The organism is Agrobacterium sp. MA01, from assembly GCF_009650195.1.
Taxonomy (GTDB): domain Bacteria; phylum Pseudomonadota; class Alphaproteobacteria; order Rhizobiales; family Rhizobiaceae; genus Allorhizobium.
On record NZ_CP045856.1, the window covers coordinates 57,672 to 115,342 of the forward strand.

General features: G+C 58.6%; 47 protein-coding genes and 5 pseudogenes (1 of these 52 only partly in view). 31 read left to right on the plus strand and 21 right to left on the minus strand.

The genetic code is table 11. The annotated features are described in order from the left end of the window. Window positions 1–485: 485 nt before the first annotated feature. From GH983_RS22955 to GH983_RS22965, 3 genes are all read right to left on the minus strand, one after another. The gene (locus GH983_RS22955) at window positions 486–683 is read right to left on the minus strand and encodes a hypothetical protein (RefSeq protein WP_153763804.1); all 198 of its coding nucleotides are present in this window, start codon (window positions 681–683) and stop codon (window positions 486–488) included. 153 nt (window positions 684–836) lie between these two features. Then, window positions 837–2,531, minus strand: a complete 1,695-nt coding sequence (locus GH983_RS22960; protein WP_153763805.1) for a PAS domain-containing methyl-accepting chemotaxis protein — start codon at window positions 2,529–2,531, stop codon at window positions 837–839. Window positions 2,532–2,571: 40 nt separating this feature from the next. Further along, window positions 2,572–4,794, minus strand: coding sequence for an EAL domain-containing protein (locus GH983_RS22965; RefSeq protein ID WP_153763806.1), 2,223 nt, complete (start codon window positions 4,792–4,794; stop codon window positions 2,572–2,574). 311 nt (window positions 4,795–5,105) lie between these two features. Between GH983_RS22965 and GH983_RS22970 the strand changes: the two genes are divergently transcribed. Beyond that, window positions 5,106–5,687, plus strand: a complete 582-nt coding sequence (locus GH983_RS22970; protein ID WP_246727655.1) for a Crp/Fnr family transcriptional regulator — start codon at window positions 5,106–5,108, stop codon at window positions 5,685–5,687. A gap of 250 nt (window positions 5,688–5,937) precedes the next feature. On the opposite strand, the gene GH983_RS22975 is transcribed toward GH983_RS22970, so the two are convergent. The 6 genes from GH983_RS22975 to mtnK form a co-directional block, all read right to left on the minus strand. After that, complete coding sequence (locus tag GH983_RS22975) at window positions 5,938–6,849, minus strand: sensor domain-containing diguanylate cyclase (RefSeq protein ID WP_153763808.1); 912 nt, start codon at window positions 6,847–6,849, stop codon at window positions 5,938–5,940. A 380-nt stretch (window positions 6,850–7,229) separates the two neighbouring features. Further along, complete coding sequence (locus tag GH983_RS22980) at window positions 7,230–8,348, minus strand: RuBisCO large subunit C-terminal-like domain-containing protein (RefSeq protein WP_153763809.1); 1,119 nt, start codon at window positions 8,346–8,348, stop codon at window positions 7,230–7,232. Continuing rightward, window positions 8,348–9,349 carry a transketolase family protein gene (locus GH983_RS22985; protein ID WP_153763810.1) on the minus strand — a complete coding sequence of 334 codons (1,002 nt, stop codon included), beginning with the start codon at window positions 9,347–9,349 and terminating at the stop codon, window positions 8,348–8,350. The genes GH983_RS22980 and GH983_RS22985 overlap by 1 nt, the downstream gene beginning before the upstream one ends. Window positions 9,350–9,351: 2 nt before the next feature. Then, entirely contained in the window at window positions 9,352–10,287 is a 936-nt protein-coding gene (locus GH983_RS22990) for a transketolase (protein ID WP_153763811.1), read from the minus strand. 4 nt (window positions 10,288–10,291) lie between these two features. After that, the gene (mtnA, locus tag GH983_RS22995; protein WP_153763812.1) at window positions 10,292–11,386 is read right to left on the minus strand and encodes an S-methyl-5-thioribose-1-phosphate isomerase; all 1,095 of its coding nucleotides are present in this window, start codon (window positions 11,384–11,386) and stop codon (window positions 10,292–10,294) included. Beyond that, window positions 11,383–12,654 (minus strand): S-methyl-5-thioribose kinase, encoded by a 1,272-nt coding sequence (mtnK, locus tag GH983_RS23000; protein WP_153763813.1) that lies wholly within the window; start codon window positions 12,652–12,654, stop codon window positions 11,383–11,385. The genes mtnA and mtnK overlap by 4 nt, the downstream gene beginning before the upstream one ends. Before the next feature lie 144 nt (window positions 12,655–12,798). On the opposite strand from mtnK, the gene GH983_RS23005 reads away from it, so the two are divergent. From GH983_RS23005 to GH983_RS23015, 3 genes are read left to right on the plus strand one after another with little or no spacing between them, the layout of a single operon-like run. Beyond that, window positions 12,799–14,316 carry a sugar ABC transporter ATP-binding protein gene (locus GH983_RS23005; RefSeq protein ID WP_153763814.1) on the plus strand — a complete coding sequence of 506 codons (1,518 nt, stop codon included), beginning with the start codon at window positions 12,799–12,801 and terminating at the stop codon, window positions 14,314–14,316. Next, window positions 14,313–15,362, plus strand: a complete 1,050-nt coding sequence (locus GH983_RS23010) for an ABC transporter permease (protein ID WP_194842866.1) — start codon at window positions 14,313–14,315, stop codon at window positions 15,360–15,362. The genes GH983_RS23005 and GH983_RS23010 overlap by 4 nt, the downstream gene beginning before the upstream one ends. Before the next feature lie 49 nt (window positions 15,363–15,411). After that, on the plus strand, window positions 15,412–16,455 hold the full coding sequence (locus tag GH983_RS23015; protein ID WP_153763815.1) for a substrate-binding domain-containing protein: 1,044 nt from the start codon (window positions 15,412–15,414) through the stop codon (window positions 16,453–16,455). Window positions 16,456–16,549: 94 nt separating this feature from the next. Here GH983_RS23015 and GH983_RS23020 read toward each other — a convergent pair whose 3' ends face one another. Beyond that, window positions 16,550–18,604, minus strand: coding sequence for a bifunctional aldolase/short-chain dehydrogenase (locus GH983_RS23020; protein WP_153763816.1), 2,055 nt, complete (start codon window positions 18,602–18,604; stop codon window positions 16,550–16,552). A gap of 59 nt (window positions 18,605–18,663) precedes the next feature. After that, window positions 18,664–19,644 carry a sugar-binding transcriptional regulator gene (locus GH983_RS23025; protein ID WP_153763817.1) on the minus strand — a complete coding sequence of 327 codons (981 nt, stop codon included), beginning with the start codon at window positions 19,642–19,644 and terminating at the stop codon, window positions 18,664–18,666. A gap of 244 nt (window positions 19,645–19,888) precedes the next feature. Between GH983_RS23025 and GH983_RS23030 the strand changes: the two genes are divergently transcribed. The 12 genes and pseudogenes from GH983_RS23030 to GH983_RS23085 all read left to right on the plus strand — a co-directional run bounded on the left by GH983_RS23030 (window position 19,889) and on the right by GH983_RS23085 (window position 31,868). After that, window positions 19,889–20,875 carry a BMP family protein gene (locus tag GH983_RS23030; RefSeq protein ID WP_153763818.1) on the plus strand — a complete coding sequence of 329 codons (987 nt, stop codon included), beginning with the start codon at window positions 19,889–19,891 and terminating at the stop codon, window positions 20,873–20,875. A gap of 8 nt (window positions 20,876–20,883) precedes the next feature. After that, window positions 20,884–22,293 carry an amidase gene (locus GH983_RS23035; protein ID WP_153763819.1) on the plus strand — a complete coding sequence of 470 codons (1,410 nt, stop codon included), beginning with the start codon at window positions 20,884–20,886 and terminating at the stop codon, window positions 22,291–22,293. Beyond that, on the plus strand, window positions 22,290–23,810 hold the full coding sequence (locus GH983_RS23040) for an ABC transporter ATP-binding protein (protein WP_153763820.1): 1,521 nt from the start codon (window positions 22,290–22,292) through the stop codon (window positions 23,808–23,810). The genes GH983_RS23035 and GH983_RS23040 overlap by 4 nt, the downstream gene beginning before the upstream one ends. Further along, on the plus strand, window positions 23,800–24,849 hold the full coding sequence (locus GH983_RS23045) for an ABC transporter permease (protein ID WP_153763821.1): 1,050 nt from the start codon (window positions 23,800–23,802) through the stop codon (window positions 24,847–24,849). Before GH983_RS23040 ends, GH983_RS23045 begins: the two co-directional genes overlap by 11 nt. Continuing rightward, window positions 24,846–25,790, plus strand: a complete 945-nt coding sequence (locus tag GH983_RS23050) for an ABC transporter permease (protein WP_153763822.1) — start codon at window positions 24,846–24,848, stop codon at window positions 25,788–25,790. The genes GH983_RS23045 and GH983_RS23050 overlap by 4 nt, the downstream gene beginning before the upstream one ends. Window positions 25,791–25,806: 16 nt before the next feature. Continuing rightward, entirely contained in the window at window positions 25,807–27,096 is a 1,290-nt protein-coding gene (locus GH983_RS23055; RefSeq protein ID WP_069044098.1) for an amidohydrolase family protein, read from the plus strand. A 27-nt stretch (window positions 27,097–27,123) separates the two neighbouring features. Then, window positions 27,124–27,356, plus strand: a pseudogene (locus GH983_RS24615) (GSU2403 family nucleotidyltransferase fold protein); the annotation flags it as partial. Continuing rightward, window positions 27,337–27,603: pseudogene (locus GH983_RS23065) on the plus strand (helix-turn-helix domain-containing protein); the annotation flags it as partial. The pseudogenes GH983_RS24615 and GH983_RS23065, both read left to right, overlap by 20 nt. 93 nt (window positions 27,604–27,696) lie before the next feature. Then, on the plus strand, window positions 27,697–28,815 hold the full coding sequence (locus tag GH983_RS23070; protein ID WP_069044100.1) for an efflux RND transporter periplasmic adaptor subunit: 1,119 nt from the start codon (window positions 27,697–27,699) through the stop codon (window positions 28,813–28,815). After that, window positions 28,812–29,519: an ABC transporter ATP-binding protein gene (locus tag GH983_RS23075; protein WP_153763823.1), complete on the plus strand. Its 708-nt coding sequence runs from the start codon at window positions 28,812–28,814 to the stop codon at window positions 29,517–29,519. The genes GH983_RS23070 and GH983_RS23075 overlap by 4 nt, the downstream gene beginning before the upstream one ends. Next, a complete protein-coding gene (locus GH983_RS23080; RefSeq protein WP_153763824.1) occupies window positions 29,519–30,661 on the plus strand; it encodes an ABC transporter permease in 1,143 nt (380 codons plus the stop codon). The genes GH983_RS23075 and GH983_RS23080 overlap by 1 nt, the downstream gene beginning before the upstream one ends. Before the next feature lie 4 nt (window positions 30,662–30,665). Further along, window positions 30,666–31,868, plus strand: a complete 1,203-nt coding sequence (locus GH983_RS23085; protein WP_153763825.1) for an ABC transporter permease — start codon at window positions 30,666–30,668, stop codon at window positions 31,866–31,868. Window positions 31,869–32,117: 249 nt separating this feature from the next. Here the strand turns inward: GH983_RS23085 and GH983_RS23090 are convergent, their stop codons facing one another. After that, a complete protein-coding gene (locus tag GH983_RS23090; protein WP_069044352.1) occupies window positions 32,118–33,044 on the minus strand; it encodes a LysR family transcriptional regulator in 927 nt (308 codons plus the stop codon). 91 nt (window positions 33,045–33,135) lie between these two features. Here GH983_RS23090 and GH983_RS23095 point away from each other — a divergent pair, with 91 nt between their 5' ends. The 9 genes and pseudogenes from GH983_RS23095 to GH983_RS23130 all read left to right on the plus strand — a co-directional run bounded on the left by GH983_RS23095 (window position 33,136) and on the right by GH983_RS23130 (window position 40,062). Beyond that, window positions 33,136–33,768, plus strand: a complete 633-nt coding sequence (locus GH983_RS23095; protein ID WP_153763826.1) for a bifunctional 2-polyprenyl-6-hydroxyphenol methylase/3-demethylubiquinol 3-O-methyltransferase UbiG — start codon at window positions 33,136–33,138, stop codon at window positions 33,766–33,768. Window positions 33,769–34,120: 352 nt separating this feature from the next. After that, complete coding sequence (locus GH983_RS23100) at window positions 34,121–34,363, plus strand: metalloregulator ArsR/SmtB family transcription factor (protein ID WP_246727661.1); 243 nt, start codon at window positions 34,121–34,123, stop codon at window positions 34,361–34,363. A 157-nt stretch (window positions 34,364–34,520) separates the two neighbouring features. Continuing rightward, window positions 34,521–35,357, plus strand: a complete 837-nt coding sequence (locus GH983_RS23105) for a hypothetical protein (protein ID WP_153763828.1) — start codon at window positions 34,521–34,523, stop codon at window positions 35,355–35,357. 26 nt (window positions 35,358–35,383) lie between these two features. Continuing rightward, a pseudogene (locus GH983_RS23110) lies at window positions 35,384–35,716 on the plus strand (amidohydrolase family protein); the annotation flags it as partial. Between the two features lie 276 nt (window positions 35,717–35,992). After that, a complete protein-coding gene (locus GH983_RS23115) occupies window positions 35,993–36,370 on the plus strand; it encodes a helix-turn-helix transcriptional regulator (protein ID WP_069044107.1) in 378 nt (125 codons plus the stop codon). After that, window positions 36,370–37,602 carry a type II toxin-antitoxin system HipA family toxin gene (locus GH983_RS23120; RefSeq protein WP_153763829.1) on the plus strand — a complete coding sequence of 411 codons (1,233 nt, stop codon included), beginning with the start codon at window positions 36,370–36,372 and terminating at the stop codon, window positions 37,600–37,602. Before GH983_RS23115 ends, GH983_RS23120 begins: the two co-directional genes overlap by 1 nt. Before the next feature lie 468 nt (window positions 37,603–38,070). Further along, a complete protein-coding gene (locus GH983_RS24495) occupies window positions 38,071–38,202 on the plus strand; it encodes a hypothetical protein (RefSeq protein WP_256367288.1) in 132 nt (43 codons plus the stop codon). Between the two features lie 15 nt (window positions 38,203–38,217). Next, window positions 38,218–38,716 (plus strand): annotated as a pseudogene (locus GH983_RS23125) (DUF1403 family protein); the annotation flags it as partial. A 251-nt stretch (window positions 38,717–38,967) separates the two neighbouring features. Then, entirely contained in the window at window positions 38,968–40,062 is a 1,095-nt protein-coding gene (locus tag GH983_RS23130; protein ID WP_069044353.1) for a GSU2403 family nucleotidyltransferase fold protein, read from the plus strand. Between the two features lie 170 nt (window positions 40,063–40,232). Here GH983_RS23130 and GH983_RS24210 read toward each other — a convergent pair. Beyond that, window positions 40,233–41,572 (minus strand): annotated as a pseudogene (locus GH983_RS24210) (hypothetical protein); the annotation flags it as partial. Window positions 41,573–41,920: 348 nt separating this feature from the next. On the opposite strand from GH983_RS24210, the gene GH983_RS23140 reads away from it, so the two are divergent. After that, window positions 41,921–43,102 (plus strand): Fic family protein, encoded by a 1,182-nt coding sequence (locus tag GH983_RS23140; RefSeq protein WP_069044110.1) that lies wholly within the window; start codon window positions 41,921–41,923, stop codon window positions 43,100–43,102. 307 nt (window positions 43,103–43,409) lie between these two features. Here the strand turns inward: GH983_RS23140 and GH983_RS23145 are convergent, their stop codons facing one another. Next, the gene (locus GH983_RS23145) at window positions 43,410–44,303 is read right to left on the minus strand and encodes a LysR family transcriptional regulator (RefSeq protein WP_153763830.1); all 894 of its coding nucleotides are present in this window, start codon (window positions 44,301–44,303) and stop codon (window positions 43,410–43,412) included. Window positions 44,304–44,418: 115 nt separating this feature from the next. Between GH983_RS23145 and GH983_RS23150 the strand changes: the two genes are divergently transcribed. Continuing rightward, window positions 44,419–45,030, plus strand: a complete 612-nt coding sequence (locus tag GH983_RS23150; RefSeq protein WP_069044112.1) for a glutathione S-transferase family protein — start codon at window positions 44,419–44,421, stop codon at window positions 45,028–45,030. A gap of 17 nt (window positions 45,031–45,047) precedes the next feature. Beyond that, on the plus strand, window positions 45,048–47,126 hold the full coding sequence (locus GH983_RS23155) for a pyridoxamine 5'-phosphate oxidase family protein (protein WP_246727656.1): 2,079 nt from the start codon (window positions 45,048–45,050) through the stop codon (window positions 47,124–47,126). Window positions 47,127–47,314: 188 nt separating this feature from the next. Here GH983_RS23155 and GH983_RS23160 read toward each other — a convergent pair whose 3' ends face one another. Both GH983_RS23160 and GH983_RS23165 read right to left on the minus strand, forming a co-directional pair. After that, window positions 47,315–48,151 (minus strand): ergot alkaloid biosynthesis protein, encoded by an 837-nt coding sequence (locus GH983_RS23160; protein ID WP_153763831.1) that lies wholly within the window; start codon window positions 48,149–48,151, stop codon window positions 47,315–47,317. Between the two features lie 12 nt (window positions 48,152–48,163). After that, window positions 48,164–48,604, minus strand: a complete 441-nt coding sequence (locus GH983_RS23165) for a nuclear transport factor 2 family protein (protein WP_069044114.1) — start codon at window positions 48,602–48,604, stop codon at window positions 48,164–48,166. A 58-nt stretch (window positions 48,605–48,662) separates the two neighbouring features. Between GH983_RS23165 and GH983_RS23170 the strand changes: the two genes are divergently transcribed. The 3 genes from GH983_RS23170 (at window position 48,663) to GH983_RS23180 (ending at window position 53,550) form a co-directional block, all read left to right on the plus strand. Continuing rightward, window positions 48,663–49,274: a TetR-like C-terminal domain-containing protein gene (locus tag GH983_RS23170; RefSeq protein ID WP_069044115.1), complete on the plus strand. Its 612-nt coding sequence runs from the start codon at window positions 48,663–48,665 to the stop codon at window positions 49,272–49,274. A 664-nt stretch (window positions 49,275–49,938) separates the two neighbouring features. Further along, window positions 49,939–51,996, plus strand: a complete 2,058-nt coding sequence (locus GH983_RS23175; protein ID WP_153763832.1) for a prolyl oligopeptidase family protein — start codon at window positions 49,939–49,941, stop codon at window positions 51,994–51,996. Window positions 51,997–52,869: 873 nt separating this feature from the next. Next, window positions 52,870–53,550 (plus strand): CPBP family intramembrane glutamic endopeptidase, encoded by a 681-nt coding sequence (locus tag GH983_RS23180; RefSeq protein ID WP_153763833.1) that lies wholly within the window; start codon window positions 52,870–52,872, stop codon window positions 53,548–53,550. Between the two features lie 74 nt (window positions 53,551–53,624). Here the strand turns inward: GH983_RS23180 and GH983_RS23185 are convergent, their stop codons facing one another. The 5 genes from GH983_RS23185 to GH983_RS23205 form a co-directional block, all read right to left on the minus strand. Beyond that, window positions 53,625–54,941, minus strand: coding sequence for a HAMP domain-containing sensor histidine kinase (locus GH983_RS23185; RefSeq protein WP_153763834.1), 1,317 nt, complete (start codon window positions 54,939–54,941; stop codon window positions 53,625–53,627). Then, window positions 54,938–55,612 (minus strand): response regulator transcription factor, encoded by a 675-nt coding sequence (locus tag GH983_RS23190; RefSeq protein WP_069044118.1) that lies wholly within the window; start codon window positions 55,610–55,612, stop codon window positions 54,938–54,940. Before GH983_RS23190 ends, GH983_RS23185 begins: the two co-directional genes overlap by 4 nt. A 197-nt stretch (window positions 55,613–55,809) precedes the next feature. After that, window positions 55,810–56,748, minus strand: coding sequence for an alpha/beta hydrolase (locus GH983_RS23195; RefSeq protein WP_069044119.1), 939 nt, complete (start codon window positions 56,746–56,748; stop codon window positions 55,810–55,812). Between the two features lie 76 nt (window positions 56,749–56,824). After that, window positions 56,825–57,328, minus strand: coding sequence for a carboxymuconolactone decarboxylase family protein (locus GH983_RS23200; RefSeq protein ID WP_153763835.1), 504 nt, complete (start codon window positions 57,326–57,328; stop codon window positions 56,825–56,827). Window positions 57,329–57,437: 109 nt separating this feature from the next. Further along, window positions 57,438–57,671, minus strand: partial view of an Atu4866 domain-containing protein gene (locus tag GH983_RS23205; RefSeq protein ID WP_194842867.1) — the 3' portion only. 129 nt of this gene lie beyond the right edge of the window; the window shows 234 of its 363 coding nt (coding positions 130–363); its start codon lies beyond the right edge, outside the window — the gene reads right to left on this strand; it ends in the stop codon at window positions 57,438–57,440.

Sequence of the window (57,671 nt, forward strand, 5' to 3'; positions counted from 1 at the left end):
CTTCTGTCTGCCGTCCGACGCGGTTAAAAGATATTACCGCTTTGCGCCGTCATATCAGCCCTTGAGCATGTTCTATCGTTTGCCCGAAACCTGCCGGCCCGCTCGCATTGTCTGCAAAGCGCCTTCATGTCGCTCATTCCTCACGATGCACGGCATTGTGCAAAGCGGACGATGAAGCCTCCGCTTCACCAAGGCGTCTTTTGGGTGAACCTCTGCGGGGAGGTGGATGTTCTGTTCATGGCCTGAGAGCTCAGGCGGCGCGGTATTGCTTCACGAAGTGACCGTCCATCTCCAGCTTGCGGCAAGTGATTTGCCGGTCCTCGCCCAAATATTGGACGTGAAGATAGCCCCGACAGAAGACATGCTGAACAGGCGCCACTAGCGGCCCTTTTTGAGCGGCCGCGATGTCAGACCTCATGTTACCCAAAAATTTTTTTGGCCCTCAGAAGGCTTCAACTCGGTCCATTTGTGCGGGTGATTGCCTTTCAAACATTCGTTCTGTTTCCCTGCTGCTCCACCATTTCATCCAGCACGCGTTGCTTCACCTGAGCAAGATCAATCTCGAGAAGTGCCGTTGCATGGCGAAGTTTCACCAACTCCACCATCATGTCCACATCCGTCAAGGGGGGGCGATCTCTGCACTTTCTGTTCAGGAGCGATTTGATCGGTATAACTTTCTTCATGCTTCCTATCCTTTAGTTGCTGAGTGGGAGCCGGTTTAGGTGTCGCGGAATTGGTTCGGCAGCATAGGGCGCGGCCCCTTGGGGCGAGGTCAGTTCCCGATGGTGATTGAGAAAACGCATCAGTCTGGCGCCCGCTTCCTTGAAGGGGGCTGACTAGACGGCCTTTCGATACGATCGCACATGCGCCAGCGATGTCCGGTGAGCTGCGTCAGCCTCGGTCTTGAACTGACCCAGCAGCGTGAACAGTTGCTCCGCCTCCCTTGCGAGACTATGGGCAGCGGCTGTAGTTTCCTCCACCATGGCAGCATTCTTTTGCGTGCCCTGATCCATCGTGTTGACCGCTAGGTTGATCTCCTTGAGGCCCGTCGCCTGTTCTTTGGATGCCTCGACGATAACACCCACGTTGCCGTCAACCTGAACCACCTGGTGGACGATTTCCTGGAGTGCCTTTCCGGTGTCGCTGACCAAGGTGACACCGCTTTTGACGTGCTGGTTCGAGGTGCTGATCAACTCTTTGATCTCCTTGGCCGCCTTTGCTGATCGCTGAGCAAGCTCGCGGACTTCCTGAGCCACCACGGCAAAGCCCTTGCCGGCGTCTCCGGCGCGGGCAGCCTCGACGCCAGCGTTCAGTGCGAGGAGGTTTGTCTGGAAGGCAATCTCATCGATTACGCTGATTATGTTGGCGATCTCCGCCGCTGAGCGCTCTATCTTGCCCATGGCGTCAACCGCTTCCCCCACCACGCGACCCGAGCTCTCGGCATGGTCCTTGGTTTTGCGGACAAGTTGCCCGGCTTCTTCAGCTCGATGGCTCGAATCAGCGACCGTGGTGGTGATTTCTTCGAGCGCCGCTGCTGTTTCCTCGACCGAAGCAGCTTGCTGTTCGGTGCGTCGTGAGAGTTCGTTGGAAGCTGACTGAATTTGCTGAGACGCAGCAGCGATCGCGCCTGCGTTTTGGGCGATTGTCTGAAGGGTCCGCCGGAGCTTCAAGGAAGCCTCGTTGAAGTCAATGCGCAGCCGCTCAAGGGCGGGCAGAAAGGGGCCGCGTATATCTTGAGTAAGGTCTCCTGAGGACAGACCCTTCAGGGCTGCGGCCAGTTGTTCAACATTGTACACCCGCTCAGAAACGTCAGTGGCGTATTTGACCACTTTGAACACGCGGCCGCTCATGTCAAAGATCGGGTTGTAGGACGCCTGTATATAGACTTTCTTTCCGCCCTTGCCGATGCGCATGAACTCATCGGACATGAACTGCCCGGCAGAAAGTCTCTCCCAGAAAGCCCTATACTCATGGCCTTCAGTGTACCTAGGCTCACAGAACATGGAATGATGCTTCCCTTGCACCTCTGAGATCGTGTAGCCCAATGCTTGAAGAAAATTCTCGTTCGCTGCGAGGATGTTTCCCTGTGGCGTAAACTCAATGACGGCCTGAGCCCTGCAGATTGCGTCGAGCTTGCCTGCATCCTCCGCCGATTTGAGCTTCTGTTCCGTGATGTTCGTCGCAAATTTCACGACCTTGTATGGCTTCCCGTGCTTGAAGACGGGGTTGTAGGAGGCCTCGATCCAGATTTCTCTTCCGTCTTTGGCGATACGCTTGTACTGGCGGCGATCGAATTTTCCGCTGGCAAGCCGTGCCCAGAAGTCTGTATATTCTGGACTGCTGGATTCATTGGGATCTACGAATATCCGGTGGTGCTTGCCGACGATCTCGGCGAGCGGATAGCCGAGCGAATGACAGAAGTTTTCGTTCGCGGTTATGATCGTCCCATCGAGCTTGAACTCGATGATGGCTTGAGACTTGCCCATTGCTTGAAGTACCGCCTTTGCGTCGGCGCCGCTCGATCCCATCATTTCCCTTGCCTCCCTTTTAAAAGATTGAAATTAAAGCCCGTCAGCTTGCGCGGGTCCACGGAGGAACCCCGAAGCTGCCGGAATCGGCTCGACCGCAGGAACGCGCCAGGCTTTCGCTGGGGTGTGAAGCTAAAAACGCTCCTGCTTCTGCGGGCAGAAACGGGCGACTTATGAGATAGCCCTGGACCAGCTTGCATCCCCTGTGGGCGAGGGCCCGAAGCTGCTGCTCGGTCTCCACCCCCTCCGCGATGACGCCAATCCCTAGAGACTTGGCCAACGCGATAATGGTGTCGGCGATGGCCCCCGGATCACCTTCATCGGAAAGCTCTCGGACAAAACTCCGGTCAATTTTCAGACACGAAATAGGCAAGCGTTTGAGGTGCGTAAGGGATGCATAGCCGGTCCCGAAATCATCCAGTGCGATTGTGATCCCTGCGGCTGCGAGCTTCCTCAAGGTCTCGTTGATTGCGACCTCACCATGCTGAATGATGACGCTTTCGGTGACCTCGACCGTAAAGTCTGCAGTCGCAAGCCCGTGGCGGCTCAGTTCTTGGAGCAGAAATCCGGCGTATGAAGGATCCCTGAGCTCGGCGGCTGAGACATTTACTGCGAGCTTTCCTAGGCTGCAGGCGGTCTTGGCGGCTTCTTGATACGCACACAATGCCTGTCGGAGTATCTGGCCGCCGACCTCCCGAGAAAGTCCAATGTCGTCGGCTAGAGGGATAAAGACGGCAGGCGAGATCCACTGATTCCCCATTTTCCATCGTGCCAGCACTTCGAAGCCATAATGATTGCCTGTCGAGATATCCGTCTGGGGCTGAAGCATTATCTGCAGCCGTTCTTCCGCGACAGCCGATCGAAGCTCATCTGCCATTACGGCCAGCTCAATTTGTTGCTCACGGAAAACATGTTCGAACAGGCAGTATCGAGCGCGTCCTGAGTTCTTTGCTCGGTAGAGGGCCATGTCTGCACATTTCAGCACTTCGATGGCACTGGACGCATGTTCGGGGAACAGCGCGACACCAATGCTCACGGAAGTGCGAAGTTGCTTCCCATTTATAGGAAAATTCTGGTCCAGACAGCGCGATATCGCCTGTGCCGCTTCGACGGCGTGTTCTGCAGACACATTCCGCGCCATCAGCACTGCAAACTCATCTCCACCGAGACGGGCTACAACGTTGGTTGGACCGACAGCCCTTTTGAGACATCGGCTCACCTCGATCAGGAGGGTGTCTCCAGCATCGTGCCCAAAACTGTCGTTCACAAACTTGAAGCGGTCCAAATCGATCAGGAGCAGCGCGCCTGTCTTGCCCTTCGACAGCGCCTTTCGAAGCTTGGCTAGCAACGAGCGGCGATTGGCCAGACTGGTTAGGGGGTCTTGATCAGCCTGCTCTCGAAAGCGCACCTCGGCTCGCTTTAGTTCCGTGACATCGGTCGATACCCGCACCAGAAAGCCTGATCGTGAGCGACAGTTCTGGACCTTGAGCCACCTGTCCCCTTTTGTCTGGCGAATGACTGAACGATCTGGTGTGAACGGGTGCTCCAAGACAGATGATAGCAACCCACTTGATATCTCCACGCTACAAACAGGGCCGCTGTTCTCGTCGGAGATGGCCTTGGTGGGGAAAGGGGGATCCAACACGATGCCAGGCACCTGCGGAAAATGTTCTTTGTAGGATGAGTTGGCCAGAACCCACTGGCCGGTCTCGTCGAAGGCAGCAATGCCATTGGGGACGGTGTCGATTATGTCTCGGAGCAGAAGTTCAATTCGTGATCGCAAAGCAATCTCTATCTCAAGCCTCTCCTGCGCCTTCTTTCGCTCGGTAATGTCATAGCGAATTGAGATATAGCCAATTGGTGCGCCGTCTCTCCCTTCTATGGGGGCAATCGTCGTATCCACCCAATAGGTGTCACCCGCCTTAGATCTATTGCAGATTTCTCCACGCCAGCGCTCGCCCCGGCTGATCGTGCGCCACATTTCCTTGAAGAAGGCCTGATCGTGAGCGCCAGAGTTTATAATGTTATGGCTCTTGCCTATCAGCTCTTGTCGAGAGTAGCCGCTGATTTCACAGAAATGATCATTCACGTCCGTGATCTTTCCCGCTGCATCTGAGTAGCTGACGATGGCATACTTTTCCAAGGCGCATCGGTAGGAGCGAATCTCCGCAGCAGAAGCTGACAGCGCTGTCAAATGTTGCGAAGCATCCTGATGCGGCGTTCTCACGCTCACTGAGGACGAGGCATTGTGCACGAGGTTTGCCAATCTATTCCCTCCTGTTCCAACAAAGTCGGCAAAATGGGACGAGCAAACACGTGTCGGTGGACGTGTCGACGCCAATCCAATATCTTGGGACCTGACATTTGTTAAGTACGGTCGCCGTCATCCCAATGTACGATATCGTGCATTGGGATGCTTAACAACTGATTAAATGATGAGAATAAAAGAACCAAGAACTGGACGACTGTGTGCCAAAACTTCCGATCCGTAATCATGTACTTTGCAGCTTGAGACCAAGCGCCCAAGACTTCGTCGGGAGCAGGTTACACACCCGCGCAATTACCGCTGGGGACGTGGTGTTCGAGGAGGGCGATACGATTGAAGAAGTTGTCTTCCTGCATGAGGGTGTGATCTCCTACATGGCAAGCATGGAAGGAGGGCGCACCGTAGAAAAGACCTCGGTAGGCGTTGAAGGCTACATCGGCTTTTCTCTGTTAATGGGCAGTACTACAGCAATCAGCCGATCAGTCGTTCAAGTTCCGGGTTACGCATCTTGGCTAAGGCGGGCGGATATGGAGGAAGCCGCTGAAAAATTTGAATGCGTTCGCATTGCAATGCTCCGATACGCAACCTTGTTAATTCGCCAACTCATGGAGAGTGTTGCCTGCAACAGCCTCCACACCGCTGAGCAACGGGTCGCACGCTGGCTTACTCAGGCGCACGATCGAATGACGGGTGATAGGTTTTCGATTACGCAGCAGGCGATCGCAGATGTACTGGGATTGCGACGCGCGACCGTCAGCGAGATCTGCTCGCGATTTCAGAGCGAAGAAATACTGACCTATTCCCGCGGCATAGTGGACGTACAGGATCGCATGGCGCTCGAATCGCGATCTTGCGAATGCTACCGGCGGATAAGGTATCCTTTCGCAGGTTAGGCAGATTCACAGCTTCCCGTCCGGGGCTCCAGGTCTTGATACTTGGCGCAAGCATGTGGTTTCATCGGGCGCAAAGTTTACAGGTTATGTGCCAACTGCCAACGACCCTTCACGATAGGTCATCAGGGTAATTCACCCCATCAGTTTACGGTGCGCGAACACGTTGCTTATCGGTAGGCCGGGTCCAGGCAAGACCTATGTGGCTTAACAACTATCCACGACGCACAGAGAAGAACCTGGAGCGCCCGATTTAGGCTGCCGCTGACACTCGGTCTCGGCCTGCGTGCTTTGCTTCGTACAAGGCCGCATCCGCACGTCTCAGGGTGTCATCGAGATCGTGATCAAGAGTGGCCACCCCCGCGCTGACGGTAATCGAAATGGGGCGACCTGCTACCCCGAAAAAGCATTGCTTACGAGTTTGTTCAGCCACACTTTCCGCGATCTCGATAGCTTCGGCTCTGGTTGTTCCTCTGCAGAGCGCGATGAATTCTTCCCCTCCGTATCGGGCTGCAAGATCTGCCGGACGAACTTCCTGACGTAAAAGTGTTGAGAAGAGTGTTAGGACCCGGTCGCCGGTCTGATGACCAAAACGATCGTTGATGGATTTAAAGTGGTCAAGATCGAAGATAATCACGGAATGGCTACCCACGCCTTGTTCCTCGACCAGGAAACTGGCTCGTTCAAAAAACGCACGCCTGTTCATAAGACCTGTCAAGAAATCTGTTTCCGCGAGTTTCTTCAACTCCTCTTGTTGTTTGACAACTTCGCTAACGTCTCTCACCACAGCAATCAGGAGAGGCTCGCCGTCCGCTTCTGTCTTGAGGATTGTGATACCAAGGTTGACCTCCGACCCGTCGGCGCGGCGACCTAAAATGCCGTTTCCCCGTTGCCCCATTCGTCTGGTCTCAACCAGCCCAGCTCGGAATCCCGCCACGAGTGCGTCATGATTTCGTCGCACTCGATCAGGCAGGAGAACATCGAGCCGTTTCCCGATCAGGTCGCCAGGCCGCCATCCGAAGATTTCCTCCGCTGCGGGATTGGCAAAACGGATAATGCCGTCCTTGGACATGCCGATGACACCGTCGGCGATTTCCATCGCGACCTTACGGAATACGTCCCCCGCCATGATTTCGGAATACGGTTTTGAGCTCGTGTCAGTCATGGGTCCGCCCTGGTGGCTCGTGACATCAATTCTCGGATTGGCAGGGCAGACACTGCGCCTGTGCTTGCGGAAAGAGAGTTGCCGGAAGCCCGATCACGCTGTGCCGATCTTCGAATGTTCGCCAGCAGCGGCTAGTCTGGATGCTTGACGAGTACATCGGAAGGCGATCTCATCTTGGTATGGCGGAGCACCGTCGCAGGAAATTGTTACTGGACCGCTAATTTGTCAATCGGCACGCAAAGTTGACCCATTATCTGCGCTCAAATTGACGTCGATGACTACAGTGTAGGGACCGTAGCGCTCATGATCAGTAGATCAAACTCGCCTTGGAAGTCTGCCCAATATGCGAGATCCCGGAGACGCCACGGCATCACATTGCCTCAACTATAGACAGCTCCGACGAGGCGTCGGCAGGCATCGACCAGGTTCTCTTCCTGAAGCAGCGCGCCACCGATCAAGTACATGACATCGTTCCCGTAGGCCTGCCGCATTTCGGGTACACGGCTGAACGTCATCCCCCCACCAGGAGCGGCAACGATCGCCTTCGGCCCTCCGATGTTGTCCGCACAGGCTTTGGCGATCGACAGGCACTCGTCCCGGGTGAAACCGAACCGGCCGCCGAAATTGGGATAGATGACCGCGTCGGCTCCCATCAGCCGATGCAGGGTGCCGAAGAAGCTGCGATGGGAAAAACCGCAATCGGGCGAGACAACGTTGGCGCCGGAAAACGCAGGGTGGGAGATGATCGGCAGCGAGAAATCCGGATCTGCGGCCAGGGTGCGGATGATGTCGTAGCCGGCCATTGCCGGAGCAATCATCACCGCGCCCGCGCCGGCGGCTTGTGCAAGCATTGCACGCTCGACGATCATTGTTGCCGGTCCGGTGATATTCGGCACGAAGCTTGTGCGGCCGCCCGTTTTCGAGTTCGCCTCACCGACAGCCTCGACGCAGGCCTGGAGCCGCTCCTCGAACGGCGACGTCTTCTGGTCGACAAGCCCGTGATCGTCCTTGACGAAGTGCATTCCGCCGAGCGCGAAGTCATGGGCCAAACGAGCCAGTTCGCTAGTCGACAGGCCGACAGGCTTGATGGCCGACATGAGCAGCGGGGTTTGGCCTATGCCTGCCCTCGCGCGCAGTCCGGCAATGCCGTGGCGAGGTCCCTTGCACAAGGCGAGTATGCCCGGCGACGGCGCAATGTCTTCGACCTTCAGACCCGGCTTGATCGAACTGTTGCCAAAGACGATGTTGAGGAATTGCAGGAAATCACCGCCAACGTCATCTTCCGAATAGGAGATGTCGGCGAGATATCCCGGCCTGCCGGCCGGGTCTTTCTCCAAGGTCTCCAGCCTGCCGAGGATCTCATCCTCGACATAGCCCTTCGGAACGCAGCTGCGGGGAATTTCCACCGTCTGTTCCAGTGCGACGTCGAGAGCGCGGTGTCTAGCCTCCTCTACATCACCTGCACGAACGAAATAGGTAACGCTGAAGCGCGGAGCCATCAGAGCGCCTCCGCCTTCTGGGCCGAATGGACGTGATCCAGGCGAACTTCTGCGAGCTCATCCTCGCCGATATCAACTGACCTGCCGGTGAGTTCACCGACAGCGACCACGAGCGCACTCGCGTCGAGCCCGTATTTCTTCATGAGATATGGCTTTGAGGCGCCGTGAGCGAAGGTATCTTTAAGGCCGAGACGCTTCAGACGGATGCCGAGCCCTTCTTCGGCAAGGATTTCCGCAACCAGAGAGCCGAGGCCGCCGATGATCGTGTGGTTTTCCAGGGTAATGATGCCCTTCTTGCCGCGCGCGGCTTTAATCAAGCCGTCACGGTCGAAGGGTTTCAGGGTGGAGGCGTGCAGATGATGAACGCCCACACCGCGCGCCGCGAGCGGACCGGTGGCACGCAGGGCCTCCTCGGTACAAACGCCGGAGGAGACGACCAGAATATCATCACCCTGTGACAGCGTTCGCAGTTTGTTGAACTCAAACGGCGTCGAGAACAGCCGCGGCACCTCGCCGCGAAGGATACGCACATAGACGGGCCCGTCGATGCTGTCGGCGACTTCGAGCACGGTCTCCACTTCCGTAGCATCCCCTGTTTCGAGGATCGTCATGTTAGGGACGGCGCGCAGGATCGCTATGTCTTCGATCGCCTGGTGGGTGATGCCGCCGGGCGTGGTGATGCCGGGCAGGAAGCCAATCAGGCGGACCTTCCGGTTGGAATAGGCGATGGAGTTGATCAACTGGTCATAAGGCCGGCGATATAGGAACACTGAAAACGTATGGATAAAGGGGCGGTATCCCTGCATGGCGAGACCGCCGGCAAAGGAGAGCATGTTCTGCTCGGCCATGCCCAGCGACAGGAACTGCTCGGGATGCCGGTCCCGGAAGCCATCGACCTCGCAGGAGGACGTGAGGTCGGCAGACAGGCAGAGCACTTCAGACCGGGCCGTGGCGAAAGCTTCGAAAGCCCTGGCATAGGGTCGGTTGACGATTTCGACCATGATCAGGCTCCTTCCATCGCGTTAAGATCGATGCCGAGTTCGGCGGCAAGTGCGACCCGCATTTCCTGCCGTTCCTCCGCGCTCTTGAAGCGGACATAGTGCAGCCGCGGAAAGCGTTTCTTCAGAAAATCCATGCCCTGGTAGGGCGAGGTGTTGGCAAGTATGACGAGCGGCTTACCCGGCTCGGCACTGCTTGCTGCATTCCGGAGGGCATCAAGGTCATGGCCGTCAACCGAGCGGCATGTCACGCCAAAGGATATGACACGGGCTGCGATATCGCCGAGATCGAGCACCGATGACATGGCGCCGTCGCATTGCTGCCGGTTCACATCAACCACGACGCGGATGTTGTCGATCTGGTGGTAGCTCATCGCCGCCAAGCATTCCCAGGTCTGCCCCTCTTGGAACTCGCCGTCGGACATGAAGACCCAGACCTTGCCGGGCTCTTTTTTCCGGAGTCGTGCCCAGGCGACACCCGATGCCATGGAGAGCCCCTGGGCGAGAGACCCGGTCGTCACTTCCATGCCGGGGCTATGCTCGGCACCGATCATTTCGACCGAGCCTCCGTCCTTGTTGAAGTGGTCGAGTGCATGTTCGTCCATCCGGCCCGTCTCGATCAGCGCGGAATAGATCACGAGTGCATAATGAGCGGGTGAGATGAAGAAACGGTCGTATTCCGGACCGATCGGACCATGGTAGCCCGCGCCTGTGAAGGAGTCTGGATTATTGGCCGAGGGAACGCCGCGGAACGGCAATGGTACCTTGGGCAGCGTCGGTCCCCCGAGCTTCAGCAATTCATTATAGAGAAGGGCCAGGCTTTCGGCAGCCGAGCAGGCCTGACTGAGATAGCCACCATTGTGCTTCATTGTGTGAAAGAAGACGCGGCGCCGGATGCCGAGTGCGATCTCTTCGGTGGATTTTTCGTTGGGCAGGCTCATGGTCTCAGCTCCGTTCCGGGAAAAGGGCCTTCAGGCCCTCGGGCGACGCCGCAGCGATACCGCGCTCGGTAATGAGGCCGGTGATCAGGCGCGCAGGCGTGACGTCGAAGGCAGGGTTGGCGGCAGGGCTGCCCTCCGGCGAGATGCGCACGGTTGCAATCGAGCCGTCGGTTGCGCGCCCCTGGACGAAGCTCACCTCATCGGCGGCGCGTTCCTCGATCGGGATCTCCTTCACACCGTCATGCACCGTCCAGTCGATGGTCGGCGAAGGCAGTGCCACATAAAACGGCACGCCGTTGTCGCGGGCTGCGAGCGCCTTGAGATAGGTGCCGATCTTGTTGCAGACGTCGCCGTTTGCCGTGGTTCGATCGGTTCCCACGATCACCATGTCGATATCGCCGTGCTGCATCAGGTGCCCGCCGGCATTGTCGACAATCAGCGTATGGGGCACGCCGTGGCCGTTCATCTCCCAGGCCGTCAGATAGGCACCCTGGTTCCGCGGCCGCGTTTCATCGACATAGACATGAACGGGAATGCCGGCTTCGACGGCCATGTAGATGGGCGCGGTGGCGGTGCCGTAATCGACCGTCGCGAGCCAGCCGGCATTGCAGTGCGTGAGGATGCGGACCGGTTCGCCAGGTTTCTTCTTCGACGCAATCTGCCGGATCACCTCGAGACCATTGGCGCCGATGGAGCGGTTGAGTTCAACATCCTCCTCGGCGATCTCGGCGGCGCGCTTGTAGGCAGCCTCTGCGCGATCGACTTCCGGCAGATCGGCGAGGTGCGCGCGCATGGCATTCAGTGCCCAGCGCAGGTTGATCGCTGTCGGGCGAGTCTCGTTCAACTCCTCCCAGACGGCATCGAGATGCGTGTCCGATGGGTCCTTTGCCATGGCGATTGCAACGCCATAGGCGGCCGTCACGCCAATCAGGGGCGCCCCGCGCACCCACATGTCGCGGATCGCGACTGCAACGTCGTTGACGCTCTTCAAGGTCACGATCCGGAATTCGTGCGGTAGCCAGCGCTGATCGATGATGTCGACCGAGCGACCGTCTTCGTTCACCCAGATGGTATGGTAGTGGCGTTCTCCGACTTTCACGCGAGAATCTCCTTTTCAAGTCGCTCCACGGCTGTTCGGATGTCCCGGAGACTGTGGATACGCTGTCGATTGACGGCGAGGTGACGCCCGAGCTTCAGCGCCTTGCTTTCGCAGCATGCGCGGCGTTCGGGATCGGCGATGGTTTCGAAATCGGCATTGTGGGCGAGGCCGAGGATACGGCGGTGGATCTCGATGCCGGCGAACCCGAGCATTTCGGACCAGATCTCATCAATGACGATGTTCAATGCCTGCTCGGCGGCAAGCGGATCCTGTCGATCTTCGAACAGGCTCGCCTGGTAGAGGATGCCCCGGCGCTCGGTGCGCCAGAGATGGGCGAACTCGCTGCGGAATGTGTCCCACAGCGTCTCGATTGTCTCGAGCAGGTAGAGGCGCATGCCGTCGCGAGCACCAGGAGTGGTCTCATGGCCCGCCTGCGAGAAATAGCTCATCCAGAAATTGGCGATCAACATGCCGACGTCGAAGCTGATGGGGCCATAGAAGGCGAATTCCGGGTCGATCACGCGCGTCTCGTTTTCCGTCACCATGACGGAGCCCGTGTGAAGGTCGCCATGGCAGAGCGTTTCGGCCTTGGCCGAGAAGATGTGCTTCAAGCGCTGCGCCTCGACCTTGAGATCACGGTCGGATCGCAGTTCTGCCACGATTGGATCAAGCTGTGGTGTGGTATGGCGGTTGAGCGTCGCTTCGAAATAGGGATCGGAGAAGACGAGGTTTTCCGTAATGTCGCAGAGCTCGACATTGTCGCAGAACAGTGCGACGTCCGCTTTCTTGTCACGCGTCACCATGGACAGGTCGGAGCCGCGAAACAGGGTGCGGGCAACAAACAGGCCGAGATCGCGCCCCACTCTCGGTAGTGTTCTTCCATCGATCAGAGCCCGCCGGAGGATGACGTGCGGTGTCAGAAACTCCATGACGATGATCGCCTGGGTCTCGTCGAAGAAAAAGACTTCCGGCACCATGCCCGGATCGCGCTGCGCCTGACGCGTCAGTGCATGATACTCGAAGAACGAACGCTTGAGCGGCAGCGGCCAGCTTTCACCGACGAGGCGCACATAGGGTAGCGCCTGCTTGACGATAACGGCGCCCTTTTCGCCCGTTACGATGAAGACCAGATTGAGGTTGCCGTCGCCGACTTCCCTGATGGTCCAGCGGGACGAATCCTCGCCTATCCTGTCCGTAACGGCAGTATTTCCGCCCATTCGAACCGGCAAAGTATCCGCACTGAGCGCCTCGAAGGCCTGGCTTTCCATGGCAATCTCCTCCCGTGCACGGGGCGGCCTCCACCGCACGCTCCATGCTGTCTTGCACAAAGCTAAGGCGAGATTCTGTCAATTGTCAACGGCCTTGACATTTGATGAATGGCTATCCTAACGTGATGCCAATGGGAGGAATGCATGGGTGAAATGGCAGTGTTTCGCGTTGAGGGCGTGCGCAAATCGTTTGGCCAGGTAACGGTGCTCCAGGGGGTGGATCTCGAGCTCAAGGCTGGCGCGGTAACGGTCTTGATGGGTGCCAACGGCGCCGGCAAATCCACGCTTGTGCGCATTCTCTCCGGCGTCTACACGCGGGACGCAGGCACCATCACGCTTTCGGGAGCTGCTTTCGAGCCGGCAACCCCGGCCGAGGCGATCCGTGCGGGTGTTGTCACCGTGCACCAGAACATCGATGACGGGGTCGTTGCCGACCTCGATGTCGCCACCAATCTCACCCTTGATCGGCTGAATGGACGCGGTGCCAGGTTGTTCTTCAATCCGCGCCGGGTGCGTCGCGAGGCTGCGGCAGTCGCCGCACGCATGGGTCTTTCGATCGATCTTTCCGCGAGCATCAACGACCTGACCCTCGCGGACCGGCAAATGGTGGCCATTGCAAGGGCAATGGCCCATGAGCCGCGGGTTCTGATCCTCGACGAACCCACCTCCTCGCTATCGAGCGCCGAGGCCGACCGCCTGTTCGAGCTTGTCGATCGCCTGAAAGCGCGTGGCGTCGCCATTCTCTACATCTCCCATCGCATGTCAGATATCCGTCGCCTTGCTGACAGCATTCTGGCGCTGCGCGACGGCCGCATTACTGGCCGTTTTGAAGGCCCGGACCTGGACTATGAGGGCGCAGTGAACGCGATGCTCGGACGAAAGGTCGCCGCTGGCGAGGTTGCCGTGCGTTCGGCGGGCCGTCCGATCTTTAGCGTTCGGGCACTGAAGCTTTCGTCGCAGACGCGTCCATTCGATTTTGACCTTGGTGATGGAGAGATCGTCGCGGTCACGGGGCTCGTCGGCGTCGGCAAGAGCGCGCTCGCCGAGACACTTTTCGGCGCCCGCGCACCGGCCGCCGGCGAGATGACACTCGACGGCACGCGTTACGCGCCAAAGACAACAAGACAGGCAATTGCGCGCGGTGTTTTCCTTGTTGCCAAGGACCGGGCGATCAGCGGCATCGTGCCGGATTTCAATATCTATGAGAATATCAGCCTGCCGTTCCTGCGACGCCTTTCCTCCCTTGGTGTTGCCAGCCGTCGGGCAGAGAGAGCAAAGGCGCGCCAGCAGATCGCTGATCTGGGCGTCGTTTGCCGAAGTGAACGCGACGAGATGCAGACGCTGTCGGGCGGCAATCAGCAGAAGGTCATGGTCGGCCGCTGGCTGTCCGAGCCGTCGCGCCTGCTGATCCTCGACGAGCCCTTCCAGGGTGTCGACATTGCCGCGCGCCGGGACATTGGCGACAAGCTTCGCGCTTCCGCCGCTGGCCGATCCACCATTCTTTTCCTGACGGAACTCGACGAAGCCTTCGAGGTCGCCGATCGCATCCTGGTGATGTCGGAACACACCATCGTCGGCGAACACCGCAATACAGACATCGATGTCGAGCGATTGCTCTCGGAGATCGCCGGAAAATCCTATCAACAGGTGAGCGCAAGATGATGAATGAAGAGAGCAAATCCGCCACCACCGGCGTTGTTCCACCAGCCGGCTTGAACATACGTGAAGCGGCGATCAAATACGGCTTTCTTGTTCTGCTCGCAGGAATGGTCCTCTACTTCTCCCTGGTTACCGGGGGCTTTGCCTCGCCTCAGAGTGCGGTCTTCATCCTGCAATCGGTGTCGATCACGGGGATCCTGGCGCTTGGCGTGACGGCCACGCTTGTGGTCGGCGGTTTCGATCTTTCGATCGGCTCTGTCGCCACGACAGCCATGATGGCCTCGTCCTATGTGATGGTGGTGCTGGGTGGCGACGCCTTGACCGCGACGCTCGTCTGCCTTGCTGTCGGCATGGCTGTCGGTCTGATCAACGGCCTGATCATCGTCTACATGCGGGTACCGGACCTCTTGGCGACGCTCGGCATGATGTTCCTGCTTCTGGGGCTTCAGCGCATTCCGACCGAGGGCCGCTCGATCGCGGCTGGTATGACGCTTCCTGACGGCTCAACAGCGACTGGCGCGTTCAGTCCTGCATTCCTGGCGCTCGGCCGCCATCGGTTCGATCTGATCCTGCCGAACCTCGTTCCGGTCGCGGTGGTCGTCCTGATCGTGCTGGCGATCGTCATCTGGTTCTTCCTCGAATATACCCGTTTCGGCCGCATGATGTATGCAGTCGGCTCCAACGAGCGTGCGGCCAGCCTGGCCGGTGCGCCAGTGAATGCCTACAAGATCGCTGCCTATGTCATCTCCGGCGTTTTCGCTTCGATTGGCGGCATCCTGCTGGCAGCTCGTCTCGGGCGCGGCGACATAGCCTCGGGCAACAATCTGCTTCTGGATGCCGTGGCTGCTGCACTCATAGGCTTTGCCGTGCTGGGCGCAGCCAAGCCGAATGCATTCGGCACAGCCATCGGGGCGCTGTTCGTCGGCATTCTTCTGCAGGGTCTGACGATGATGAACGCGCCCTATTACACGCAGGATTTCGTCAAGGGCGCAGTGCTTGTCATCGCCCTGATTTTCACCTTTGCGCTCTCGAAAAGAGGCAAACGCTGAGACGGGAGGTCTCGGCGAGAAGTCAATGTTCAAAGTGGAGGAGACCGAAATGCACTTTACACGAAGAACCCTCGGCAGGATGACGCTCGGATTGATGGCTGCAACGACATTTGTGGCGCCATCCTTTGCTGCCGATATGCCCAAGCCGTTCGACAAGCCAGGGGACGTCAAGATCGCGCTCGTGCGTTACCTGTCGACGGGCGACTTCTTCCAGTCATACCTCGCCGGGGTGGAGGCGCAGGCCAAGGCGCTCGGCGTCCAGCTTCAGGTCCTTGACAGCCGGCAGGACGCGGCCCTCCAAGCCGACATGGTCGATCAGGCGATCGCGCTTGGCGTGCAGGGCATCATCATTCAGCACGGGCTGACGGAGTCGATGAAGGAAGCTGCTCAGCGTGCAGTCGATGCTGGCATCAAGGTCGTTGCCTTCGATGTGAATGTCGAAAACGACAATATTCCGCAGGTCGAACAGTCCGACCGGGATCTGGCCCGCCTGGCGCTTGAGGAGGCTGTGAAGGACAATGGGGAGAGCTTCAAGGCCGGCTATGTTTACGTCGCCGGCATTGCGCCACTCGACCGCCGCGATGAGACATGGAAAGAATTCAAGGCCAAGTATCCGGGCATCAACGAGGCGGCCCAGTTCGGCACGATGGACAACCCGATTGCGAATTCGGTTGCCAACCAGGCTCGCTCGGTCATCTCGGCCAATCCCGACATCACCGTGATGTTCGCACCTTATGATGAATTCGCCAAGGGTGTGAAGATCGCCGTTGACGAAGCGGGTATGTCCTCCAGCGTCAAGATCTACTCTGCTGACATCTCGACCTCTGACATCGCCGCGATGCGCGAGCCTGGCTCCGCTTGGGTTGCGACTGCTGCGACAAACCCGGCGGTCGTCGGGCAGGTTTCGGTGCGGACACTTGCCATGCTGCTGGCCGGCGAGGATCCGGGCAAGCAGGTCATCGTGCCGCCAACGCTGATCACGCAGAAGGACCTCAACGAGCAGGACATCAAGAATATGGAAGAGCTTGGTGCGAAGCTGCCGCAATTCGCTCATGCCGATGTCGCCATGCCTGCATGGATGCCCAAGCCCTGATTTCTTTTAGGTCACAGTACAGAGGGGCGGCCTGGTGGCCGCCCCTTTTGATTTCATATCCGGGGAAGTGGGTAGATCGCGGTCTGCCTTGAAGTCAGCGCAGGACTGCCGCGATATTGCCGCCGTCAACGGTGGTGACATCGGCGGTCGTCCGTTCGGCGAGCGCGTGGTGTACGAATGCCCGTGCCACATCCTCGGCCGTGACTTCCAGGCCGAGCAGATTGCCTCCCATATACTCCTTCACGGAAAGGCCCCGGGCGGCAGCACGGTTGGCAATCATCTCGTCGTTGAGCAGACCAGAGCGGATGCGATCTGCATTCACGGCATTTACCCGGATGTTATCAGCTCCATGCTCAAGTGCATACTGGCGCGAAAGGAAGAGGGTAGCAGCCTTTGGCAGCCCGTATGCACCGAACTTGGCTCCCGGATTGACTGCCTGCTTGGAGGCATTGAACAGAAGCACCCCCCCGGTCTGTTGCGCCTTCATGATGCGCACGGCATTCTGTGCCACCGTCTGATGAGCGAAGAAGTTCAGTTCGAAGCTCCGGCGGAGCAGCGCATCATCCATGGTGGCGATCGGGCTTTCCCATGCCGCACCTGCATTCGATACAACGATGTCGACGCCACCGAAGGTGGCGATCGTCTTGTCGAAGGCGGCACGCACGGATGCGGGGTTAGTAATGTCGCAAGCGATGCCGATCGAATTGTTCCCGGCGGACCGGGCTGTCGCCGCCGCCTTGTCACCGTCGAGGTCGAGCGCCACGACATGCGCGCCTTCGGCTGCAAATGCCTTGACGATGGCTGCACCGATGGCACCGGCTCCACCGGTGACCACGGCAACCTGGCCGGTAAATGGTTTTGGCTTGGCGCCAGCGAGCTTTGCCTGTTCCAGCGACCAGTATTCGAGATCAAAAAGATCGGGCCGGCTCACAGGCTCGAAGCGCCCCACGGCTTCTGCATCACGTGCCGCCTCGATCCACATCTCGCCGACATCCGCCGCGATTGTTGCATCCTTGAAGGTTCGGCCATGGCCGAACATGCCAAGGCCTGGCACCAGCGTCAGGCGTGGCATGGGATCGAGCATGACGCGCGCGACGTCGTCGCGGGCGTCGTTGCTGCGGAAGTACTCGGTGTAGTCAGAGGCGAAGGCGGCAACCCGCTCGTCGATAGCAGTGCGATAACCGGGGATGTCGTCCCCGGAGGGTGCCGGCAGCACCATCGGGCCCGTCTTTATGCGTATCGAGAGGTCGGGGGTGGATACGCCTCTGGCGGCCATGTCGGCGACTTCGGTTGCATTGACGAAGTCAAGGATCTGCGGCGAGGTACGGAACACGTTGACCATGCGGTCGTAGCGGCCCTCGCCCCTGGAGACGGCGACGGCACCGCGCAGGAGCGGGGAGATCTCGCCCACACTTGCGAGTTCGTTCGGGATACTGGCAGGCGTGAAGGGATTGCGACCGTTGTTCCTGACGTGATCTTCGGCGACCGTGACATAATGGATCATCCGGTCATAGGCTTCTCTGGCTGTGTCGCCGAAGGTGAAAATCCCGTGTTTGTCGAGGATCAGTCCCTCGACTGTGGGATCTTGGTCGAATACCTCCGCCGCCGCCTTCGCCAATGCAAAACCTGGCATGATGTAGGGCACGAAGCCCATCTTGCTACCGAAGAGATCACGGCTCATTTCCCGGCTCTCTGCCTGGTCGGCGATCGCAAGGATCGCCGTCGAATGGGTGTGGTCGATGAACTTGTGGGGAAGAAAGGCGTGCAGAAGCGCTTCCACGGATGGATTGGGGGCACCCGGGTCAATCAGGTTGGCGCGTAGAAGCGTCACCATGTTCTCGTCTGAGAGTGTCGCCAGTCTGCGGCTCTTCAGGAGCGAAGCGAGTTTTACGGCCGGCAAGCCCGCCGGTTCGATACTGCCCATGTCCCAGCCACTGCCTTTGACGCAGAGGACGGCATGGGTATCGCCAACGAGATCGGTCACCTCCGTCTTGACGGACGTGTTGCCGCCGCCGTGCAGGACAAGCCGCGGCTCCCCCCCAAGAAGACGTGTCGTGTATGTGCGTAGCGCCAGGTCGCGATTGACGCCCTTCGTGGCATAGCTTGCAACGAACCGTTCGGCCTCGTCGTCGCGCCAGAGATTTTCCATGATATTCAACCTCCCCGATACCGGTCCGACCGGCATCGGTGGACCAAAGCTTTAGAGGTTCAAGCCTTGCCCGAACCCACCTTGCCGAGCCCTTCGTGGCTCCAGTGTTGCAGAACCCTTCGCGCCATCGAGGTGGTGACGACAAGATGCGAGGCAAAGCCACCCTTCAATGCCGCAATCAACGGTTCGAACTTGTTGTCTTCCTGGACGACGAGCATTCGCTTCCTGATCGCGCGGATGGAATCAAGATCTGCAGAGATGCAGCGCCGATTGTGGGCGCAATCCATCCAGCGGCCGTCCCGATCGATGAGCTGTCCGGCAATGACGCCTGCTGCCCCCAGTTCACCCATTTCGTGCATACCTTGCGCCGAAAGGGCACCGCATTTGACGAGGTGACTGTCAGCCTCGATGCCGCCGACGGAATAGAGCGCCAACTGGCAGTCGGAAATAGCGGCAAGCTGCTCCTGGATGACCGGCTCGCCGCGTAACTCATCGGCCAGCCGTTCCGAGGAGAGCACCAACGGTGCGTAAAAATTGATGCCTTCCGCGTTAAGTCGTCGGGCAATTTCCGTGGTGCATTGATCTGGGCGATAGGAGTAGGGGGCTCCCAAGTTGCCGCAGAGCTGAACAACAGTGACTCCGCGCAAGTCAGCAAATGGCATGACGTCGGCGATGTGGTAGACGGTGCGGCCCCAGGCCACGCCTACCCTCTCACCCTTGTTTATCAGCTCCAGAAAGACGGACGCGGCCACGACAGGCATCTCGGCCGCCGGATCCATCGCTTGACGGTCTTCCGGCACGATCCAGACGGTCGTCAGACCCGTTGCGTCCTCAAGTTCGCGTGCCAGGACGTCATCGGAAAACAGCTCCGAGGAGGTGGTGATCGTGACGATGCCCATCTCGCGCGCTCTGCGAAGATACATGGCGACCGAAGCTCTGGAGATCTCGAGCCTTTGCGCCACTTCGTCCTGACGAAGCCCATGTGTGTAGTAGAGCCAGGCGGCCTTGTGAATGATTTGGTCGGAGGCGCGGATCGGCATATCTTGCTCTCATCAGGTGGCTCTGACATAATTCACTACCGCTGACAAAAGTCAACCTCGGTGTGTGCGACGATGGCTTGTGTAGCAGTAGGCGCTCGGCCAGGACGCCGCCGGGCCATCCCCGTCCGCTTCGACTGTGAGAACCGGCTGCTTTGTCTATTTTATGCACAAGACTCGTCCTTGACACTTTTTTAGGCTTGCCTTACCCCTTTAAACCAATTGGTAAAAAAATGGGGAACCGCCAATGTCCAGAGAGATCCTGATCTCCCGGCGCAGCATTATTGCGTCGGGTCTTGCCCTGAGTGCCTCGACTTTCATTCCCACAGCGCGTGCCGCAGCACCGATCAAAGTGGCCGGTGTTCACGGTTCGCCCGTTGAAAATGCTTGGAATTCCGTCCTCCACAAAGCGCTTCAAGATGCTGCGGCCGAAGGGGCGATCGAATATGTCTTCTCCGAAGGCGTGTCCGGCACCGACTATCCGCGCGCCATGCGCGAATATGCCGAGCAGGGCGCCAAGTTGGTCATCGGCGAAACTTTCCCGGTCGAGAAACAGGCCCGCGAAGTGGCGGTTGACTATCCCGAGACGGCCTTCGTGATGGGATCAAGCGGCCAGCAGTCGGGGGATAATTTCGGCGTCTTCGGCACCTGGAACTTCGACGGCGCTTACCTCGCCGGCATGCTGGCGGGCAAGATGACCAAGTCCAACGTCGTCGGCTCGGTCGGCGCTATGCCGATCCCGGAAGTCAATATGCTGATCAATGCCTTCGCCGCCGGCGTCAAGGCAGTCAATCCGGATGCCAAGCATCTCGTGACCTTCATCGGCACCTTTTTCGACCCGCCAAAGGCGCGCGAGGCTGGCCTTGCCCAGATCGACGCGGGCGCCGACATCCTCTTCGGCGAGCGCATTGGCACGGCTGATGCGGCCAAGGAGCGTGGCATCAAGTCGATCGGCTCGCTGGTCGACTACACCCCGCGCTATCCGGAAACCGTCTTCGCCAACGCCCTTTGGAACTTCCGCCCGATCCTCAACGCCGCAATCGCCGATGTTGCCGCCGGCAAGCCGACAGGTCGCGACTATACCGCCTATGGCCTGATGAAGGAAGGCGGCAGTGACATCCTCTACGTCAAGGGTACGGCTCCGGCCGATGCCGAAGCGGCGATGGAGGCCAAGCGTGCCGAGATCAAAGCCGGCACATTCGAAGTTCCGAAAGTGATGGACGAGCCGAAGTAAGCCCGTCCATGCGTTCAGACGCAACGGGTCTGGCAGAGGCGATCGGCTCCGGTCGCCTCTCCGCCATCGAGGCCATGCAGGCTGCACTTGCCTCCGCGGACCAATACCGGGAATTCGGCGCCATCGCCCATATCGATGCGGAGCTCGGGCTGGAAGCGGCCCGTAGTTTTACTGCCCGATCGACAGCAGATCCTGACAGTCCGCCCATGACCTTTGGGGGAGTGCCCACGCTCGCCAAGGATCTCGGCGGTCCTTTCGCCGGATTTCCAGTCGCGGCTGGTTCCCGGCTCATTGAGCGTCGCGGCGGTCACGTCGATTCCGATCTCGCGGGACGGTTCCGCGCCGCCGGGTTCTGTCTCTTTGGCCTGACCACCAGCCCCGAATTCGGCCTGTCACTTGCCAGCGAACCTGAGATCGGTCCGATTGCCCGCAATCCGCTCGCACCCGCTCTGTCCGCCGGTGGTTCGTCCGGCGGAGCGGCTGCGGCCGTGGCGGCCGGGATTGTGTCGATCGCCCATGCCACCGATGCTGGTGGTTCTATTCGGGTGCCGGCGGCCTGTTGTGGTCTTGTCGGTCTCAAACCCAGCCGTGGCCTGATGCCGGCCGGCCCGCATTTCGGCAACCACTTGGGCGGCATCGCGACCGAACTGGCCGTCTGCCGTTCGGTGCGCGATACCTCGGCCATTCTTGCGGTCCTTGGCGGGCATGCCTGCGGTCCATTTCCACCGGTCGCGTTGGCTGATGTTCCCGAAGGGCGGATGCGCATCGGTGTTCTCACCGCGACCGGATCCGACCATCCGACCCAACCCGAGCGCTCCGCCGCAACTGAGGAGGCCGCGCGCCGGCTCGAACGCGACGGCCATGTCCTTGTGCCGGTCGCTTTCAGCCAGATCGAGGCCATCTCCGCGATCAGTCGCCGGATCTTTGTCGACATCGTCTGCATCAATCTCGCCGAGACGATCACGCACTTTGATCTCGATGCGACGCGGACCGAGCGCCTGACGCAGGCCGTGATCGAGCGGGGCCTTGCCCTGTCGGCCCGTAGCCTTTGGCAGAGCCTTAATGCCATGGTTCTGGTCAGCCGTGATCTGTGGCGGCTGTTCGACGGCCTGGACTGCCTGATTGCGCCGATGCTGGCCTCGGCACCGCTGCCGGTTGGCAGCTTTCCGAGCGATCATGCCGACACTGACCTGCATTTCGAGCGCATGGCGGCCTTTGCGCCGCTGGCAGCGCTGGCCAATGCCTCCGGCTTTCCAGCGATCACTTTGCCATTCGGCGCTGACGAGCACGGGCTGCCCTTGCCGGTGCAGATGATTGCACCGATGGGGGCGGATGCATTGCTCTTGCGGCTCGCTGCCGTGCTGGAGCAGGATGGCCGCTGGCAGCATCGCTTTCCCGTCGCAGGATTGGACGCATGAACACACCCGTTCTCGAAATATCCGGTGTCAGCAAACGGTTCGGCCAGACGCTCGCTAACGACGATATCTCCCTCAGCCTCGGCAAGGGCGAAATCGTCGCTCTTCTCGGCGAAAACGGTGCCGGCAAGACGACCCTGATGAGCATCCTGTTCGGCCACTATGTTCCTGATACCGGCCATGTGCGCGTCGATGGCCGCGACTTGGCACCAGGCAAGCCGCGTGCAGCGATCCGCGCAGGAATCGGCATGGTCCACCAGCACTTCTCGCTCGCCCCGAACCTTACCGTGCTGGAAAATGTCACAACCGGCACCGAAAGCCTCTGGTCCCTCCGGTCTCGTCGGACGCAGGCCCGCGCCCGGCTGCTCTCAATCGCCGAACGCTTCGGCCTGAAGGTCGATCCGGATGCCCGCCTCGGCGATCTCTCGGTCGGCGAACAGCAGCGGGTGGAGATCCTTAAAGCCCTCTATAACGATGCCCGGATTTTGGTGCTCGACGAGCCGACCGCCGTCCTGACCCAGATCGAGGCGGAACGGCTTTTTGCGACGCTGAAAGACATGGCGGCAAAGGGGCTGTCGCTGATCTTTATCTCGCACAAGCTGGACGAGGTGATGTCGACGGCAGACCGCATCGTGGTGCTCCGCGGTGGCCGGCATGTCGCGGAGCGCTTGGCTGTTGAGACGAGCAAGGCCGAGCTTGCCGAGCTCATGGTCGGGCGCACCGTCACGCGGCCGGTGCGTGAGGCTTCCACGCCCGGCGAGATCGTGCTTGAGGCCGCGGCCGTCACCGCCCGTGTCGGCGGGGTCGACCGGTTGAAGGCAATCGATTTTAGGCTGCGGGCTGGCGAGGTGCTCGGCATCATCGGCGTTTCCGGCAATGGCCAGGCAAACCTTGCTCAACTACTCTCCGGCACGCTGGCAAAGAGCTCTGGGGACCTGCTGCTGTTCGGTGAGGCGGTCGGCGCGCTATCGGTCGCCGATGCCGTAGCCCTGGGGATTGGCCGCATCCCCGAGGACCGGAACAAGGACGGCGTGATCGGAGAGATGTCGATCTGGGAAAATGTCGTGCTCGAGCGCCTGGCGGATTTTTCCAAAAACGGCCTGGTGCAGCGTGCTGCGGGTCTGGCGCTTGCCCAGCGCATCATCGACCAGTTCGACGTGCGTGGCGGCAGCCCGGCAAGCCGCATCCGGCTCCTGTCCGGCGGCAACATGCAGAAGCTCATCCTCGGGCGCAACCTGATCAATCGCCCGCGCATCCTGCTTGCGGCCCAGCCTGCCCGAGGGCTCGACGAAGGTGCCGTGGCAGCCGTCCATGAACGCATCCTGGAGGCACGGCGGCAGGGAACGGCGGTTCTATTGATTTCCGAGGATCTCGACGAGGTCATGGCGCTTGCCGATCGCATCCAGGCGATCGTCGGCGGTCGGCTCTCGCCGCCAATCCCGGCAGAGGAAGCTTCGGCGCGCAGGCTTGGCCTGATGATGTCCGGCGAATGGGAAAAAGAGGTCGTCCATGCGGTTTGAGCGGCGCGAACATCGCTCAGTAGCGCTCGTGGTGGCGACACCGCTAATCGCCATCGTCGCGGCCTTGGCAATTGCCGGTGGGCTTATTGCCCTCGCCGGGGCGCCGGTCCTGGAGGCCTATTGGGGCATCCTCAAGGGCGCTTTCGGCTCCCGGCTCTCGGCCACCGAGACCCTGACGCGCGCGACACCGCTGATCCTGACCGGGCTTACGGCGGCTGTCGCCTTTCGGGCGCGCCTGTGGAATATCGGCGCCGAAGGGCAGCTCTATATCGGCGCGATCACGGTCGCGGCGGTCAGCTCGCAGCTGGTCGGCGACTGGCCGGCGGCGCTACAGATCCCCGTGCTGCTTGTTCTTGGGGCGGTGGCGGGCATGGTGCTGCTGCTTGTGCCGCTGTGGCTAAGGTTGCGCTTTTCGGTCGATGAGGTGGTCACGACGCTTCTCCTGAATTTCGTCGCGGTGCTTTTCGTCTCAATGCTGATCGACACGGTGCTGAAGGATCCCATGGCCTTCGGTTGGCCGCAGTCACAGCCGGTCGCCGATGCCGGCATGCTGCCGAAGCTGCTGGCCCGTTCAAGGCTCAATCTTGGCCTCGTCATTGCAGTCGTGCTCGCTGTCGTGCTTGCCTTCGTCCAGTCGCGCACGGTCTTTGGCATGCAGTCCCGGGCCGCTGGTCTCAATCCCCAGGCCGCGACCTTTGCCGGCGTGCCTCTCGGCCGCACCCTCATTGCCGTCGCCTGCCTTTCCGGCGGACTTGCGGGACTGGCCGGTGCCGTCGAGGTCATGGGTGTGACGGGCTATGTTACCACCGATCTGTCGCCAGGTTACGGCTATTCCGGCATTGTGGTGGCCATGCTCGCCAATCTTAATCCGCTCGGCGTCGTACTCGCTTCCCTCTTCACCGCCACGATGTTCGTTGGCGCCGACGGGATGAGCCGCAGCATGGGCATTCCGAGCTACATCGCCGATGTCATCGTCGCTTTATCGCTTCTCACCATGCTGATCGCCGTCTTCTTCACTCAGTACAGGATCCGCCGATGAACGAGGTCGTCGATATCATCGCCTCTGCCGGCCTCTGGGGCGCGGTCCTGCGGATCGCCACCCCGCTCATTCTTGGCACGCTCGGTGCCCTGCTCTGCGAGCGGGCAGGCGTGCTTAATCTTGGCATCGAGGGCATCATGACCTTCGGCGCGATGATTGGCTGGCTCGCCGTCTATAACGGGGCGGACCTGTGGACCGGTTTCCTCATTGCGGCACTGTCCGGGGCCGTGTTCGGCCTGCTGCATTCGGTTCTGACGGTCACGCTCGGCCTGTCCCAGCATGTCTCCGGCCTTGGAGTCACACTCTTTGCCTCGAGCTTCAGTTATTACGTTTTCCGCCTGCTGGTGCCCGTCGCCGGCACGCCTCCGACCATCCAGCCTTTCCAGCCGATTGCGATCCCGGGCCTGAGCGACCTGCCTTTCGTTGGTCCAGCCTTCTTTGTCCAGACACCGCCGACCTATCTCGCCATCTTGCTCGCGCTCGTTCTTGCTTATGTCATCTTCCGCACCCCGCTCGGACTTGCGATCCGCATGACCGGCGAGAACCCGCATGCCGCCGAAGCCCAGGGTATCAACCCTATGGTGATCCGCTACGGCGCCGTCATGGCCGGCAGCGCGCTGATGGGCATGGCCGGGGCCTTCCTCACGCTCTCGGCCTTCAACAGCTTCTTCCCGACCATGGTGCAGGGGCGCGGTTGGATCTGCATTGCACTGGTGGTCTTTGCCTCGTGGCGGCCGGAGCGGGCATTGATTGGAGCCCTGCTTTTCGCCTTTTTCGACGCCTTCCAACTGCGTCTGCAAACGACGCTTGGCGGAACCGTACCCTACCAGCTCTTCCTGATGATCCCCTATGTCCTTTCGATCGTGGCACTCGCCGTCATGGCGCGCCGCGCCCGCGTTCCCCAGGCACTGATGCAACCCTACCGGCGCGGCGAGCGCTGAAGCCAAGAGGTCTCCCATGTTCGATCTGATCGTGCGAAACGCCAATCTGCCTGACGGCCGCCAGGGTTTTGATATCGGGCTTACCGGCGGGCACATTGCCGCCATCGAGAAACATCTTGACGCCGTCGCCGGCGAGGAAATCGACGCAACTGGCCGCCTCGTCAGTCCACCCTTCTGCGATCCGCATTTCCACATGGATGCGACGCTGTCGCTCGGAATGCCGCGGATGAATGTGTCGGGCACTCTCCTCGAAGGCATTGCGCTCTGGGGTGAATTGCGGCCGCAGCTGACCAGGGAGGCGCTGGTTGACCGCGCGTTGCGCTACTGCGATCTCGCCGTGTCGCAGGGCCTGCTCTTCATCCGCAGCCATGTCGATACCTCTGATCCGCGGCTGGTCACGGCAGAAGCCCTGATCGAGGTACGCGAGCGGGTGGCGCCCTATATCACCCTGCAGCTCGTGGCCTTCCCGCAGGACGGCTACTACCGCGCGGCCGAGGGTGTGAGATCACTAGAGCGAGCGCTCGACATGGGGATCGACATCGTCGGCGGCATTCCGCATTTCGAGCGCACCATGGACGAGGGGCGGCTGTCGCTCGAAGCACTTTGCCGGCTCGCGGCAGAGCGCGGCCTGCCGGTGGACATCCATTGCGACGAGACCGACGATCCAATGTCGCGCCACATCGAAACGCTTGCTGCCGAGACCATCCGCCATGGCTTGCAGGGCCGCGTCGCCGGCTCGCATCTGACCTCCATGCATTCCATGGATAACTATTACGTCTCGAAGCTCATCCCGTTGATGGCCGAGGCTGAGATCAACGTCATTCCCAATCCGTTGATCAACATCATGCTGCAGGGCCGGCACGACACCTACCCCAAGCGGCGCGGGCTCACCCGCGTGCGCGAACTGATGGCGGCCGGGCTCAACGTTTCTTTCGGCCAGGATTGCACCATGGACCCCTGGTATTCCATGGGCTCTGCCGACATGCTCGAAGTCGGTCACATGGCAATCCATGTAGCGCAGATGGGTGGCATCGAGGACAAGAAGCAGATCTTCGACGCATTGACCGTCAATTCGGCGAGAACAATGGGGCTCGAAGGTTATGGCCTTGAGGTCGGATGCAAGGCCGACCTCGTGATCCTGCAGGCGGCCGACGTGATCGAGGCGCTCAGGCTGAAGCCAACCCGGCTCTGCGTCGTCAAGGGCGGCAAAGTCATCTCGCGCAGCGCGCCACGTATCGGCGAGCTGTTTCTGGCGGGACGTCCAGCTCGCATTGACCCGGGTCTTGATTATGTGCCGAAGGTCTGAACGGAACAGGCCTCATTCGGTTAAGGCACGATGCTGCTCCACCGAAGCGGTGTCCCCGTTTTGGTCCCTGATCCCTCCTGTTATGCGGTCCACAAGCTCATAGTCGCCAGCCACCAGCACAATGACGGTCAGGGGTCGGCAAAGCGGAGAAGGATATTCGTCAAGTTGCGCTGCTTCTTGAAGCCCTGCAGCAGATTAGGCGATCTGCTGACTTGGCGCTCTTCTACAACGAAGCGTGGGATCGATCGGCTGGCGCGCAAAGCCCTTATTCCGGCGCGACAAATTTCGACCGCGATCAATCGGACCACGGGCAAGAATTTCTCGCAATATGTCAATGAGTTCCGTATCGCGGAGGCTTGCAGGCTCCTGGCCGAGACGAAAAAATTGGTCACTGAAGTCATGCTCGATGTGGGTTTTCAGACCAAATCCAATTTCAACCGCGAGTTCCGCAGGGTGACCGATATGACACCTGCCCAGCGGCGAGCAAAGCGCGCAAATCACGGCTGAGTTCGCCTTCATCACGTCCGAAATCGCGATTCAGTACGGTCTAAAACGTGTTCGAGGTCGAGCGGTGCCCGTAAAGCCCGCATTGCTTGCGGCATGAACACGCTCAACGAATACGACCGGAAGCTCGTCGAAACGCTCAAGTCTCTGTCCCTGGAGACGATGACCGATCCGCCGAAGCCACGCCGCAAAGTGATCCTCTGGATCATAGGCGTCCTGACTGCCGCAGTGGTTCCTGCGGCCGTCATCCTCATCTCCCCGAACTCTGCGATTGACATCAAGACTGCACTTTTCGGAGCGCTTGAACCTGCCACAACGGTTCGGTCCATCCCGCTCGAAGAGGATAGGATCGAGAGCGGTAAATCGCCTGCTGATGCGAATCCGTCGCCGCCAGCCGCACGTGAGATTACCGGCTCCGGCTATCTGGTCGCACCGCAATCGACATCTGTTTACGCCAGATACCAGGGCGAGATCACCAGCATTGCCATCGACCTTGGCGACCGTGTCCAATCCGGCCAGCCACTGGTCATCCTGAAGGATCCGAGCGCAACTCTGGCTCTTGAACAGGTTAGGGCGACCAAGGTCTCCGCCGATCTGGTCCTAGCTGCACGAGAAATCAGCCTTGCGCAGACAGCGGCGGCTCTTCATCGCGTCGACACGCTCGTTCAGCGGAATGCGACGTCCAGAAAGGACTATGAAGACGCGGAAGCAGCCTGGAAGAGCGCTTCAAACTTCGTCGATCAGGCTCGCCAGGATGTCATCAGGGCCGAACTCGCAATCCGCATTGCACAAGAGCAAGTGGATTCACTGACAGTGCGCGCGCCCTTTGCCGGAACCGTGACGAAGCTGACCGCCCATGTAGGCGACACGGTCCTTGCCCGTGCAGACAGCGTCCGGGAAAGCCAGAGCCTTCTGACGCTCACGGACATGAACAGCATGGTCATTGACGCCGATGTTGCCGAAACCAATACCTCGATGCTTCGACCTGGCTTGCCTGGCGAGGCTGTCCTGGACGGTTTTCCGGATCAGCCGTTCAAGATCGAGCTGCAGCGGGTCGCGCCGGTCGCATCCGTCGAAAAAGGCACGGTCGGAATCCGGCTCTCACTCCTCAATCCGCCTGCCGGCATCAGGCCCAACATGGCGGCGCGCATCCGCATCTCTGTTCCGAAACCCCAGACACAATCCCAACCTTACGTGGGAGAAGCCCAGCCATGAGCGACCAGCCAACAGACACGCCCTTTATCCGTTTTCGACATGTCAAAAAGGGATACAGGTTCGCAGGAGAGGCAATCTCGATCTTTGACGATCTCGATCTGGATATCCCGCGAGGCGATTTCGTCGCCGTCATGGGGCCGTCGGGATCGGGCAAATCGACGCTGCTCAATATGCTGGCGGGCGTCGAAAGCCCGGACGCGGGCGAGATTGCCATTGGCGCCGCCAGACTGGACCTGATGGGCGAAAGCGCCCGTTCGGCATGGCGTGCGCACAACATGGGCATCGTCTTCCAGTTCTACAACCTTCTACCTATGCTCACTGCGGCGGAGAATGTCGAACTGCCGCTCCTGCTCAAGCCTGTCTCTGCAAAGGAGCGTTGCATCCGCGTCGGCAAGGTTCTCGATCTCGTGGGCCTTGCGGGGCGTGAGCGACAGTATCCGGGGCTGATGTCCGGCGGCCAGCAACAACGGGTCGGCATTGCGCGCGCCATCGCGGCCGATCCCGATCTACTGTTGTGTGACGAACCGACCGGCGATCTCGACCGCAAATCCGCAGACGACGTGCTGGCCATGTTGCGTCTCCTCAACCGAGAGCTGGGAAAGACCATCGTGATGGTGACCCACGATCCGCAGGCCGCACGTCACGCCCGCCGGACCTTACATCTCGACAAGGGACGTTTCGTCGACGAGAGGGAGACCGCCTGATGAGCTTCTTCCGCCTCGCCAGACGCAACGCCTGGCGCAAGCCATTGCGCACGTTTTTGTTGATCTTTTGCGTGACAGTCGCCTTCCTGATCTATGGGCTGACCGCGAGCTTTCTTGATGGCACACAGGGAACGACCGGCGCCAGTGATGATCTCCTGGGTGTCATGAGCACAGCAGGGCGAACGCAAGCCTTGCCAATGGCCGCTATGACACGCATCGCCTCCGAACCCGGTGTCGCTTCGGTCGCTTACATGACACGCATGCGCGGCTACGTGACTGTCGAGAAGAACGTGGTGGGCGTGAGCGCTGGCAACCCGGCACTGATTGCAAAGGTGAACGGCCAGGAGCTTGGCCTGACGCCGGAACTAGTTTCAGCTCTCGGGGAGGCGCGCGACAGAGTGCTGGTGGGCCGTGCGCTCGCGGAAGCACAGGGATGGTCGGTTGGTCAGCGCATCACGGTCACATCTTTCCAGACCGCCCGCAAAGACGGAACCCGCGATTGGCGCTTCGACATCGCCGGCATTTTCGAAGGCGAGACCGCCAGCACCGACACCTATTTCATGCTGGCAAACTACGATTACATCAATACGGCGCGTTCGCGGGGCACGGATACCGTCGATGCCTTCGTCGTGCGGCCTGCGCCGGGTACTTCCGCTGGCGCGCTTGCAGCGCGTATCGATGCCCTCTTCGCCAATTCGGCGACACCTACCCGCACTCAATCGGAAAAGCAGTTCCTGGAAGGCTTCCTGCGCCAATATGCCGATGTAGGGTTGATCATCAATCTAGTTATTGGCGCCGCTTTCGTGACCTTGCTGATGATCGTCATCAATACAATGATGTTTGCGGTGCGCGAACGCACCTTCGAAATCGGTGTCCTGAAAACCCTGGGCTTCTCACAGAAGCGCATTTTCATTCTTGTCCTCGGCGAGACACTGTTTCTGTTTGCACTCGGCGGCACACTCGGCCTTGTCCTGGCAAAGCTTGCCACAGTGGTGACCGGACCGGCGCTCGGCCTCGTCTTCTCGATGACGGTGCTGGCCAAGGCCGCCTCACTCATCGCCGTGCTTGGGCTCGTCACCGGCCTGATACCGGCCATAAACGCCATGCGCACACCGATCACGGCCGCCTTTAGAGCGAGATAAGAAGATGTCATCCCAATTCAAGCAAGTGCTCGTCATGACCAGAGCAAACCTCCTGAGCCTGCCACGTCGCTCGGCGATCGCGGCATCCATGGCCCTTTCCGTCGCGCTCGTCGTCTGCGTGCTGGCCGGCTTTCTCTCAATGGCCGCCGGCTTCGAGACGGCGTTGAAAAGCGCCGGTTCGCCGACCGTGGCCGTGATCCTTGGAGGCGGTACAAATCAGGAGACCGGCTCCGATGTGCCGGCCGGCGTCATCCGCACCATCGAGGCGATGCGGGGCGACATAGGCGCTGCACGGGGTTCAGCGGGTAACCTCATTGTGTCACGAGAAATCGTCGTGCCCGTCGAAAAGGCCGATGACAAGACTGGCCAGACAAAGATGCTGGCGCTGCGGGGCATGGACCCGACCGGCCCCGTCTTGAGGGATGGGATCACATTGACAACAGGGCGCTTTGCAGGACCGGGTGCGCGCGAGATCGTCGTCGGAAAGCAGATCGCTGCCGCGTTCCCAGCGCTTGCGATCGGGCAATCAGTGCGGCTGGGCTCCGTCAACTGGACGGTGGTCGGTCAATTCTCCTCAGGTAGCAGTGCGTTCGAATCCGAAATATGGGGCGACCTCGACGCGGTTCGCGCCGCCTTCGACCGGCAGGGCGAAGTGCAGAGCCTTCGCTTGCGGCTTGAGGAGATTGATGCGATCGGTACACTGAGAGCCGCTCTCGCAACCATCTCCGATACGCCTTTGAATGTCGTGACCGAAGCTGATCTCTATGCCGCGCAATCAGTCGGAACGGCTAATCTCATTCGGCTGTTCGGATGGCCGCTGGCTCTGCTGATGGCGCTCGGCGCAACGGCCGGGGCGCTCAATACGATGATGAGTTCGGTGTCTGATCGGACGGTCGAAATCGCCACTGTACGAGCGCTCGGCTTCAGCCGTTTTTCCGCTTTCATTGCGACATGGGTTGAGGCCGTTGCGCTCGCAGCGCTAGGGGTCACCGCTGGCCTGATCGCGTCATGGTTGGTGTTCAACGGCTGGCAAGCCAGTACCGTTGGCGCCAACAATGCGAGCCTGTCGTTCCAGCTGACAATGAATGGCTATGTGATGCTGACAGCAGGTCTTCTGGGCTTGGCAATCGGTGTTGTCGGCGGCGCTTTGCCTGCTCTTTCCGCAACCCGCCTGCCTGTAACGGCCGCCTTGCGGGCTCGCGGGTAACGGGTCATGTCGCACAAATACTGACACTGTGAAGCGAAGCGGATCGGTTGACCTTTGAGAACAATCTCTATCGCGCAAGTCCCTCGCAAAAGTCTGCACTTTGCGATGGAGTTTTGCGACGCACTCCCCTCGTTCACATATCCGGGAACGGTATCGGCACCGGGCAGTCGAGTTGACGAGAGCAAATAGGTCGTGGCAGTGGCGCTATCAGTAGCCATTTTGCCGATGGATATGCTCGGATGACACTGATCAGGCTTTGCCCACCAGTTGCCCCACTCGCCCTGATGGCAAAACAGACAACGCTTTAGTCAGTACATCGAACACGAGACGGATCCTGGTACTGCTGTGGAGTTCGCGGTGCGTTACGAGCCATATCGGAAATTCGACACAGATGGATTCAGGCAAGACCGCCTCTACCTCAGGGGCGAATGGAATGAAGTCGATGGCCATGAACCCGTATCCAAATCCTTTGCGAACAGCTTCCCATGCGACGGTTCCATTTGACGAATTGAAGCACATATTGGCTTCTTTGACGTCTATACCGAGCTTTTGCAGGTGTCGGACCATGTCGCCTTTGTTTCCGTAGGCAACAAAGCGCTGACCAGCGAGGTCACCTAAATTCAAAGGGCGTCCATAGGCATCTAGATAGCTACGAGCCGCGTAAAGATGGGCGCTTGTTTGTCGTAGTAGCCGCCCTATCAATTCTCCGTCAACGGGGCGCACATGACGGATTGCGATATCCGCTTCACGTGTCCTGATGTCGCTGATCTCGTTCGAGGCTATCACTTCGATCTCAAGCCCCGGTGCAATGGAGTGCAAATGGCGCAGGATTTCTGGTAGCAGGTAGTGAGCAAACATGTCGGTGGCAGAAATGCTGACCGGACCTGATACGCCATTTGCTTGGCCAGAGGCGACCAAACTGAGTCGCATCCCTGCCTCAGCCATGGATCTGGCTGCATCTGCGATTTGGCGCCCCGTGTCCGTCAGCACAAGTGTTCTGCCGCGACGCTCGACCAGCACAATCCCGAGCGCCGCTTCCAGTGCAGCAATTTGACGTCCGATGGTCGGCTGCGTCAAACACAGCGCATTTCCCGCCGCTGAGAGCGAGCCTAGGTCGGCAACAGCTACGAGCGCGCGTGCCTGGTTCCAGTCAAAAGTCAGCTTGTTCCAATTCATGCAAATATGCATATCACTTCAACGTTAAAGCGCAATTCCCAAAACTATCGCATGAAGCTAATTGAACTCCAGCCCACCATTGGAGAGACGGATGACCGCAGATGCAGCGTTTTGGGATCAGATCGCGGAAAAGTATGCCCGCGACCCAATCAAGGATATGAGATCCTTTGAGTATACGTTGGAGCGGACTCGCAGCTTTTTGAACGCAGGTTCCCGTGTTCTGGAGGTTGGCTGCGGAACAGGAACGAGTGCCTTGCTTCTGGCACGGTCAGCAAGACGAATAGCAGCCTGTGATGTATCGGAGGCCATGGTCCGGATTGCCCGGCAGAAGCTCGAGGTTCCCGATGCGCCACAAAATGTCACCTTTGAAGTCGCGCCAATATCCCGCGAGCATCTGCCTGTCGGCACATTTGATGTGGTTACCGCCTTTAATGTTCTGCATCTAGTGCGGGATCTGGATGAGGCGCTTGCCGCAGTTGCAGGACGCGTCCGACCGGGAGGGTTCTTCATCTCTAAGACGCCTTGTCTGGCAGATTCCAGTTTTCTCCTTCTGAAGCCTGTCGTGGCGATGATGGCGCGTATGGGGAAGGCCCCCCAAGTTCTGTTCCTCACACGAAGAACCCTTCAGGCACGTATACGGGCCCAAGGTTTTCAGCTCATCGAGGTCGGTGATTTTCCGCGCCGACCCCCGCGTCATTTCATTGTCGCTCGCCGCCTGGACTAGTGCGCAATCTGCTCCAGGCATCCACGCTTCGTGGGGAGCCGACAAGAAGCGAGGCCCGATAATGTCCCGTCGGGCCTCGCGACGAATTGGTACTGCTGCTGCCTACAGACCGACCAAAGGCTGTTCTTTGAGAAAGATGGCAGGACCAGCATATGGCCGCCGAACTGACCAACAGACGGATGAGGACGACCAGTAGGAAGTGCGTCTTTTCTGACCGCCAGCTCGGCGTCATCCCATAAAGCGTAAATAAGAATAGCAACTGGAGGCATTGCATTGAAGATCGTATCGAGGGGCCTTGCGCCACAGAGCCGCCAGAGCAATTCCGGCCCCTTGCTGGAAAAACGCCACCATCGTGTTCACGGTCTTATCGAACACTGTACGGCTCGGCGTTCTTCTTCGGCTCATCGAGCGGGAGTGGTCCGTGGGCGAACTTGCGGCTGATATGAAAATGGGCCAATCGGCTATTTCCCAGCATTTGGGCAAGCTGCGGGAAGCAGGGGTGGTCTGTGCACGTAAAGACAGACAGGCATTATATTCTCACTGCAGCGATGAAACTGTGATTCTTTTGCTTTCTGAATTTGGAATAATTCGTTAGTTGCGAATTTACTGAGTTTCGCATCAAGGTTAAAGAATATTACAAGCAACTAGCGCATTGGGGTGCCAGATTTGCTAGTTCATGAGCGCTGTTTTGTAGATGAATAATCGCGTCTTTTGAATCGATATGAGAAGCATGGTTGTCCTTGGTGTTTTACGTGACAACCAATTCCGCAAAATATCCGTCGTTGCAGATATACACAGTAACAAAACGTCGTTCAGGGATTGCTGAAGGAAAGGATCATATTATGCGGCTAAGCAAACTATTGATCTCCCATTCGATAATACAGTCGTCTATTGCTGCTGTGTGTGCACTCCTACCCCTACAATTTGCAACTTCCTTACAGGCACAGTCGTTTAACGAGATGGCCAGTGAGAGTTCTGCACAAGCGTTTTACGCCGACGTTCAGCGAAGGATTAGTGCAGGCATCGATGACGGACCGTCCTACCAACTGTCTCGGGATTATACTTTAACACCGGAACAGGAGGCCCAGCTTGAACAGAGGCGACAAGATGATGAAACCGTAGAAAGGCTGCGCAAAGACCCCGTGTTTATGCGCTATTGGCAAGGTTACTGGGATCATTATCAGGCCCGAGCTGAAGCCCAACCGGGAGAGTTTTGTGCGGCAACTTATGTTAATCTCCACGGCTCCGTCACGCTCACGGGCGCCGACAAGAGCTGGGATGGCGGCCTACTGATGTTTGTCGGCAAGGATATTCCACGTCCAAAAGCGTTCAGAGAAATTTCTGCTTCACTCACGCAAGACGACGGGCGTCCTGCAACGGTTCGCATTTACAACATGCCGGCGAGTTCAGAAATGCCAGGCGTGGGAACATTGATTTTTGCCGTTCCGAGCATGCCAGCGGCCCTTTCCGGGATGCGGAACGAGCAAAGGTTCGTCATCGCTATTGATGGGAAAGAAGTGTTTCGGATGAGCTGGAAGGATGGCAAAAAAGCCAGTAACGCTCTTCGCAAATGTATCCGCAAGCACTGAACTTACGCATCCCGCAGAAGCTGCAGTCAGCCGACATGCTCGAAGTCGGTCACATGGCGATCCATTTGGCGCAGATGGGTGGCATCGAGGACAAGAAGCGGATCTTCGACGCATTGACCGTCAATTCGGCGAGAATAATGGGGCTCGAAGGTTATGGCCTTGAGGTCGGATGCAAGGCCGACCTCGTGATCCTGCAGGCGGCCGACGTGATCGAGGCGCTCAGGCTGAAGCCAACCCGGCTCTGCGTCGTCAAGGGCGGCAAAGTCATCTCGCGCAGCGCGCCACGTATCGGCGAGCTGTTTCTGGCGGGACGTCCAGCTCGCATTGGCCCGGGTCTTGATTATGTGCCGAAGGTCTGAACGGGACCGGCCTCATTCTGTTTGTTGAGATGGACCGCCTAGACGCGGAGGCTGCTGATCTACACTGAGCCGTGGCAATGGCTTGAATGTAATCTTCCGATTCCAGATGAATTGCCTCGCGCGTTCATCGCTTGAAATATGTTCTGAAGAATGGCGGCGCTCGCAACACGGTTCGCACGACCAGGACGTGCACCCAGACAGACCTGTTGACGAGAGTAACAATCAGTCATATATGACAATTTATCAATTTTACTAATTCAGATTTGGAAGACTGAGATGGGCTCTCCCAAAGTGAAGCCAGCCCTTGAACGGCTGGGACAGGATGTCCGACACGCGCGGTTGCGGCGGCGCATAGCCATCGCCGATCTCGCCATGCGTGCCGGAACATCGCCAAGCTCCATTGCCCGCCTTGAACGGGGCGATCCCGGCGTCGCCATCGGGACACTTGCCGATGTGCTGCTTGTCCTTGGCCTTCTGGAACGCCTCGCCGACCTCATCGATGTCCGCAAGGATGATCTTGGCCTGGCACTATCGACGGAACAGGGGCCACGTCGGGGGCGATCTTTTGCGGCGACACTCCGGAAGCAGAAGGCTCAATCCGAGACTGCACAGGAGCACCAGGATATCGTGGACCCCGACGGGGTGTCGTTCTGATGGCAGACTTCGTCGCCAATGTGGCTCTTGGCGAAAGCCTGACGCCCGCCGGCCAATTGCGGTTCACGCATGTCGGGCCGCGGCAGTTTTCAACATTCACCTATTCTGCTTCCTGGATCGACAGTCCTCGCGGTTTCGCCATTCAGCCAGATTTTTCACTGGAGGCGGGCCCGTTTCATACCTCGGGCCAGCCCGGCAACATGCGTGACGCGTTGGCAGGTGTGTTCGCTGATGCAGCCCCCGACAGTTGGGGGCGCAGGCTGCTGGAACGCGCCTATGGCAATGGATTGAATGAATTCGAATATCTTACCCTTTCGGACGATGCCTGCCGACAAGGGGCGTTGCGCTTTCTGGACGACAACGGCGAGGTCATTCGGGGTAAGGCAATTCAGCCCGTCCCGCGTCTTATCAACCTCGAAACCATCACGGCGATCGCCCGGGCCTATGAGCAGGGAAAGGACATCAGCCCTGAGGACATGCAGGCGCTGGCCGGGGCCGGCGGCTCCGGTGGCGCTCGCCCCAAGGCCAATATCAGGGACGGCGATGCGCTGTGGCTGGCGAAGTTTACCTCCGTCCATGATCAGCATCCGATCGAGCGGGTAGAGGTCGCGACCCTTCGCCTGGCGGCGGCCTGCGGTATCCGCGCTCCCGAGGCGCGGCTGGAGTTGGCGGATAGCCCGTTTCCAGTAGCCCTCATCCAGCGCTTTGATCGGCGTGGAGCGACACGGATACCCTACATCTCCGCCCGCACTGCGCTCGGCAAGACGGGCTCGGAACTCGGCTCCTATACCGAGATCGTCGATTTCATGCGGTCTCATTCACCCGATCCCGTGGCCGATTTCCGCGAGCTCTACCGCCGACTTGTCTTCACCATCCTCGTCTCCAACAAGGACGATCACCTGAAAAATCACGGCTTCCTCTATGCGGGGGCGGGCCGGTGGCGCTTGTCGCCGGTATTTGACGTGAACCCGGCGCCGGACCGAAACGCGCATCTCGAGACGGCGATCCTCGAGGGTGGCCCCCATGACCGGTCGATCAAACTTGCCCTGGAAGCCTGCGCGTTTTTCGAAATCCCGGAGGCGGAGGCGCACTATATGATCCGCACCATCGCTCGGGGCATCTCGGACGAATGGCGAGACGCGTTCCGGAGCGTCGGTGTTTCTGGCGCGCTGGCTCGTGAGTATGAGCCAGCGTTTCACAGCGATGAGACGGTCATCGCGTTACAGTTATAAGTCATATTCGACGTTTTATGATTATTTATAGGTCATATCTGGCATTTTTGTGCAAGGCCACCAGATGTTGGATTGATTGCGGAACGACAGGCGTGGCGCCACGCCCTCCTCAGGAACGGATCATCATCTGAGCGCGGGCTTAGCTTCCGGGTGATCAGATGCAGCAGCTCGAAACGTCCGTTCGTCCCGAGGCAAAGCCTTTGGATGTCAATGCGAGCCGCGACGTCTCCTCGCTTCAAAAGAACCGCGACGATGGCTTCACATACATACTCTTCATGAGAAGGGGGCTGGCGCCCCATCACCCGTCAAGACCTTGAACCCTTCGGGCAAAGCCGTCCGGGCCGTGGCTCAGGCTCGCGCCTTGCGCCCGCACCACCTCGGACGCCTTTGGGTCTGGACAGGCTCCCCCCGCTCTTCGCCAGAGGGGCAGATCGGTTGCATGCGCAACCCGATCAAAGGAAAAGGGACATGAGAAACGATGTTTACGCCCAGGTGACGGACAAGATTATTGCCGATCTGAAAAAAGAGGGATCTGACCTGGCTAAAGCCGTGGAATGCCGGGAACACGGCCGGGCGGATCACAAGGCCTTTGCGTCATAACGGGCTCGGCTATGGCGTACCGTACCGTTTGCCGCGGCGGACCTCGTTTGCGCAATCTACCATGACCGCCCGGACGCCGAGCCGCTCGCTTGGGCACTGGCCGACATGCTCGTCGCGACAATGCTGAAATGGCCGTTTCCCATGCCGTTGCTGATGGCCGAGCGCAATGGCCCGGCGTTCCGGACGCTCAGTGGCAGGGGACGGGTTGCGGCCGGGTGAACCCGCTTTTCCGCGCGCCGTCTGCCTGGCCGTGGTCGGAAGGGCGGGCAGCGCCCTGCGCTCGGCGAACGAGATCATCCGGTGCGCGGGCGCGCTTTTCGCCGCAGCGCCGAAAGTCAGGACAAAGGACGCCGGTCTCGTCATTCGAAGGCTGCTCGAGGACGCCGTGCCGGCAACGGCTCGGGGCAGCCATCTGTCCCGCTGGGCGGCGACGCGCCTGTTTGAGCGGCTCGAAGGATTTGACGCCGTGCGCGAACTGGCCGGCCGATCGTCGTTCCGAATCCACGAGCTATAGTTATGGCCGGGTCAGCTCTCAATGGAAATCAATAGTCCAAAAGCTGCCATTCGGCTTTTGGCCCCCTTCCGGACATTCCAAGTGAACCAGATGCATGATCTGGTTCGCTTATCTGCCGGCTTGGATCCGAAGTTATGGTGGGTCGTCGGTTCTTATCCCTTCAAGGAGTAGAACTCGCGTCCCGTATTGCGACCGATCCTTTCGAGCGTTATACTGTTTTTGAAAAACAGTATAACGCCGGAGTCGAGCTTATGAAATCCGTCGACCTCATGTACCAGACTATGCTCGCCGAGCTAGGTCAGCGCTCGCTCGACGCCGCTTGGACGGCTGATTTCCCTCCAGAGGGGCGATTCACCCCCGCGAACATCAAGGGGCGCAAGTATTGGTATTTCGACATCCCGGATGGACACGGTGGTACCAAACGTCGATATGTTGGTCCTGCTGAAGATCCGGATATAGCACAACGCGTATCTGACCATAAGCGGGACAAGGACGACCTACGCGCTCGCAGGCGGTTGGTAAATACCCTGACGCGCGAAGGTGGGATGATTTCCCCCGACGCCATGTCGGGCGACATTGTCGAAGCTCTTGCCGATGGGGGGCTCTTTCGACTCCGTGGCGTTCTCATCGGCACGGTGGCCTTTCAATGCTATTCAGGGCTGCTGGGCGTGCGCCTTCCAATGGCTGCCATACTGACCGGCGATGCGGACATCGCTCAGGATTATGCCATCAGTCGAGAAGTTGAAGATAGTCTGCCTCCGATCGTGGAGTTGCTGCAGGACGTCGACGCCAGTTTCCGGCCCGTTCCACATAGATCGGGATCAGGGGCCTCGTCAGCGTTTCAGAATGCCGACGGCTACAGAGTTGAATTCCTGACATCGAACCGTGGCTCGGGCGACTACGTAGATCAGCCGGCGAAGATGCCTGCTCTTGGCGGTGCCAGCGCGGATCCACTACGCTTTCTGGACTTTCTCATCAGGGAACCGGTAAGGACAATCCTGCTCCACCGAAGCGGCATCCCAGTCGTTGTCCCTGATCCGGCTCGGTATGCCGTCCATAAGCTCATCGTCGCCAGCCGTCGGCACACTGACGGGCAAGGGCCAGCGAAGCGCGAGAAGGACATTCGCCAGGCTGCGCTGCTTTTTGAGGCGCTGCAGCAGACAAGGCGCTCCGCCGATTTGGCCCTCGTCTACAACGAAGCATGGGAGCGCGGCCCTGCGTGGCAAGACGCTATCCGAATTGGGGCGGGGATGCTGCCGGCACCAGATGCAGACCGGTTCAAAATGGTCCTAATCGACGGCGCAAAGAAAAACCGCGAAGAAATTGAACTTCCTTTTGGCGAATAGACCGTACTTGAAATTGAATGCCAAGCTGCTGATCTCGTTGGAAGTGGCTCAGACAAATAGGGTGCCGAGAGTGCGATTCTGTTCAAGGCGGAGGCGATAGGCCGTGCCTTAGACGGACGCGGACATTTTGCGCATATGCCTGCAATGGGATGAGCGACGCATCCGCCACACTACGCTGCCTCCCATACCTGATTGAGGATCCGCGCCGCCAATGCTGCTTTGTCCTGCGGCAGAAAGCGTCCGTAGTGCTGCTGCACGACGTCAGGCGTGTCCTGGATGGCATACTTGCCTGCTCATAGGATCCTGTCTGCTTTAGGATGTGTGTGGCGAGCACGTCTCGGACATTGTGGGGGCCATGCGGTAGCAGACCCTTAATCGCGCCGCGGCCGGTATATGGATTCTATATGCCGTGGCGCTGGATCGCCAACCGCCAGGCCTCGTAGAATGTTGTCTGATTATACGCCGCATCGATACTGGGCGTTTTGACAGTTTTGACGAAAAGCGTGTCCGGATCGGGCGCTCGCCCCAGCAGCACCTTCCGATGCCGCTCGATATAGGCATTGAGATAGGTGTAGAGATCAAGAAGATCCGGCAGCACCAGACGAAAAGGCTTCTGCCCAAAAAAAGATGAGCCCGAGTTCTTGAAGGCGTTGGACGGGATGAAGACCTCCCACCCACGCTCCCGTTCGTTCCAACGCAGTTCGCCGCGCTTCATGTCTTCGAGCCGGCGTTCTGCCGTCGGGAATTGTCCGCGCGGGCAGACCAGCAATTGCCGAAGGTTTTTCTGCCTGAGGCCGAGATGTAAGCCAAGCCTTAGCATCAGGAACGAACGGACGGCCTCGGCGGCTACTCTCGGGTAACGGTGCTCATCGGGCGTTCGCTTAAAGATCTCCTCGGTGATCTTGCGATATTCAGCGAGCGGGCTATCTGCCTCGAGCACGCACATGATAGGCTCGAACGGATCGCGGTGGACCCGCATCACCCGCTGGATTTCTTTTGATCGATTGGCTGTATGGCGATGGAAGTCCTCGCATGCACCGTGCCAATCTCGACGAGCAGCCGCAATCTCGTCTGTCGTGATCAGTCCTTCGATCGGCTTCACGTTGCGCAACAGTTCGGGATGTTGGCGGATCCAGTCGACTTCAGCGCGAGTGAGGGCCATGGCCACCATCAGCATGTCTTCCTCCCATTTCGTGAAGAAGCCGCGACGGCGCTCGCGCCATTGCAAATACCAGTCCCACACGCCAGGGAAGATCAGGAGACCGAAGGTGAGTTGGCTGAGCGGCACGCCTCGACCTTTGACAACCCCGTTCGGGGATGCCGCAAGTGCCCCAAACATCAGGCCGAGATGTTCGATCTTCTGGCTGGCTGTCTCCTCATTCCAGACGCCATTCCTGCGGTAGCCTATCGCGGTCAGTGTCGACGTCTTGAAGCGGATGAGGTCTGCCATCTCCATCGCAAGCAGAGGGGGCGCATCGACGACACCGGAGAGCAGATCTGGATCCTCCAGCGCCTCGGTCGTAGGCCCTTTTTCGTTTTCATCTCGCAGCCAGCTAGAAGCCTCGCGCATGGAAAGCGTTGGGACGGTTGAAGCCGATCATCAGGCGTTTCGAGCAAACAGCCCACAGGAGGTTTTGCGAACCTCAATCCTCACAGGGGCTCGCCGCAGCGCTGCCGCAGAAATCTAGGCATGAGAAGCTCTTGTGGCGCGTGTTCATCATATTGAGCGCCGATGTTGCCCCGATCAAAGTTCAGAAGTGCAATGTCGATGCGTTAGTTAAGCGCGCTTATCTTGGCTTGTCAGTTAATTAAATGAAATGCGTCTTGCTTAAATAACGGACGCGACTGATATTTGGTTATGTCTGATTCCCAATCCAAAAACCGCCTGGGTCGTTTCGTCGAGACGGTCGCCGCCAGTGAAACAGTGCGGGCGTTCGTGCCCCCAGCATTGCCACCCGAGCCGGCGATCGATGTGCTTTCTTTGCTTGAGCGTCTCAGCCTAGCAGAGCGGGCGCTAGGACGCCTGGATGGCATCACAATGCTCCTGCCGCGACAGGAGTTGTTTTTGTATATGTATGTGAGAAAGGAAGCCGTTCTTTCCTCGCAGATTGAAGGCACACAGTCGACGCTTTCCGATCTCTTGCGGTTTGAGACCGAAGCTCAGGCGGGGCAGCCGGTTGATGATATCCGCGAAGTCTCCAACTATGTTGACGCCATGATGTATGGTTTGGAGCGGCTGGAAACGCTGCCCATGTCGTTGCGTCTCATCCGCGAGATGCATGCTAGGCTCCTGCAGAGTGGGCGAGGAGGCACGAAGGATCCAGGAGAGTTCCGCCGCTCGCAAAATTGGATTGGCGGAACGCGCCCCGGTAACGCACTCTTCGTACCGCCACCCGTCACTGAGATGGCCGCTTGTTTGGATGCGTTCGAGCGCTTCATGCATGAGGATCAATCGCGCTTGCCGGCACTCATCAAGGCTGGCCTACTGCATGTGCAGTTCGAAACGATCCATCCATTTCTCGATGGTAATGGGCGTATCGGCCGCCTGCTTGTAACCCTATATCTTTGCATGAACGGGGTTCTGCGAAAGCCGCTGCTCTACCTCAGCCTTTTTCTAAAGTCCCATAGGAGAGAATATTACCGGTTATTGCAGGAGGTTCGCGACCAGGGAAACTGGGAAGCTTGGCTGGACTTTTTCCTAGCCGGCGTTGCCGACACTGCCAATCGAGCGTTTGAGGCTGCGACCCAGATCGTCGATCTCTTTAAGGAAGATCGGGAGCGGATCACGATGGAGAGCGATAGAGCAGGGTCGGCCCTTCGTATTCACGAGCTTTTCCAGCAGAATCCTTTTCACACAGCGAACCAGATTGTTCAGATCACGGGTCTCTCCGCGCCAACGGTCAATGCCGCACTTGCTGATCTTGAGCGTTTGGGCATCGTTAATGAGGTAACCGGCCGCAAACGCGGCCGCGTTTTCAGCTATCAGCGATATCTCGCAATTCTGAGTGAAGGTACCGATCCCTTGCCCCTCAGTTCCTAAGAAATAAATGGGCCGACCGTTCGATTCCGCTCAGGAGCGTGGGCTTAAGAAGCTAAGTGTCCCATCCCAAGGAATCGAGACTCGGAATGGTGCTTGGAGGTGGAGCGAGTAGTGGCGACTTCGTCTCGATGCCCCATGCGGTGCCGTTCCGGATGTCCGCTTGGCGACAGTCTCAGCGAATGCGGGATTATCGGGATAGAGTGCAGTCGCGCATGATGAATAGATGGTCATGCTGCTTCTTGATGGCATGAGGTATGGGGCGGTGAGGTCCATGGGGATATGGTGTCACAAACATGCCTTGCCGGCGTTATCTAAGCGCTGCGCGCAGCCTGGGCGCGGCGAAATCTAAGAAGGCTCGGAGCTTGAGCGGCAGAATGGGGTTTGGCAGGTACAGCAACTGCACAGGTGACGCCGGAAGCTCAAACTGTTCCAGGACAGGCTCTAGCAGTCCCTGCTCAACCATGTTTTTGGCTTGATAGGACATGACCCGTGTCAGCCCCAGACCAGAAACCGCTGCGTCAACCGCGGCCTCGGCGGTATTGACCGACAAGCGGCGATTGATTTCTACGGAAAGGCTCTTCTTCCCATCCCGGAACAGCCACGCATTCGATGATCGCACGCCTTCGAATGCAATGCATTGATGGGCCTTGAGGTCGCCCGGCCTGATGGGTGCGGGATGTTTGGTCAGATACTCTGGGCTGGCGTAGACGGTGTATCGCACCAGTCCGAGACGGAGCGCCATCAAGCTGGAATCCGCGAGCTCACCGATACGCAAAGCGGCGTCGATATGATCCTCTGCCAAATTGTTGTTCCGATCGTTGAGGGTCAATCTCAAATTGATCTCGGGAAAGGCCTTCAGAAAATCGATGGCCACGGGGAGCACGTGCAGTCGGCCAAAGACGATCGGAGCGGTGATGTTCAGATCGCCTTTTGGGGTAAGATATTCCCCTGAAGCCTCCCGCTCAGCCTGTTCGACGCGATCCACAATATCTCGAGCTGCGCTGAAATACTGCCGCCCAGCATCCGTCAGCGCAACGTTGCGGTTCGTTCTCGTCAGCAGTGCCACACCAAGCAGCTTCTCAAGATCGGAAATCTTGCGACTGACAGTGGGCAACGGCGAGTGGAGAGCTCTGGCTGCAGCCGACAGACTGCCTGTTTCGACGACTTTGATAAAGACACGCATTGCGTCGATACGATCCATGCTTCCTTCCGGAACTTGAGAGGTTGGCTATCAAGAACTCTATCTACTGCAATTTTGTGGAAGCCAATAGGGTGGTGTTCAGCTTTAGCCAAGTGTTGAAACCAGGAGTTCTGAGATGAAGCTTTACCACCTGCCGCTTTCAGGCCACGCCCATCGGGCTGTCCTCTTCCTCTCACTGCTTGGTCAGAAGGCTGAGCTCATCGAAGTGGATCTTGCCAACGGAGAGCACCGCACCCCGGAATACCTGAAGCTGAACCCGTTCGGCCAGGTACCCGTGCTTGATGACGACGGGTTTGTGGTGAACGATTCCAACGCCATCCTTGTCTATCTCGCGACGAAGCTCGGTCGCAAAGACTGGTTGCCGGACGATCTGGAAACTGTTGCCAGGATCCAGAAATGGCTTTCGGTGGCCGCCGGAGAGATTGCTTATGGACCCTGTGCCGCAAGATTGATCACCGTATTTGGCGCCAATTTCCGGGCCGAGGAGGTTATCGCGCGCGCCCACCGCATATTGACGTTGATCGAGAAGGAGCTCGAGCAGCATTCGTTCATGATTGGGGACAAGCCGACAATCGCCGATGTGGCGCTCTACAGCTACATCGTCGGGGCGCCAGAAGGAAATGTGGACCTGATGCCCTATGGAAATGTTCGCCAGTGGCTGGCTCGCATCGAGGCGCTCGCCGGTTTTGTCGAATTTCCCAAGACTGTTGCGGGCTTGAGGGCGTGAAACAACGTGAGGGCGGTATGACCGCCATTCCCATGGAGGTGACAATGTCAAAAGGTGTGGAACGAGTTGCGTCGCCTTGGCATGAAGGTGAACTCGAATTGCAGCGGAGCATCGGAGTTGTCGATCAGATGGACGTCGTCGGTCGCAGAGTGCTGCGGCCTTTCCTGCTAGACCAGCATCGTGAGTTCTTTCCCCTTTTGCCTTTTGTCGCGATCGGTGCTGTCGATCCGGATGGTCTGCCTTGGGCAACCATCCGCGCCGGGCGACCAGGGTTCCTTCATTCTCCTGATCCGCTGATGCTTGCAATCGAGGCCCGTCGCGACTGGGCTGATCCGGCTGAAAGTGGGATGGAAAACGGCGATCCCATTGGTCTGGTGGGGGTCGACTTCGTCACCCGGCGCCGGAACCGTCTGAACGGTACTGTTCAACGCCAGAGCGACGGACGCTTCGAGGTTGGTGTCGTGCAAAGTTTCGGCAACTGTCCGCGCTACATCCAGAGCCGTCATTTCGAATTCGTTCGCGATCCGGCCTGGAATACGCCCACACCAGCGATCATCTCAGATGCACTGAACGAAGAGGCGTGTGCGCTCATCGCAAACGCGGACACATTCTTCGTCGCATCCTATGCAGATCAGGGTGGGCAGGGGCGCCAGGTGGATGTGTCGCATCGGGGAGGTCGGCCCGGTTTCGTGCGCATTGATGCAGATGGAGCGCTGACCGTACCGGACTTCAACGGTAACCTGTTTTTCAACACCCTCGGCAACTTTGTCGTCAACCCGCGCGCTGGCCTGTTGTTCGTTGATCACCACACGGGCGGCATGCTGCAGATAAGCGGCAAGGTCGAGATCATTGATTCCTTTGAAATTGCGGGGTTTGAGGGTGCAGAGCGCTTTTGGCGGGTCTTTCCGGAAAAGGTTGTGTGGCGGCGTGATGTGTTGCCGCTCCGCTGGACCTTTGCAGAAGACAGATATTCACCCGATAGCCTGGTCACAGGGACTTGGACCGAAGCGGAACAGCCTATGGAGGCTGCCCGGCCAGCCAAGGTCTGGAGGCGCCTGCGGATCAACGAGGTTGTTGTCGAAAGCGAGACCATAAGGTCGATCAATCTCAGCCCCGTAGACGGAAAGGCGCTGGTCCCGCACAAGGCCGGCCAGCATCTTCCAATCCGGATTGCCGACAAGAAAAGCTTTGTGCGACGAAGCTACACGATATCAAGCGCACCCTCGGAAGAATTCTATCGGCTGAGTGTCAAACGAGAGGGCAAGGGATCACAGCTGTTGCACAGCCTGAAGCCTGGAGACGATATCGAGGCACTGGCGCCTGGAGGCAGCTTCTGCATCGATCCGGTGGAGCAGGGCCGACCTGCTGTTCTGCTGGCTGCCGGCATTGGCATCACGCCGATGCTGTCCATGCTGCACCATGTCGTTAAGGTAGGTACCCACACTGGCTACCGCAGACCGATATGGCTTTTCCGGTCTTCCCGGACATCGGCCGAGCGTGCTTTCGACCAGGAGATCGTGTCCTTGGTTGAGCGCGGCGAAGGCAGCATACGGGATGTTCGAGTGTTGAGTGCACCGGAGCCGTCGGATGAAGGGAAGTATGACGCTTTGGGACACATTGATGCCAGTCTGCTGAAGGCGCATCTGCCGTTCGACGACTATGATTTCTACCTCTGTGGTCCGCCAGCCTTCATGCAGTCTTTGTACGCCGGGCTGCGCGCCTTCCAGGTGAACGATGATCGCATCCATGCGGAAGCATTCGGTCCAGCAGCACTGAGGCGCGATCAGGTGAACGGCCAACCCGCCAGACGGCCGGGTCCGGCTCCCGCAACGGAGGTCACAAAGGTCGTGTTTGGGCAATCCGCCAGGGAGGCCTCTTGGAGCCCGGGAAGCGGAACTCTGCTAGACCTTGCAGAACAAAACGGGCTTTCGCCATCTTACAGCTGTCGCGCTGGCAATTGCGGTGAGTGTAGGGCCAAGGTCATCAGGGGTGACGTGAGTTATCTCTTCGAGCCGAGCTATCGGGTCGACGAGGGCGAAGCCCTCATCTGCTGCTCGGTACCGTCAGACTCCGGGAACCTGCAAATCGATGTCTAGGTCTTGGTGACGCGATACGCCAGCGATTGGAAATCCCGTTCGACGCGGTTTTTGAACTTGGGAGACTGGAGAGCTGCAGCCATGGCGCCCACTGAAGTCGGATCCCTGCTGTGGGGACGGCGTTGTCAGAGCTTTTCCTGGACTTGAGAAGCGTAACAATCGGCCCGATGTCATGATATATCCCCGTTCTATAGGGCCCAAGAATCTTTGCACTGACGGATGAATTCAGCTGCAGCGGTAGGAGACCGTCCGGTCAAAGCGAACACGCCGTCGCTCAGTCGATCCTCACTGCCTTCGCTAATTCTTTCGTCCATCTTTGCCAGAATACTGGCATATGCTTCGTCCAATCCAGCCCTTGCGTACCGCTCAGCCAGTTCGGTTGTTGTCAGATTGATGTGTTCGATGGTTCGGCCAATCACGTCACTGATCTTTTCGGCGAAATCCGCGTAAGAGAGGGTTTCTGGTCCTGTCAGTATGAAGTCGCGGTTCCACGACGTTTCCGCCAACAGTGCGCTGACAGCCGCCTTCGCGATATCAGCTGCGTCGATAAAACCAACGCGCCCTGTGCCCGTTGCGGAGTAGATCGCGTTTTCGTTGCGGATCGTATCGAGATGTTGCTGTTCTGAGAAGTTCTGCATGAACCAGGTGGGCCGCAGCACTGTCCATTCCGGGACCTGATCGCGCAAATACGAGTGGATCTGTCCCATCATCGGTCCGCCCGCTTCAAGGGATGACGCGCTGAGCAGGACGAAACGCTGGACGCCACGCTTTCGCGCGATCTCGAGAATGGGAGGCACGATCGTGCCGTGGTCGCTGTTGTTGGTGGGCGCAACAATATAGACGGCAGTTACGCCGTCGAAGGCTGCATCCGCTATCCAGCGGTCTTGCCAGTCGAAGACAACATCATTGCCCCCGCGGGGTGAACGTGTGGCAACTCTAGTGCGGACTCCTCTGGTCAGGAGTTCCTGACTGACGAGCCTTCCCGTCTTTCCCTTGCCGCCAATGACGAGGATCTGCGTTGACATGATCAAGTCCTCTCAATGTGTGCCAGCCGAAGGCGCGCTCTCGATTGCAGAGAGAGCGATCAGCGGGTTCCAGTAGTCTTGATAACGGGCAATTCGACCGTCTCTAAGCTCGAGAATTGAAACATAATCCTGATCATAGCGGGCACCAGTCACGGGCGAGTGACCCTTGCAGCTGAACTCGATCGCCGCCATGTCGCCCCTTGCCGAAATGAACGCCTGATGAAGCGTCATGGACTCAATCGAAATGAGTTTCGACACTGTCGGAAGATAGGCCTCGAGTGCCGCTCGCCCTTCCAGACGCTCCGTGAAACCGGTTGGGTGATAGGGAAATTCGAACACCACGTCCTCTGCGCACATCTCCAGAAGAGTTTGCGCATCTGACGTCAGTGCGTCCCCAAGAGCTTGCCGCAACAAAGCCGATAGACTGGGAAACTGATCGATCGAATGGGACATTTCGCTTTACTCCTTTTCGATGGAACGATACCGTTCCGACCAATATGGGGTAAAATGAATGGAACGCAAGCGTATCGACGAAAAAAGCAAGCGGCGTCCGAGCGGAGCGGCTGTGATGCGTGACGAAGTTACGGATTCCCTCCTGCGCGCATTTCTGGAGGAGTGGGCCGTTAATGGCTATGCCGCGCTAAGCCTGGAGCGGGTTGCCGCACGTGCGGGAGCAGGAAAAGCTGCCATTTATCGCCGATGGCCCTCTAAGCGCGCACTCGCGGCCGACGCGGTTGAGAAGTTTGGCGTCGTGCTGACAGATATCGCCGACTATGGGACGCTTGCAAAAGACCTAGAAGCATATCTGCTGATGTTAAGGCGCGCACTTCGCCATCGCCTCGTGCGCAAAATACTCCCTGACCTTTATGCTGAAGCGTCTCGCGGCTCCGAACTCGTGCCCGTGTTGAGGAGTTTATCCGTATCGCGTCGGCGCGGCGGAGTGAGCTTAATCGAGCGGGCAATTGGCCGCGGCGAACTGCCCGTCGGGATCGACCGTGAGCTTGCGATGGATATGATACCCGCATCCCTTTATTGGGGCATGATCGTTACACGACGTCGCATTACACGGGTACAGATCCAACGGCAGGTCGATGCGCTGGTGGCCGGCCTGAAAGCGATTTAGACCGCCATCCTTCGTGGGGCTGACGCTTCAGCCTTCCAAAGGCGTGAAGGGCGGAACAGATGCTGCGCGAGCTTTGCGTTAACTCGAGAGGATCAAACCAGAATGGAACTGTCCGCTGGTGGTGTCATGCCTGAAAAAGCCGCAGGCAATGGCAAGCAGGCGATCATGTAGACTAAAAACCAGAACCGACATTTGAAACTCCATGCTCACGCAATCTTCAGGCCTAGCTTGCGATCCACCGCAAACCGGCATCGCACGCTTCAGGGTAAGTCTGAGCTGAGCATCGTGAGATCTCTCAGGTTCCCGGAGGATGGCTCGACGGAATGCGTAAGCGGCTCGGTTTCCAACAGGAGCCGTTGAGCCAGATTTTACAACCGGAGATCAAATCACCATGAACTCGACGGTTAAACTCCGGCCCGGGGCCTCATTGGCAAGATGTCGAACGGCAAATCATCACGGGGCACCGACCGTGCGAGCCCCGTTTCACAGGTTGATGCAGAGAAGCCTAAAGCGAGCGGTATGCATAGCATTGTCAACAAGGGTTGAGGATCGAGGTGGCGGTCAAGATCGATCTGACCAGCCACGTGCGGGAGTACGATTTATCACAGCGATTTTCTGTCTTCTGCTCGCGGCGGGGCATGGACGTTCGAATGAGGAGACGCCGATGACCTATCCGGAAACCAAAAAGGTCGATCTCACCGAGGAGCATTTCGGTACCGCCATTGCTGACCCCTATCGCTGGTTGGAAAGTGATCTCAAAGAGGATCGAGCGGTCGCCCAGTGGGTTGACGCACAGAACACCGCAACAAGCCGTCACATGGCAAGCCTCTCTAGTCGAACCGCATTTCGCGATCGTCTGACGGCGTTGTTTAATCATGAGCAGTTGACGAGTCCGCTCAAGCGAGGAGGGGACTATTTCTTCACCCGGAACACGGGGCTCGACATGCAGCCTGTCCTGGTCGTTCGAGACGGAGAGAACGGCGCGGAGCGGACGATCCTGGATCCCAACCAGTGGTCCGAACATGGTACAAAAGCACTGGCCGTATGGGCTCCCTCCGAAGACGGAAAGCTTGTGGCCTACGCAATCCAGGAGAATGGTTCGGATTGGCGTACTATTCGTGTTCTTGATGCCCAGAGCGGCGCGGTTCTCGCCGATGAGATTGCCTGGGCCCGTTTTACCCTGATTGCATGGGCGGCGGATGGTTCCGGCTTCTTTTACTCTGGCAGCCCGGAGCAAGATGAGAGTGGTCGATCTGACCCGCAATTCGTCAACCATGCGGTCTATTTCCATCGGCTTGGCACACAGCAGTCCGAAGATCGCCTCGTCTATTCTCCTGAGGCCGACGAGCATCCGCTTCTACATACTGTCGATGTCACGGCGGATGGACGATATTTGATTATCTATTCGACCGCACTCATGGGAGGAAGTGCTCTCTCGCTGGTAGACCTTTCTGTTCCTGAGTGGCACGTGCGGCCCGTGATTGAGCGCTTCGATCATTTGTCCGCGCTCGTTGGCAATGTCGGTACGAAACTTTATGTTCTGACGACTGATGGAGCCGAACGAGGAAAGATCGTCACCGTAGATCTTGCCGCGCCGAACTTGGTCTTCACCGATCTCATTGAGGAGAAGCCTGGCGCGCATTTGCGCCTTGCCTCTCTGATTGGCGACAAACTTCTCTTGTCGTACATGGTCGACGCGAGAATTGAAGTCGAGCGTTATGAGCTGGAAGGAAAGGCTGTTGGCGCTGTAAACTTGCCAGGAGCCGGCAGTGCGGGAACGTTCAGCGGCCGCCCAGGTGACAACGAAGCGTTCTTTACGTTTACCAATTACGCCACTCCCAAGACTGTTTACCGCTATGATGTCAGCGCCGACGAAGCCACCTTGTGGGCCGGGCCGGATGGTTTGATTGGTGCCGAGCGTTCGCCGGGCGACATCGAAGTAGAGCAGCGCTTCCACACCGGGAAGGATGGAACTCTCATCCCAATTTCGATCATTCGACGCGCTGGAGCCGAAGCTGCTGCGCCAACGATGCTGACCGCCTACGGAGGCTTTGGCATTCCGCTGCTGCCGGCTTACTCGCCACAAGCAGTCGCTTGGGTTCAAGAAGGCGGTGTCTATGCCGTGGCCAACATTCGCGGTGGAGGCGAATACGGAAAGGCCTGGCATGAAGCCGGCAAGGGTCGGTCGAAGAAGACTGCTTTTGATGATTTCATCGCCGCTGCCGAATTTTTGAAGCGTGAGGGCATTAGCAGTGAGGGTGGGCTTGCCATTCACGGCGAGTCGCACGGGGGCATGCTTGTCGGCGCAGTCGTTAATCAGCGTCCCGAGTTGTTCGACGTCGCGCTCCCTGGCGTTGGCGTGATGGATATGGTGCGCTTTGACCGCTTTACCGGAGGCAAACTATGGATCTCGGAATTTGGGGACCCATCGGCAGCAGACAGTTTCAAGTACCTCCGGTCTTACTCGCCGCTGCATAAGATCAAGGCAGGAGAGGTTTATCCGGCCATACTCGTCACGACGGCAGACACCGACGACCGAGTGGTTCCTGCCCATTCGTTTAAATACGTGGCGGCGCTTCAAGCTGCAGAAGTCGGACCGCGACCACAGCTGCTGAGGGTGGAACGAAATGCGGGCCACGGTGATGGCACGCCAACTCAGAAGATCATCGATGAATATGCCGATAGGTGGTCCTTTGCCGCGCATTGGACCGGCCTCCGGTAAACGTCCATGGAGGGTATCACTCCTCCGAGGTCCTGTCGTTCTGCACTCTCACGGACCAATTCAGGGGCCGTATGTCGCGGTGTCGCCAAGCGAGAACATGGTGTCGTTGTGGTCGCCCAAAGGGACGACAACAATGAAACCGGCCTGAAAGCGACTGCTGCACTTATGGAAGCACTTTCTGCAGACGAACGACGAGGTTTGGAGGCTGGCGCCTGGGAAGCCGGCCTCTACCCGAATTCGGCTAGACCAGCCAAACAATCAATTCGAGTATGCATCGCTCCTAATCTTGGTGAATGCTCGTTGTACGCGAGGTGCATTTTTCCCACTTCGCGACCGCTCCATGTTGCTGCAATCTTCGGCCGTATCGTCAGCTTCGACGTCAGACCTCGCAAACCTAGAGTTCGAGACGTCGAATAACTGAGGTATACAAATGTTCTTTCAACCACTCCTACGAAGCACTCACGCACTTAAGAGCGTCGTCTTGGTAACCCTGATGGGGTTGTCGACGGCAGGATGCGTGTCCGATAGCGGATCTATGGAAAATGCGTATAGAGCCAATCTCGCCAGCGAAACGGCTCTCAACGCCCAGATTATAAGCGATCGGGCTCGGGATCAGCGCTGCCGGCGTGATCCAAGCCGCCGTGAATGTGGTCCTGGCTACTAGGACTGAGATGGGATCACCGGCGGACTTTCTTGCGTGAAGTCGCTGGGGATCCCGTTTTCACGTCGATCTTAAATCCGTCGAGCTGACGGTCGCGCCGACGCTGGTCCGGGCGTGGCGTGTGCCGGCTCCCACGGACAGGCGGCGCTAACCCTTTACCCCAAAATGAGATGCGCCATCGTTGCCCACGACTCTTTTCGATAGGACCTGCGATGCATGAATGGAAATCACTGGCCCGGCCGACTTGGGCAGAACTGGGTGTCGGAATTACATGCTTTCAGTTCGTTCTCGTTCTGGTGGCACTTGCAGTTGGCGGCCTGGCGTCCGGCGAGCCTGTATGGCAAGGCGTTATCGGTTCATATGGCGGAGGGGTGGCAGGCCTCGTCGGATTTGCAGTCGCCTATCTGATGCGGCGCCGTGAATGGTCGGCATATGGCATTACATCGAGCGGCCTGCATTGGTTTGCGATCGCTGCGGCTTTGGCGGTTTTTGGCTATGTGATCAGTCTGATCTTTCTCTACGGCCTCGCAGAGTTGTCCGGAAGCAGCGGCAACGATCCTCAGGCGATACTCCATGCCGCAACGCGGGGCGGTGTCCTACCCTTCGTGCTCTCGTTTGCTGGCGGCGCCATGCTGACCCCTTTAGGAGAGGAGCTCCTGTTTCGAGGCGTCATCGCGAATGCGCTCAATCGTTATGGCGCATGGGCAGGCGTCGGCCTGAGCTCGCTGATATTTGGCATCGCCCATGGTGTAGGGGTAATCCTGCCCATCGCGATTTTCATGGGCTTAATGTGCGGCATCCTATTCCGAATGTCAGGTTCGGTTTGGCCATGCGTGGTTCTTCATGCCATCTACAACGGCCTACACAGTGTCGGCTCAGCGCTCTCTGGCTAGTTCCAAAGGCTGCAATGACGTTATGCGTTACCCGCGCAGCTTCGCAGATCAGCCAAATGACTCTTTGGTCGCCTTCACACTCCCGATAATTGAACGCGGATCAGAGCACCCCCTCTCGAGCCCTCCCTGATTTGTACCCGGCCCCTGTGTCGAGAGATTATCTCTTTCACGAGGTTCAGGCCGAGACCGCTGCCCGTTTGTCGAGGACGCAATCGATGAAATGGCTCAAATACACTCTCCCGCTCGTCAGGGGGGATCCCAGGCCCATCATCTTCCACCTCGAAGTTGGGTCCGTCGACCCTGACGGTAACGGATCGACCTCCATGATCGACGGCGTTCTGGACCAAGTTCATGATCACGCGCTCAAGCGCTCCTCGATCCCCGTAACAATCTCCACTCCGCACCACCTGAACCTCGATTGTTCCGCCTTTAGAGATCACAAGCGGAGCAAGTTCGCCGACCACATTTCTGACAAGGGATGAAAGGTCGAGCTTTTTGAAGTGCGTGTCGTCTTGGAGCCGCTCAAGGTCGAGGAGCTGCTCGGTCAGGGTTGCCAGCCGGTATACATCTTGGCCGAGTTCTTGAACTGGCTGATGTGTCGAGCTTTCGATCTTGCTTTGCAGTATGGCAATGGGTGTACGCAGTTCATGCGACGCTGAAGCAATGAAGCGCCGTTGGCGCTCATACCCATCATCAAGCCTAGCGAGCGCTTGGTTTACGGCGCTGATCAAGGGCAGGATTTCGCGTGGCACATCCTGAATGTTCAGTCGGCGACCCCGACTGTCGATGTCAATCCCTTCCGCCTCGCGCGCTACTCTAAACACGCCGCTCAGTGAACGCTTCACTATCCAAGGTGTTACAATCAGCGATGTCAGTACCAGCATCATGAAAATGGGAATTGCAATGGTGTTGGTAGCCATCAATACGATAAAGCTGAGTTCTGAAAGTGCTCCATGTCCGAGGATTGTAAGCTCTCCGATATCGGTCTGTTCCCTGCGAACCACAGCCGCCAGTTCGTATGGAGGTGTACGGTCACGCATATGAGCATAAGAGAGATCACTCAAGCGACCGACAAATGACAGATAGAACGGTGGGATCTCTCCAAGCGACACGCTCTGGCCATGGCTATCTTCAGCCACGAACCAAAGAGTAGGCGTTTCAGTGCGCATCTGCTCGAGTTCGGGTGTCATCATCACAACGAGCCGGCCGGTCTGGTCTCGCTCTATGGCGCGGGCGATCACCGACGTGATCTGCTCATCGGTATACGGGCCGCCGCTGTCGATCCGGAGTGCTACGGAGACCAGAACTGCAAAGGCGACAATCAGGGTCGCAAAGTGAAACGCCAGTGGGTAGACAATCAGGGCTCGCTTGAGTGACCTCGGCTTCTTCACGCTGTCTCACGGAGCAGATATCCGACCCCTCTGATCGCGTGGATTTCAATACCTGCGTCCGAGCCTCGCAGTCGTCGACGCAGCCGCGATATGTGCGAGTCCAAAGTGTTCGACTGAATTTCGTCATCAAAGGCAAAGACAGCCTGTTCCAGAGACTCACGCAGGACCGTCCTGCCGCGGCGCTTCATAAGAGTTGCCAGCACGCGTAGTTCGCGCCGCGGAAGATCGATGCGTGCGCCGTTCACTTTGACCTCCTCATTGGACAAGTCGAAAACAACTGATCCAGCCCTGATCTCCTCGCCTTGGAGCTCAGCTGGGCGGCGGCGAACCGCCCTTATGCGTGCAAGCATTTCATCGATCGAGAACGGCTTTACAAGATAGTCATCGGCGCCCTCATCAAGGCCCGCCACACGGTCTTCGACGGCACCCCGCGCGCTGAGGACGATGATATGAATTCCGGGATTGCGTGAGCGCAGAACAGGCACGAGGGCCAGACCTTCTCCGTCCGGTAACGTCCTGTCGAGGAGAACGAGATCAAACTCAGCCATTGCTGCCGCTTCCCGTGCTTCGGCCACGCCGCCCACCTGATCAACGATAAAGCGCTCCTTGCGCAAGACGAAGGACAAAGTGTCTGCAAGCCGAGCTTCGTCTTCAACGAGGAGTACTCTCATGAAATCCTCCGTAAACTTCCTAAGCGCTGCCCCCCAGGAGACGAGCTCCGACCCGTAGTTTCAGGTCTTTTGTCTGGAGTCCGTCGAGCGCCCGCAGGTTGACCGGATAAGTGGCGTCTAAGGGGTGAAGACCGCTGAGTTGAATCTGTGTCCGTGTTAGGCAACCGTCCGGTCGTCTCGGATCTACAGCTTCACTCTCAACGAGATTTGACGAAGGCGCTTACGGTCTCCACCACTTCTGGCACCAATGGCAAATTTCCATCAAAATAGGTCGCGATATTGGCGTCTCGATCAACAGAGCTAACCCGCTTCAGGACATGGTTGGTATCCGGAAGGGTAACCAATGTCGAATTTGGCGCGGCATTTTTTAGCCGCTCGGCATCGGCAACCGACACTTGAAGGTCACGCTGACCCTGGACGATAAGGATTGGCTTGTCGATCTTGCTCGCCAAATCCGCAGGGTCTAGCGAGAATGCGCTGATCAGAAATCCTTGCACGTTGGCACTGAAAAGTGGGGCAAGTTCTGGCGGAATCCTCGCCTCATTCACGCGCCGCCCTCCCGTTAATTCGTCGATCGCATGATCAGCCGCATCAATTAGAGGCGCCATGGCTGGGTTAGCGCGCAGCTGTTCCTTGAGGATCTCTCCGAGGGGTCGGCCTGGTGTTGCAACAAGGATCACGCCGGAGACATTCTCCAGTGCCTTAGCAGCTGCCAGTGCCACCAAGCCGCCCTCGCTATGGCCAAGCAGCCAGACGCGCTCAGCTCCGGTTCGAGAACGGATTACTTCGATCCAGGCCCTTGTATCTCGAACATAATCGTCGATTGTCGCTGCGTTTGGATCATCCACGGCAGTCTGGCTGCCGAACATACCCCGCTTGTCGATACGGACACTACCAATTCCGTGCCCAGCCAGGTCTTCGGCCAGCAATCGGTAGGGTGCCGCGCGCACCCCGTGCGGATTGTTTCCGTCCCGATCTGTTGGACCGGAGCCAGGTATAATCAGCACGGTCGGCGCATCAATCGCTGTATGCACCATCGTTCCGCGTAGTGGGCCATCGGGGCCCGGCGCTTCAACCTCGGTCACCTGTGCTTGGGTGCTAGGGGCAATTCTTGCCTCGATCGTTGCAGATATCATTTGCTCCCTCTTAGTAATGAATGCTCCCGGTAGTTGGTGCCGACCTGACGTGGCATTTCGAAGGTGAGACAGCAAATTAAGGCGTCGGCGCGATTGCGCTCTCGCAGGTAGCAACACTACAGGTAGCCTGCGCTCGTTCGTCAAAGAGCCTTGCTAATGCCTGCGACGCGACAATCGCTCTCGGAAAGCCGGCGGGCACGGTGATCATATAGGCAATTTCCTTCAACTCATCCTCCGTCACGCCGATGTTCAAGGCGTAACGAGCGTGTACTGTCATCAGGTCAGTCATGCCCATGGCGGCGAACGTGGCAACTGCTGCCAGCTGTCTCGTACGGTCGTCGAGACCTGGCCGCGACCATACATCACCGAGCGCATAGGCCTCGGTCGCCTCCGCTAAAAATGGAAACTCTCTCCGCATGTTTTCCAGGTTGTTTTGCGGTATGCCATTGTTCAGCTTGCTGATGACGGCCGCCCCTTTGGCGCGACGTTCCTCAACAGTGTCGGCAAGGGCTGGATGCGCCACAGCAAGGACCGTCACGGTTCCAAATGCTGCAAGGGACAACCGGATGACGTCAGGCATTTCAGCTCTCCTATGAGTCGTGTTTGATTTGAGGTGCAGACTTGCGTGTCCAGCAAGGCAGGCATTGTGAGAGCAGCGCAGAAGAGGCTCTCCCTCGGGCCCCTGGACGTCATTGGCGTCGCAAGATCATTCCGGCATGGTGAAGTGTCTTCTCGTCGACAAAAACCCCATCGGCGGTAAAGCCGGTGTCATCCCAGTAATCGATGTGGTTCCCGGTGACGACATAACGGCCCTGATAAGCACTTTGACGACTGCCGCGGGCTTCGTCGTAGCGGCCATTTGGTAGGAGTTCGTGGCGGATATGACCGTCGTCGGTGACCCACATCCCGACATAAGGGTGGTT

Excerpts from the sequence above, each read along its gene's own strand:
- GH983_RS23170 (WP_069044115.1), top strand. The coding sequence starts at position 48,663 with ATGGAACGCAAGCGTATCGACGAAAAAAGCAAGCGGCGTCCGAGCGGA.
- GH983_RS23200 (WP_153763835.1), bottom strand. The coding sequence starts at position 57,328 with ATGCCTGACGTCATCCGGTTGTCCCTTGCAGCATTTGGAACCGTGACG.
- GH983_RS23080 (WP_153763824.1), top strand. The coding sequence starts at position 29,519 with ATGAGCTTCTTCCGCCTCGCCAGACGCAACGCCTGGCGCAAGCCATTG.
- GH983_RS23075 (WP_153763823.1), top strand. The coding sequence starts at position 28,812 with ATGAGCGACCAGCCAACAGACACGCCCTTTATCCGTTTTCGACATGTC.
- GH983_RS23095 (WP_153763826.1), top strand. The coding sequence starts at position 33,136 with ATGACCGCAGATGCAGCGTTTTGGGATCAGATCGCGGAAAAGTATGCC.
- GH983_RS23070 (WP_069044100.1), top strand. The coding sequence starts at position 27,697 with ATGAACACGCTCAACGAATACGACCGGAAGCTCGTCGAAACGCTCAAG.
- GH983_RS22955 (WP_153763804.1), bottom strand. The coding sequence starts at position 683 with ATGAAGAAAGTTATACCGATCAAATCGCTCCTGAACAGAAAGTGCAGA.
- mtnK (WP_153763813.1), bottom strand. The coding sequence starts at position 12,654 with ATGGAAAGCCAGGCCTTCGAGGCGCTCAGTGCGGATACTTTGCCGGTT.
- GH983_RS23155 (WP_246727656.1), top strand. The coding sequence starts at position 45,048 with ATGACCGCCATTCCCATGGAGGTGACAATGTCAAAAGGTGTGGAACGA.
- GH983_RS23055 (WP_069044098.1), top strand. The coding sequence starts at position 25,807 with ATGTTCGATCTGATCGTGCGAAACGCCAATCTGCCTGACGGCCGCCAG.
- GH983_RS23190 (WP_069044118.1), bottom strand. The coding sequence starts at position 55,612 with ATGAGAGTACTCCTCGTTGAAGACGAAGCTCGGCTTGCAGACACTTTG.
- GH983_RS23005 (WP_153763814.1), top strand. The coding sequence starts at position 12,799 with ATGGGTGAAATGGCAGTGTTTCGCGTTGAGGGCGTGCGCAAATCGTTT.
- GH983_RS23015 (WP_153763815.1), top strand. The coding sequence starts at position 15,412 with ATGCACTTTACACGAAGAACCCTCGGCAGGATGACGCTCGGATTGATG.
- GH983_RS23085 (WP_153763825.1), top strand. The coding sequence starts at position 30,666 with ATGTCATCCCAATTCAAGCAAGTGCTCGTCATGACCAGAGCAAACCTC.
- GH983_RS22990 (WP_153763811.1), bottom strand. The coding sequence starts at position 10,287 with ATGAGCCTGCCCAACGAAAAATCCACCGAAGAGATCGCACTCGGCATC.
- GH983_RS23115 (WP_069044107.1), top strand. The coding sequence starts at position 35,993 with ATGGGCTCTCCCAAAGTGAAGCCAGCCCTTGAACGGCTGGGACAGGAT.
- GH983_RS23175 (WP_153763832.1), top strand. The coding sequence starts at position 49,939 with ATGACCTATCCGGAAACCAAAAAGGTCGATCTCACCGAGGAGCATTTC.
- GH983_RS23050 (WP_153763822.1), top strand. The coding sequence starts at position 24,846 with ATGAACGAGGTCGTCGATATCATCGCCTCTGCCGGCCTCTGGGGCGCG.
- GH983_RS23145 (WP_153763830.1), bottom strand. The coding sequence starts at position 44,303 with ATGGATCGTATCGACGCAATGCGTGTCTTTATCAAAGTCGTCGAAACA.
- GH983_RS23140 (WP_069044110.1), top strand. The coding sequence starts at position 41,921 with ATGTCTGATTCCCAATCCAAAAACCGCCTGGGTCGTTTCGTCGAGACG.
- GH983_RS23160 (WP_153763831.1), bottom strand. The coding sequence starts at position 48,151 with ATGTCAACGCAGATCCTCGTCATTGGCGGCAAGGGAAAGACGGGAAGG.
- GH983_RS23010 (WP_194842866.1), top strand. The coding sequence starts at position 14,313 with ATGATGAATGAAGAGAGCAAATCCGCCACCACCGGCGTTGTTCCACCA.
- GH983_RS23045 (WP_153763821.1), top strand. The coding sequence starts at position 23,800 with ATGCGGTTTGAGCGGCGCGAACATCGCTCAGTAGCGCTCGTGGTGGCG.
- GH983_RS23180 (WP_153763833.1), top strand. The coding sequence starts at position 52,870 with ATGCATGAATGGAAATCACTGGCCCGGCCGACTTGGGCAGAACTGGGT.
- GH983_RS23035 (WP_153763819.1), top strand. The coding sequence starts at position 20,884 with ATGCGTTCAGACGCAACGGGTCTGGCAGAGGCGATCGGCTCCGGTCGC.
- GH983_RS23090 (WP_069044352.1), bottom strand. The coding sequence starts at position 33,044 with ATGAATTGGAACAAGCTGACTTTTGACTGGAACCAGGCACGCGCGCTC.
- GH983_RS24495 (WP_256367288.1), top strand. The coding sequence starts at position 38,071 with ATGAGAAACGATGTTTACGCCCAGGTGACGGACAAGATTATTGCCGAT.
- GH983_RS22960 (WP_153763805.1), bottom strand. The coding sequence starts at position 2,531 with ATGATGGGATCGAGCGGCGCCGACGCAAAGGCGGTACTTCAAGCAATG.
- GH983_RS23020 (WP_153763816.1), bottom strand. The coding sequence starts at position 18,604 with ATGGAAAATCTCTGGCGCGACGACGAGGCCGAACGGTTCGTTGCAAGC.
- GH983_RS23165 (WP_069044114.1), bottom strand. The coding sequence starts at position 48,604 with ATGTCCCATTCGATCGATCAGTTTCCCAGTCTATCGGCTTTGTTGCGG.
- GH983_RS22975 (WP_153763808.1), bottom strand. The coding sequence starts at position 6,849 with ATGACTGACACGAGCTCAAAACCGTATTCCGAAATCATGGCGGGGGAC.
- GH983_RS23030 (WP_153763818.1), top strand. The coding sequence starts at position 19,889 with ATGTCCAGAGAGATCCTGATCTCCCGGCGCAGCATTATTGCGTCGGGT.
- GH983_RS22980 (WP_153763809.1), bottom strand. The coding sequence starts at position 8,348 with ATGGCTCCGCGCTTCAGCGTTACCTATTTCGTTCGTGCAGGTGATGTA.
- GH983_RS23120 (WP_153763829.1), top strand. The coding sequence starts at position 36,370 with ATGGCAGACTTCGTCGCCAATGTGGCTCTTGGCGAAAGCCTGACGCCC.
- GH983_RS22985 (WP_153763810.1), bottom strand. The coding sequence starts at position 9,349 with ATGGTCGAAATCGTCAACCGACCCTATGCCAGGGCTTTCGAAGCTTTC.
- GH983_RS23025 (WP_153763817.1), bottom strand. The coding sequence starts at position 19,644 with ATGCCGATCCGCGCCTCCGACCAAATCATTCACAAGGCCGCCTGGCTC.
- GH983_RS23195 (WP_069044119.1), bottom strand. The coding sequence starts at position 56,748 with ATGATATCTGCAACGATCGAGGCAAGAATTGCCCCTAGCACCCAAGCA.
- GH983_RS23130 (WP_069044353.1), top strand. The coding sequence starts at position 38,968 with ATGAAATCCGTCGACCTCATGTACCAGACTATGCTCGCCGAGCTAGGT.
- GH983_RS23040 (WP_153763820.1), top strand. The coding sequence starts at position 22,290 with ATGAACACACCCGTTCTCGAAATATCCGGTGTCAGCAAACGGTTCGGC.
- GH983_RS23150 (WP_069044112.1), top strand. The coding sequence starts at position 44,419 with ATGAAGCTTTACCACCTGCCGCTTTCAGGCCACGCCCATCGGGCTGTC.